At 43.3% G+C, this 57,671-nt stretch carries 56 protein-coding genes (2 of these 56 running past the window's edge); 27 read left to right on the top strand and 29 right to left on the bottom strand.

The window, feature by feature from the left end:
* The 5 genes from trhO to F955_RS04835 all read left to right on the top strand — a co-directional run.
* Positions 1 to 375: the final stretch of an oxygen-dependent tRNA uridine(34) hydroxylase TrhO gene (gene trhO, locus F955_RS04855; RefSeq protein ID WP_004891935.1), read on the top strand. The gene continues 558 nt to the left of window position 1, outside the view; the window shows 375 of its 933 coding nt (coding positions 559-933); its start codon lies off the left edge, out of view; it ends in the stop codon at positions 373 to 375.
* A gap of 205 nt (positions 376 to 580) precedes the next feature.
* Entirely contained in the window at positions 581 to 859 is a 279-nt protein-coding gene (locus F955_RS04850; RefSeq protein ID WP_004814898.1) for a hypothetical protein, read from the top strand.
* An 84-nt stretch (positions 860 to 943) separates the two neighbouring features.
* Positions 944 to 1,561: a DedA family protein gene (locus tag F955_RS04845; protein ID WP_004891933.1), complete on the top strand. Its 618-nt coding sequence runs from the start codon at positions 944 to 946 to the stop codon at positions 1,559 to 1,561.
* A 30-nt stretch (positions 1,562 to 1,591) separates the two neighbouring features.
* Positions 1,592 to 2,014 carry an ABZJ_00895 family protein gene (locus F955_RS04840; RefSeq protein ID WP_004891931.1) on the top strand — a complete coding sequence of 141 codons (423 nt, stop codon included), beginning with the start codon at positions 1,592 to 1,594 and terminating at the stop codon, positions 2,012 to 2,014.
* 185 nt (positions 2,015 to 2,199) lie between these two features.
* The gene (locus F955_RS04835; RefSeq protein WP_004891928.1) at positions 2,200 to 2,640 is read left to right on the top strand and encodes an ABZJ_00895 family protein; all 441 of its coding nucleotides are present in this window, start codon (positions 2,200 to 2,202) and stop codon (positions 2,638 to 2,640) included.
* A gap of 77 nt (positions 2,641 to 2,717) precedes the next feature.
* Here the strand turns inward: F955_RS04835 and F955_RS04830 are convergent, their stop codons facing one another.
* Both F955_RS04830 and F955_RS04825 read right to left on the bottom strand, forming a co-directional pair.
* Positions 2,718 to 3,242 carry a YecA/YgfB family protein gene (locus tag F955_RS04830; protein ID WP_004814890.1) on the bottom strand — a complete coding sequence of 175 codons (525 nt, stop codon included), beginning with the start codon at positions 3,240 to 3,242 and terminating at the stop codon, positions 2,718 to 2,720.
* Between the two features lie 72 nt (positions 3,243 to 3,314).
* The gene (locus F955_RS04825) at positions 3,315 to 3,521 is read right to left on the bottom strand and encodes a PA3496 family putative envelope integrity protein (protein ID WP_004814888.1); all 207 of its coding nucleotides are present in this window, start codon (positions 3,519 to 3,521) and stop codon (positions 3,315 to 3,317) included.
* Positions 3,522 to 3,918: 397 nt separating this feature from the next.
* On the opposite strand from F955_RS04825, the gene rpoD reads away from it, so the two are divergent.
* The 6 genes from rpoD (at position 3,919) to F955_RS04795 (ending at position 10,485) form a co-directional block, all read left to right on the top strand.
* The gene (gene rpoD, locus F955_RS04820) at positions 3,919 to 5,805 is read left to right on the top strand and encodes an RNA polymerase sigma factor RpoD (RefSeq protein WP_004891926.1); all 1,887 of its coding nucleotides are present in this window, start codon (positions 3,919 to 3,921) and stop codon (positions 5,803 to 5,805) included.
* A gap of 110 nt (positions 5,806 to 5,915) precedes the next feature.
* Positions 5,916 to 6,203 carry a YbeD family protein gene (locus tag F955_RS04815; protein WP_004814884.1) on the top strand — a complete coding sequence of 96 codons (288 nt, stop codon included), beginning with the start codon at positions 5,916 to 5,918 and terminating at the stop codon, positions 6,201 to 6,203.
* A gap of 167 nt (positions 6,204 to 6,370) precedes the next feature.
* A complete protein-coding gene (gene lipB, locus F955_RS04810) occupies positions 6,371 to 7,030 on the top strand; it encodes a lipoyl(octanoyl) transferase LipB (protein ID WP_004891922.1) in 660 nt (219 codons plus the stop codon).
* A gap of 75 nt (positions 7,031 to 7,105) precedes the next feature.
* Positions 7,106 to 7,639 carry a hypothetical protein gene (locus F955_RS04805; RefSeq protein WP_004891919.1) on the top strand — a complete coding sequence of 178 codons (534 nt, stop codon included), beginning with the start codon at positions 7,106 to 7,108 and terminating at the stop codon, positions 7,637 to 7,639.
* A 1-nt stretch (position 7,640) separates the two neighbouring features.
* The gene (locus tag F955_RS04800) at positions 7,641 to 8,825 is read left to right on the top strand and encodes an iron-containing alcohol dehydrogenase (RefSeq protein ID WP_004891916.1); all 1,185 of its coding nucleotides are present in this window, start codon (positions 7,641 to 7,643) and stop codon (positions 8,823 to 8,825) included.
* A 268-nt stretch (positions 8,826 to 9,093) separates the two neighbouring features.
* Complete coding sequence (locus F955_RS04795; protein WP_004891913.1) at positions 9,094 to 10,485, top strand: APC family permease; 1,392 nt, start codon at positions 9,094 to 9,096, stop codon at positions 10,483 to 10,485.
* 81 nt (positions 10,486 to 10,566) lie between these two features.
* Here F955_RS04795 and F955_RS04790 read toward each other — a convergent pair whose 3' ends face one another.
* From F955_RS04790 to rplU, 8 genes are all read right to left on the bottom strand, one after another.
* A complete protein-coding gene (locus tag F955_RS04790) occupies positions 10,567 to 10,956 on the bottom strand; it encodes a hypothetical protein (RefSeq protein WP_017401621.1) in 390 nt (129 codons plus the stop codon).
* A gap of 175 nt (positions 10,957 to 11,131) precedes the next feature.
* A complete protein-coding gene (locus F955_RS04785; RefSeq protein ID WP_004814872.1) occupies positions 11,132 to 11,608 on the bottom strand; it encodes a tRNA (cytidine(34)-2'-O)-methyltransferase in 477 nt (158 codons plus the stop codon).
* Between the two features lie 37 nt (positions 11,609 to 11,645).
* Positions 11,646 to 13,019: a siroheme synthase CysG gene (gene cysG / locus F955_RS04780; RefSeq protein ID WP_004891907.1), complete on the bottom strand. Its 1,374-nt coding sequence runs from the start codon at positions 13,017 to 13,019 to the stop codon at positions 11,646 to 11,648.
* A gap of 71 nt (positions 13,020 to 13,090) precedes the next feature.
* A complete protein-coding gene (gene serS / locus F955_RS04775; protein WP_004891904.1) occupies positions 13,091 to 14,362 on the bottom strand; it encodes a serine--tRNA ligase in 1,272 nt (423 codons plus the stop codon).
* 100 nt (positions 14,363 to 14,462) lie between these two features.
* Positions 14,463 to 15,218 (bottom strand): DUF3298 domain-containing protein, encoded by a 756-nt coding sequence (locus F955_RS04770; protein ID WP_004891901.1) that lies wholly within the window; start codon positions 15,216 to 15,218, stop codon positions 14,463 to 14,465.
* Between the two features lie 173 nt (positions 15,219 to 15,391).
* Positions 15,392 to 16,084 carry an outer membrane lipoprotein periplasmic chaperone LolA gene (lolA, locus tag F955_RS04765; RefSeq protein WP_004891898.1) on the bottom strand — a complete coding sequence of 231 codons (693 nt, stop codon included), beginning with the start codon at positions 16,082 to 16,084 and terminating at the stop codon, positions 15,392 to 15,394.
* 240 nt (positions 16,085 to 16,324) lie between these two features.
* Positions 16,325 to 16,579, bottom strand: a complete 255-nt coding sequence (rpmA, locus tag F955_RS04760) for a 50S ribosomal protein L27 (protein ID WP_004814861.1) — start codon at positions 16,577 to 16,579, stop codon at positions 16,325 to 16,327.
* A gap of 19 nt (positions 16,580 to 16,598) precedes the next feature.
* Positions 16,599 to 16,910 carry a 50S ribosomal protein L21 gene (gene rplU, locus F955_RS04755; protein ID WP_004814860.1) on the bottom strand — a complete coding sequence of 104 codons (312 nt, stop codon included), beginning with the start codon at positions 16,908 to 16,910 and terminating at the stop codon, positions 16,599 to 16,601.
* A gap of 456 nt (positions 16,911 to 17,366) precedes the next feature.
* Between rplU and sdsA the strand changes: the two genes are divergently transcribed.
* The 7 genes from sdsA (at position 17,367) to F955_RS04720 (ending at position 27,961) form a co-directional block, all read left to right on the top strand.
* Complete coding sequence (gene sdsA / locus F955_RS04750) at positions 17,367 to 18,344, top strand: All-trans-nonaprenyl-diphosphate synthase (RefSeq protein ID WP_004814857.1); 978 nt, start codon at positions 17,367 to 17,369, stop codon at positions 18,342 to 18,344.
* Between the two features lie 15 nt (positions 18,345 to 18,359).
* Positions 18,360 to 20,402, top strand: a complete 2,043-nt coding sequence (locus tag F955_RS04745) for a site-specific recombinase (RefSeq protein WP_004891896.1) — start codon at positions 18,360 to 18,362, stop codon at positions 20,400 to 20,402.
* Positions 20,403 to 21,147: 745 nt separating this feature from the next.
* On the top strand, positions 21,148 to 22,416 hold the full coding sequence (locus F955_RS04740) for an efflux RND transporter periplasmic adaptor subunit (RefSeq protein ID WP_004891890.1): 1,269 nt from the start codon (positions 21,148 to 21,150) through the stop codon (positions 22,414 to 22,416).
* Between the two features lie 12 nt (positions 22,417 to 22,428).
* The gene (locus tag F955_RS04735) at positions 22,429 to 25,608 is read left to right on the top strand and encodes an efflux RND transporter permease subunit (protein ID WP_004891888.1); all 3,180 of its coding nucleotides are present in this window, start codon (positions 22,429 to 22,431) and stop codon (positions 25,606 to 25,608) included.
* Positions 25,608 to 27,053 carry a multidrug efflux RND transporter AdeIJK outer membrane channel subunit AdeK gene (gene adeK, locus F955_RS04730; RefSeq protein ID WP_004891885.1) on the top strand — a complete coding sequence of 482 codons (1,446 nt, stop codon included), beginning with the start codon at positions 25,608 to 25,610 and terminating at the stop codon, positions 27,051 to 27,053. Before F955_RS04735 ends, adeK begins: the two co-directional genes overlap by 1 nt.
* A gap of 110 nt (positions 27,054 to 27,163) precedes the next feature.
* On the top strand, positions 27,164 to 27,520 hold the full coding sequence (locus tag F955_RS04725) for a YbjQ family protein (protein WP_004891882.1): 357 nt from the start codon (positions 27,164 to 27,166) through the stop codon (positions 27,518 to 27,520).
* Positions 27,521 to 27,523: 3 nt separating this feature from the next.
* Positions 27,524 to 27,961, top strand: a complete 438-nt coding sequence (locus F955_RS04720; RefSeq protein WP_004891880.1) for a YbjQ family protein — start codon at positions 27,524 to 27,526, stop codon at positions 27,959 to 27,961.
* A gap of 9 nt (positions 27,962 to 27,970) precedes the next feature.
* Here the strand turns inward: F955_RS04720 and def are convergent, their stop codons facing one another.
* Positions 27,971 to 28,447 carry a peptide deformylase gene (gene def, locus F955_RS04715; protein WP_004891877.1) on the bottom strand — a complete coding sequence of 159 codons (477 nt, stop codon included), beginning with the start codon at positions 28,445 to 28,447 and terminating at the stop codon, positions 27,971 to 27,973.
* Between the two features lie 335 nt (positions 28,448 to 28,782).
* Here def and F955_RS04710 point away from each other — a divergent pair, with 335 nt between their 5' ends.
* Complete coding sequence (locus F955_RS04710; RefSeq protein WP_004891872.1) at positions 28,783 to 30,063, top strand: MFS transporter; 1,281 nt, start codon at positions 28,783 to 28,785, stop codon at positions 30,061 to 30,063.
* A 63-nt stretch (positions 30,064 to 30,126) separates the two neighbouring features.
* Here the strand turns inward: F955_RS04710 and F955_RS04705 are convergent, their stop codons facing one another.
* The 3 genes from F955_RS04705 to F955_RS04695 form a co-directional block, all read right to left on the bottom strand.
* Positions 30,127 to 30,624 (bottom strand): DUF2505 family protein, encoded by a 498-nt coding sequence (locus F955_RS04705; protein WP_004814839.1) that lies wholly within the window; start codon positions 30,622 to 30,624, stop codon positions 30,127 to 30,129.
* Between the two features lie 166 nt (positions 30,625 to 30,790).
* Entirely contained in the window at positions 30,791 to 31,063 is a 273-nt protein-coding gene (locus F955_RS04700; protein WP_004891868.1) for a hypothetical protein, read from the bottom strand.
* A gap of 226 nt (positions 31,064 to 31,289) precedes the next feature.
* Positions 31,290 to 31,781, bottom strand: coding sequence for a hypothetical protein (locus tag F955_RS04695; RefSeq protein WP_004891866.1), 492 nt, complete (start codon positions 31,779 to 31,781; stop codon positions 31,290 to 31,292).
* A 409-nt stretch (positions 31,782 to 32,190) separates the two neighbouring features.
* On the opposite strand from F955_RS04695, the gene F955_RS04690 reads away from it, so the two are divergent.
* Positions 32,191 to 32,658, top strand: a complete 468-nt coding sequence (locus tag F955_RS04690) for a GNAT family N-acetyltransferase (protein WP_004891863.1) — start codon at positions 32,191 to 32,193, stop codon at positions 32,656 to 32,658.
* Here F955_RS04690 and F955_RS04685 read toward each other — a convergent pair whose 3' ends face one another.
* The 5 genes from F955_RS04685 to F955_RS04665 form a co-directional block, all read right to left on the bottom strand.
* The gene (locus tag F955_RS04685; protein WP_004891860.1) at positions 32,659 to 34,506 is read right to left on the bottom strand and encodes a sensor domain-containing diguanylate cyclase; all 1,848 of its coding nucleotides are present in this window, start codon (positions 34,504 to 34,506) and stop codon (positions 32,659 to 32,661) included.
* A 173-nt stretch (positions 34,507 to 34,679) separates the two neighbouring features.
* Entirely contained in the window at positions 34,680 to 35,018 is a 339-nt protein-coding gene (locus tag F955_RS04680) for an FKBP-type peptidyl-prolyl cis-trans isomerase (RefSeq protein ID WP_004891857.1), read from the bottom strand.
* 79 nt (positions 35,019 to 35,097) lie between these two features.
* Positions 35,098 to 35,721 (bottom strand): MgtC/SapB family protein, encoded by a 624-nt coding sequence (locus F955_RS04675; protein ID WP_004814826.1) that lies wholly within the window; start codon positions 35,719 to 35,721, stop codon positions 35,098 to 35,100.
* Between the two features lie 87 nt (positions 35,722 to 35,808).
* Positions 35,809 to 36,339 carry a YaeQ family protein gene (locus tag F955_RS04670; RefSeq protein WP_004891855.1) on the bottom strand — a complete coding sequence of 177 codons (531 nt, stop codon included), beginning with the start codon at positions 36,337 to 36,339 and terminating at the stop codon, positions 35,809 to 35,811.
* Between the two features lie 81 nt (positions 36,340 to 36,420).
* A complete protein-coding gene (locus F955_RS04665; protein ID WP_004891853.1) occupies positions 36,421 to 37,443 on the bottom strand; it encodes a CobW family GTP-binding protein in 1,023 nt (340 codons plus the stop codon).
* Between the two features lie 398 nt (positions 37,444 to 37,841).
* Here F955_RS04665 and F955_RS04660 point away from each other — a divergent pair, with 398 nt between their 5' ends.
* Entirely contained in the window at positions 37,842 to 38,078 is a 237-nt protein-coding gene (locus F955_RS04660) for a hypothetical protein (RefSeq protein WP_004891850.1), read from the top strand.
* A gap of 366 nt (positions 38,079 to 38,444) precedes the next feature.
* Positions 38,445 to 40,049: a bifunctional 3-(3-hydroxy-phenyl)propionate/3-hydroxycinnamic acid hydroxylase gene (locus F955_RS04655; protein ID WP_004891847.1), complete on the top strand. Its 1,605-nt coding sequence runs from the start codon at positions 38,445 to 38,447 to the stop codon at positions 40,047 to 40,049.
* 74 nt (positions 40,050 to 40,123) lie between these two features.
* On the opposite strand, the gene F955_RS04650 is transcribed toward F955_RS04655, so the two are convergent.
* From F955_RS04650 to F955_RS04625, 7 genes are all read right to left on the bottom strand, one after another.
* Positions 40,124 to 40,741 carry a glutathione S-transferase family protein gene (locus F955_RS04650; protein ID WP_004891844.1) on the bottom strand — a complete coding sequence of 206 codons (618 nt, stop codon included), beginning with the start codon at positions 40,739 to 40,741 and terminating at the stop codon, positions 40,124 to 40,126.
* Positions 40,742 to 40,870: 129 nt separating this feature from the next.
* Positions 40,871 to 41,764 carry a LysR substrate-binding domain-containing protein gene (locus tag F955_RS04645; protein WP_004891841.1) on the bottom strand — a complete coding sequence of 298 codons (894 nt, stop codon included), beginning with the start codon at positions 41,762 to 41,764 and terminating at the stop codon, positions 40,871 to 40,873.
* A gap of 13 nt (positions 41,765 to 41,777) precedes the next feature.
* A complete protein-coding gene (locus F955_RS04640) occupies positions 41,778 to 42,965 on the bottom strand; it encodes an MFS transporter (protein WP_004891838.1) in 1,188 nt (395 codons plus the stop codon).
* Between the two features lie 31 nt (positions 42,966 to 42,996).
* Positions 42,997 to 43,560: a TetR/AcrR family transcriptional regulator gene (locus F955_RS04635; RefSeq protein WP_026056782.1), complete on the bottom strand. Its 564-nt coding sequence runs from the start codon at positions 43,558 to 43,560 to the stop codon at positions 42,997 to 42,999.
* 132 nt (positions 43,561 to 43,692) lie between these two features.
* On the bottom strand, positions 43,693 to 44,214 hold the full coding sequence (locus F955_RS04630; RefSeq protein WP_004814807.1) for an acyl-CoA thioesterase: 522 nt from the start codon (positions 44,212 to 44,214) through the stop codon (positions 43,693 to 43,695).
* A gap of 296 nt (positions 44,215 to 44,510) precedes the next feature.
* Positions 44,511 to 44,687 (bottom strand): hypothetical protein, encoded by a 177-nt coding sequence (locus F955_RS16700; protein WP_004814805.1) that lies wholly within the window; start codon positions 44,685 to 44,687, stop codon positions 44,511 to 44,513.
* A gap of 344 nt (positions 44,688 to 45,031) precedes the next feature.
* Positions 45,032 to 46,030: a patatin-like phospholipase family protein gene (locus F955_RS04625; protein ID WP_004891833.1), complete on the bottom strand. Its 999-nt coding sequence runs from the start codon at positions 46,028 to 46,030 to the stop codon at positions 45,032 to 45,034.
* 122 nt (positions 46,031 to 46,152) lie between these two features.
* On the opposite strand from F955_RS04625, the gene chrA reads away from it, so the two are divergent.
* Entirely contained in the window at positions 46,153 to 47,361 is a 1,209-nt protein-coding gene (gene chrA, locus F955_RS04620) for a chromate efflux transporter (RefSeq protein ID WP_004891830.1), read from the top strand.
* Positions 47,362 to 47,412: 51 nt separating this feature from the next.
* On the opposite strand, the gene F955_RS04615 is transcribed toward chrA, so the two are convergent.
* Together F955_RS04615 and gltS are read right to left on the bottom strand one after the other, a co-directional pair.
* On the bottom strand, positions 47,413 to 48,888 hold the full coding sequence (locus F955_RS04615) for an alanine/glycine:cation symporter family protein (protein ID WP_004891827.1): 1,476 nt from the start codon (positions 48,886 to 48,888) through the stop codon (positions 47,413 to 47,415).
* Between the two features lie 55 nt (positions 48,889 to 48,943).
* Positions 48,944 to 50,182 carry a sodium/glutamate symporter gene (gene gltS / locus F955_RS04610; protein WP_004891824.1) on the bottom strand — a complete coding sequence of 413 codons (1,239 nt, stop codon included), beginning with the start codon at positions 50,180 to 50,182 and terminating at the stop codon, positions 48,944 to 48,946.
* Between the two features lie 890 nt (positions 50,183 to 51,072).
* Between gltS and F955_RS04605 the strand changes: the two genes are divergently transcribed.
* Positions 51,073 to 51,780: a nitroreductase gene (locus F955_RS04605; RefSeq protein ID WP_004891821.1), complete on the top strand. Its 708-nt coding sequence runs from the start codon at positions 51,073 to 51,075 to the stop codon at positions 51,778 to 51,780.
* Positions 51,781 to 51,828: 48 nt separating this feature from the next.
* On the opposite strand, the gene F955_RS04600 is transcribed toward F955_RS04605, so the two are convergent.
* Complete coding sequence (locus F955_RS04600) at positions 51,829 to 53,037, bottom strand: multidrug effflux MFS transporter (protein WP_004891818.1); 1,209 nt, start codon at positions 53,035 to 53,037, stop codon at positions 51,829 to 51,831.
* Between the two features lie 150 nt (positions 53,038 to 53,187).
* Here F955_RS04600 and yccS point away from each other — a divergent pair, with 150 nt between their 5' ends.
* The 3 genes from yccS to F955_RS04585 all read left to right on the top strand — a co-directional run.
* On the top strand, positions 53,188 to 55,362 hold the full coding sequence (yccS, locus tag F955_RS04595; RefSeq protein WP_004891814.1) for a YccS family putative transporter: 2,175 nt from the start codon (positions 53,188 to 53,190) through the stop codon (positions 55,360 to 55,362).
* An 85-nt stretch (positions 55,363 to 55,447) separates the two neighbouring features.
* Complete coding sequence (locus F955_RS04590; RefSeq protein WP_004814787.1) at positions 55,448 to 56,008, top strand: YcxB family protein; 561 nt, start codon at positions 55,448 to 55,450, stop codon at positions 56,006 to 56,008.
* Between the two features lie 166 nt (positions 56,009 to 56,174).
* A protein-coding gene (locus F955_RS04585; RefSeq protein ID WP_004891811.1) for a PepSY domain-containing protein crosses the window boundary here: on the top strand, positions 56,175 to 57,671 show its 5' portion. It continues 1,164 nt past the right edge of the window; 1,497 of the gene's 2,661 nt are visible here — the first part of the coding sequence; it begins with the start codon at positions 56,175 to 56,177; its stop codon lies beyond the right edge, outside the window.

The following is a 57,671-nucleotide window of genomic DNA, read 5'->3' as shown; positions in this document are numbered from 1 at the left end:
GCCATGTTCTGTACAGGCGGGATCCGTTGTGAAAAATCGACCTCTTTACTTCTTCAAGAAGGCTTTACTGAGGTTTATCACCTGAAAGGTGGTATTTTGAAATATCTGGAAGAAACCCCACCAGAAGAGAGCCTATGGGAAGGTGAATGTTTCGTATTTGATGGCCGTACTGCCGTAACTCACGGTATGGAAGAAGGCCAAAATACTAAATGTCACGCATGTGGCTGGCCACTAACTCCCGAGGAAGCAGCATTACCAAGCTATGAACACGGTGTATCTTGTGTGTACTGTATTGACAAAACAACTGAGAAGCAAAAAGAAGGCTTCCGTATGCGCCAGTCACAAATCCTCGCTGCAAAACGTAAACGTTTATAATGTGTAGAATGTAACTAGATGTATAAAAGCCCTCATTTGAGGGCTTATTGTTACACAAACTTCACAATCTAAATAAAAATCTCAACACGCTTTTACCAAGATTCCCCTTTAAAAAGAAAAAGTCTTGATAATCTATATACAGTAATCATTTTCCACCTAAGTGTTTAATTACTAAATATATTTTTTATATGAAAAGGAACACAAAATGGCAAAATCCTACGCAAAATATGAAGATAATATTGTTCAGTTTCAACGCAAGGATCAAGTAAAAGTACAGCGGACTGTTGAAGTCATGGACCAGCTGGAACATGAATCACATCTTTTTATTGTTGTGCTAGGAACTGTTATTGGTGCGATCTTAGCGCTATTTATTGGCTATCACATCAACACTGGCATCGTGCAATTTTTGCTATTAAGTATATTGCCAGTATTCAGTGCCTATCTGCTGCGTCGAGTTTATATCTATACCCTCACGCATAGCTAATTTGTGCGATCTACAATTTATCTACTTTACCCATTCTGGAATACTCCGTAGGATAAAAGCAGTATTTTCAATTAACTGCTGCTTATGAATCTGACTGACTGGATTATTTCTATTATGGAACAGCTGGGCTATTGGGGTATTGCCCTGCTCATGTTCCTCGACAATGTCTTCCCGCCTATTCCCTCTGAAATCATTATGCCATCTGCGGGCTATTCCGCGTCCCAAGGTCAATTAGTACTGGTCGGCGTGATCATTGCGGGTTGCCTCGGCTCCCTGCTGGCTGCTGCCTTACTTTACTGGATTGGTTATAAATTCAGTCATGAATCGATTTTCAGATTTGTCGACCGCTATGGTAAATATCTGTTTATTAAATCTGATGATGTAAAAAAATCTTTAGCATGGTTCGAGCAGTATGGTCATCGCATTGTTTTTGCTGGACGTATGATTCCCGCAGTGCGCTCCCTGATCAGTATTCCTGCTGGAATGAGTCGTATGCCCTTCTGGAAATTCATGTTTTATAGCAGCTTGGGAACAATCATCTGGACGACTTTCCTGGCCTGTGTTGGATTTTATTTCGGCGAAAATCAGAACTTGATGCATCAGATTTTTAGCAAGGTCAGTTACATCATTATTGCAATTGTAGCGATTATTATCGGCTGGGTTCTGTACCGTAGACATCAACGCAAAAATCGTCCATCCTGAACAGTAAGTCCTGTTTAGGAGGCCAGAACGATGTCGCATTATCTTAAATATTTTGCAGCCGTTTATCTTGCCTTGCTGGTTTTGGTCGGCATGATTGTGTATTGGTTAAACTTGGGTGCCATTATCTTCATTCCTGCATTAATTGCAGCAGCATTCTTGAGTGCCCGGCATTTTGTGCATAAGGAACTGCGTGTACCTGACGCCAAGGAAAAAAATACCTTGGTCTGGGGCTCTACCATTATTGCCATGAGCCTTGGCTTTATTTTTATCTTGGTGATGATCTGGCTGCACCCTTATACCGAGGAAATTCTGCGCCGAATGAATTATACAGGCCGAGGCCCAAATTCATTTATTGTCGTTGCCTTGATTGCCTTGCATGCCGCCCTGTTTCATGTCGCCTATCATGGCTATACCCGCTATAGCTTGGCTAAACAGCCAAAGAAACACGCTTAATTTCAATCTAGTTCAAATCATGTCACGTGATCCTTCTATGCTTCACGTGACATTCGTCGTATTCTTTTAATTTATCTTGCTGAATATTCGAGCAAATTATTAAAATAAACAAACTTGTTGGTATAGCTTTTCCCATTTTCAACCACACAAGCAACAACAATAAAAACACAATATTCGAGATAAAAATGATGATTAAAAAATATTTTGGCTATTTCACTATAGTTTATCTGGTCGCGATTCTGATTGTCGCTGGTTTAAATATGTTTATCGATTTGCCTGGCAGCAGCACTGCCATCCCGGCATTATTCGGTGCAGGGGCAGCGGCAGCGATCAAATTTGTTCAGGATCAACAGCGTCTACCAAGTGCTATAGAGAAAAAACAGTTAATTTGGGGTTGTCTGGGCATTAGCGTACTCATTGGCTTGATCTTATCCTTATCAATATTGGGTATTGCAGAACAACGGGAAATTATCCTCGGCATGCTGGAATCTTTATCTTTTGGCATCTGGATAAGCGTATTGCTGCTAGGCTTGGCGATTCAATATGTTGTCCTTGCCTTATGTTTCGGCTGGATGAGTAAAAGCGCACTTAAAGGTTTGGAAGCCAAAAAACAGGCTAAAAAATAGTTGCTTAGCTTAAAATCACAGATATAAAAAGCAGATATGAAAAAAGCACCCGAAGGTGCTTTTTTGATTTGGGAGAATTAATCTGGTGTATGATACATCAGGTACAATTCATTCAGGTTTTCTGGAATTTCTTCCGCAAGCTCGTCCATTAACTGGCCGTTACGACGGAAAGTTTCCATTTGTGGGTCTTCTTCATCAATCCCACTGAAGACCATGATTGGCAGGGTTAAATCCACCAGTTGTTCTTCAAATTCTTCTGCAAACCATGCTTCTTCGTTCAGGAACATGGCATCAACAAAGCCCACACTCCAGTCACCAAGACTTGATTCGGTATCTGCTTCCTCGATTTCAAACGGGAAAGTGATGCCTTCTTCATTGGCCAAGCTTTGACGGATAGACTCCAGCCATACTTTAACCTGTTCGATGATTGCTGCTGGAACTTTTTTCTGATTGTTATCAAAAAGCTCATCCAGCCATCTGTCAAACTGCGGACCTACTGCAATTGCACACAGGAAACCGTGAGTTGCCGCGAAATCCAGACCATACTCATTTTGGTCGCCATCCAGATAGTCACTCAACAGGTCTAAATCTAAAGCACTCATCTAATATCCAAACTTAGAAATTCCGAAAGGCCTAGCATAGCATTTATTCAGGCCATGCTAAATCCGAATTGCTTAATCTTCGTCGTCGAAGTCATCGTCATCGTCGAAGTCGTAGTCAAAATCTTTGAGTTCGCGCTCGAGGCGGCGTTGAGTCAACAGGTCATCAATCAGACGACGTTTTTCCAACGACTCTTTTGCGCTGAGCTTACTGGAAGCCTCATCGAAGCTAACATCATCATCACCGTAGTTATCATCTAGTTCAAAATCTGTAGAAGACACTAAAACTACCTCATTGTGAAAAATGTAAAGGGTCCTAGGCGCTATTTATCTTGCCTAAAAATACTTGTCAAGTTTTATTTAAATTTTAGTACCTTAAAATTGTAATTAGGGCTTTTTTTCCAAGTAAATTGTATGGCATGATATAATCCACCCTGCGTCCTTATATTTTTTGACTATATATTTTTGGTCAGATACAGATACGCCGGGGCTGGACTTGAAAATAACAAATTCATCCCCATCTTAAATTACTGAATTTCATTTTAAATATTTTGTCAGACAGCCTTAATGCTGAATACTCTGATGAAATATGTAGGCTATTCAATAAATTTAACGAGCTTAAATCGTGCAGAGCTGTACGATTTTTTACTGTCACAGATTCAACGAAGAGTAAGCAAAGATGAGCGATATGACTTCCCCTACTTCGCAAGTAGCGGCTCTGATTAGCCGAGGCAAAGAACAAGGTTATTTAACCTTCGCTGAGGTTAACGATCATCTCCCGGACTCCATCACAGAAAGTGAACAGATTGAAGATATCATTCAGATGTTGAATGACGTCGGCATTCCGGTACATGATCGCGCGCCTGAATCTGATGATGCGATGTTTGAGGATACTGCAGAAGCTGCCGATGAAGTTGCAGAAGAAGAAGCTGCAGCAGTACTTGCATCTGTAGAAAATGAGCCAGGTCGTACAACTGACCCAGTACGTATGTATATGCGTGAAATGGGTACTGTTGAACTTTTAACGCGTGAAGGCGAAATCAGCATTGCAAAACGTATTGAAGAAGGGATCCGTGACGTTCTTCACTCCATTGCTTACTGGCCAAATGCCGTAGAAGTTGTACTACAAGAATACAAAGATTATGAAGCTGGCGAACGCCGCCTGGCCGACCTGCTTTCAGGTTATTTAGACCCTGAAACTGATGATGATATTCCAGAAGTGCTGGAAGAAGTCGCTGACATCGAAGAAGATGAAGAAGCAACTACCAAGTCAACCAAAGATGTAAAACTGGATGATGAGGAAGATGAAGAAGAGTCTGACAGTGATGACGATTCTGAAGGTGACTCAGGTCCAGATCCAGAAATCGCTAAAGTTCGCTTTGCTGAACTTTCAGATGCATGGAAAAATACCAAGGCTGTCATTGAAAAGCATGGCCGCAACAGCAAAGAAGCAGAAGAGGCACTGCAAGCTTTAGCTACTGTGTTCATGATGTTCAAGTTCACACCGCGCCTGTTCGATATCATTTCTGAAATGATTCGTGGTACCCACGACCAGATCCGTAGTGCAGAACGTGAAGTAATGCGTTATGCAGTCCGTCGTGGCCGTATGGATCGTACCCAGTTCCGTACTTCTTTCCCAGGTCAGGAATCTAATCCAGCCTGGTTAGATGAGCAAATTGCGAAAGCGCCTGCCGATCAAAAAGCTTATCTGGAAAAAGTACGCCCTGACGTGCTGGCATTCCAGCAAAAGATTGCAGACATTGAAAAAGAACTTGATCTGAAAGTTCGTGACATCAAAGACATCGCCAAGCGTATGGCGGTGGGTGAAGCCAAAGCGCGCCGTGCCAAGAAAGAAATGGTTGAAGCGAACTTACGTCTGGTCATTTCGATTGCGAAGAAATACACCAACCGTGGCTTGCAGTTCCTGGATCTGATTCAGGAAGGTAACATCGGTCTGATGAAAGCCGTGGACAAGTTTGAATACCGTCGTGGTTACAAGTTCTCGACTTATGCAACTTGGTGGATTCGTCAGGCGATTACCCGTTCAATCGCGGATCAGGCACGTACTATCCGTATTCCAGTTCACATGATCGAAACCATTAACAAGATCAACCGTGTATCTCGTCAATTGCTTCAGGAAATGGGCCGTGAACCGACTCCGGAAGAACTGGGCGAACGTCTGGAAATGGACGAAGTGAAGGTTCGCAAAGTACTTAAAATCGCTAAAGAACCTATTTCGATGGAAACACCGATCGGTGATGATGAAGATTCACATTTGGGTGACTTCATTGAAGACAGCAACATCACCTCTCCTGTGGATGCTGCAACGTCGGAAGGCCTGAAAGAAGCGACACGTGAAGTACTGGAAAACCTGACTGAACGTGAAGCGAAAGTCCTGAAAATGCGTTTTGGTATCGACATGCCAACTGACCATACTTTGGAAGAAGTAGGTAAACAGTTCGACGTAACCCGTGAACGTATCCGTCAGATTGAAGCGAAAGCCTTACGTAAGCTGCGTCATCCTTCCCGTTCTGAACACCTGCGTTCATTCCTGGAAAATGATTAAGATTTGATACAATTGATAGAGACTTGAAACTCAGTTGATAGTCTCCATCTATGTATCCAGACAGACCCAAACGCCTGCGCTCATGCAGGCGTTTCGAATAGGGGGACTACATGTTAGACCGTACACCATCTCGTGAACTACAAGAACATCTTTGGGTTTTCCCGATGGACTACCCGATCAAACTGATTGGCCTTGCTGGTATTGAGTTGCATCAGGCCGTAAATGAGATCTTTGTAAAGCATTTTCCTGAATTTGATGGCAGTAAAATGACCGTTACGCCTTCACGTACAGGTAAATATCATTCGATCACTGCACAGCTCCGTTTCCTTGAACTTGAACAGGTACATGCTGTTTATGCAGATCTGGCTGCTTGTCCTTTGATCAAAACTGCGCTTTAAACCTGATTTTGCTTCATGCCAGGTACATAAAAAAACACGCTTATGGGCGTGTTTTTTTTATGCTTATGAATTTACTGTAGACAATGACGAGCAATCACTCCCCTATCTGCCGCTGAAATCATTATAATTATTAGCAGTATTTTTTAATCTTTCCAAGGACGCACACTGTGACTGATGCGGTTCAAAAACCCTGCCTGATTATTCGTCAATATAATGACCTGACTCCCTATGAAGACCGCTTTCTGGAAATGAAAGCCCTGACTGAAAACCGTGATGAAAACACCCCGGATGAGTTGTGGATTTTGCAGCACCATGATGTCCTGACTCAAGGGCAAGCGGGTAAGCCGGAACATATTCTGATGCCATCCAATATTCCGGTAATTCAGACCGATCGTGGTGGTCAAGTCACCTGGCATGGTCCGGGCCAGCTGGTAGCGTATTTTATGTTTGATCTGAACCGTCTTGGCTGGAACGTCCGTACGCTGGTCTCCTATGTCGAAAACCTGATGATTGAGCTACTCAAGAAGTATGATATTGAAGCCTATGCCAAACCGGATGCACCCGGTGTCTATGTGAATGAGCGAAAGATTGGTTCTCTCGGCTTTAAAATCCGTAAAGGTCGTAGCTATCATGGTCTTTCCTTGAATATTGACTGTGACCTGACAGGTTTCCATACCATCAATCCATGTGGCTATGCAGGACTGGAAATGGTCCGCATTAACGACTTGGTCAACAACCCGCCAAAATTTGCTGACTTGTGTGTCGAAATTATTGAAACTTTAACCAGCAGCGGTTACTTTAAGGACGTTAGCGTCGAGCAAAGATAAAGCCTTTGCATTTCAACAATAAATAAATTAGAGTAATTACTCTAAACAAATAATATTCCAGGTAGGGATCATCACGTGATTGCAACTAAATCCGTTAAACCTGCTTTGCAACAGGCCTATGTCAAACTCATGATGGATGTGATTGGCAGAGGCTTAGTCATGGCAAGCCAGGTCGATGAAGAAATCAAAAAGGAAGTTGCCCAGTTTCCGGCGAATTTCAGTCTTTCCATGAAAGTCTTCCCCCACGGCCCGGCATTTATTGCCCGGGTTACTGAAGAGAAGCAACTTGAACTCGTGAAATCTATGGACACTGTGCCTGACCTTACGATCACCTTTAAGCATTTGCATCATGCCTTTTTGGTCTTTTCATTCCAGGAAAGTACCTCACAGGCCTTTGCCCATGACCGCATGATTGCCGATGGTGATATCTCTTATGCTATTCGTCTGGTGCGTTGTCTGAATAAAATGGAAGCCTTGATTTTGCCGAAAATGGTGGCACAACTGGCTGTCAAAGAATATCCAAGTAATCTCAGCCTGAAAGAAAAATTAACTGAAGCAAGCAGCATCTATTTAAAAATTGCTCAATCTTATTTGAAACGGAGTGCCTAACATGACCAAGCCTTATTATGAATTTTTCTGTCCAGTCAAGGTGATTGCCGGTCATGCTGCGCTCGAACATATTCCGTTTGAACTCTCGACATTAGGTGCCAAACGTCCACTCATCATTACCGATAAAGGCGTACGTGCCAATAATCTGCTTGCACCGATTGAAGCTGCTTTTGAATCGACGGATGCAGAAATTGCAGCGATTTTTGATGATGTCCCACCCGATTCGAGCTTAGGTACAGTACGTCGTGCTGCACAACTATATCGTGACAATAACTGCGATGCGATTATTGCCATCGGGGGCGGTTCAGTTATCGATACCTCAAAAGCGACCAACATTCTGGTCTCTGAAGGTGGCGATGACTTGCTTAAATATTCTGGCGCACATAACCTACCAAAGCCCTTAAAACCATTTTTCGTGATTCCAACCACGTCTGGAACAGGCTCTGAAGTAACCATGGTTGCAGTGGTATCGGATACTGAAAAGAACCTGAAAATGCCGTTCGCATCTTATTATCTGATGCCGCATGCTGCGATTCTTGATCCACGTATGACCCAGACTTTGCCACCACATTTAACCGCAATGACTGCAATGGACGCGATGACACATGCGGTTGAAGCCTATACCTGTATGGCATCCAATCCGATTTCAGATGCTTATGCTACAGCAGCAGTGAAGAAAGTCAGTGAGAATCTGTTTAAGGTGCTGGATAATCCGTCTGATGCTCAAGGTCGTCTGGAATTGGCACAAGCTTCTACCATGGCTGGGATCGCTTTTTCGAACTCAATGGTTGGTCTGGTGCACTCACTCGGTCATGCGCTCGGTGCGGTAGCTCACTTGCCGCATGGACTATGTATGAATCTGTTCCTGCCTTATGTACTGGAATACAACAAGGAAGTGAGTGGTGGCAAGATTGCAGAGCTGCTTCTCCCACTGGCTGGCCCTGATATTTATGCACAGACCCCGGGGCATCTGCGTGCCGATAAAGCGATTGCAACCATTCTAGCGATGCGTGACCGTATTTATGCTCTGACTAAATTACCACGTACATTAAGTGAAACAGGTAAGGTTTCTGAAGCCCAGCTCGATGAAGTGGCAGAGAAAGCCCTGAATGATGGTTCCATCATTTATAACCCGAAAGAAGCCACCCTGGAAGATTTGAAAACCATCTTAAAAAAGGCTTGGTAATTACTGAAAAATAAGCCAATATAGCCGAAATTCTAGCCTGATGTTTTTTTAAGCATCAGGCTTTTATCTTGCATAAGAAAAAATTCGATTTCTTTTTTTGAATGGCACATTTTATGCAGGACAAAAGTCAAAAAAATAGCTAGCAAAAGCCGTTCTTTTCAAGTAGATTGGCGGACTTTTATAGAAAACTGTAGGGGGGATCGTTCGTCTCAAACGATCCTTATTCAATATGACTGATCCTTGATCAACGATTAAGAGGATAACGCCGTTGACTAATATCTCTGGGACTCAATCGGCAGCTAAACTGCAAAAAACGCTAGGACTCTGGCACATCATTATTATTGGTTTAGCTTATATTCAACCCATGACCTTGTTTGATACATTTGGTCTGGTATCTGAAGAAAGTAACTTCCACGTTCCTACCTCTTACATTTTTGCACTGATTGCAATTTTGTTAACCTCCTTGAGCTATGGTCATATGATTCGTCGCTACCCTTCTTCGGGTTCGGCCTATACCTATGCGCAAAAATCCATCCACCCGAACGTAGGTTTCATGGTGGGTTGGTCATCCTTGCTGGATTACCTGTTATCGCCAATGGTCAATATCATTCTGGCGGTGATTTATCTGGAAGCACTTTTTCCAGACATGAACCATTGGGTTTGGGTCATTGGTTTAACCGCGTTTATGACTGCGATTAACCTTCGCGGTGCGAGATTTGTTGCCAACTTCAACAGTATGATTGTATTCGTACAATTGGGCGTCATTGCATACTTCACCTGGATGGTTTACCAACTTCTGGAAGGTGGCGTAAATGCAGACGGCACATTAGTCGATGCAAAGTATCAACTGTGGAGTTTAGAGCCATTCTGGAATGAGTTTACTTCTGTTGCTGCCCTGATTACCGGTGCAACCTTACTATGCTTCTCTTTTACAGGTTTTGACTCTTTAAGTTCACTGGCTGAAGAAACCAAAGATACTGAAAAAACTTTGCCTAAAGCGATTTTCTTGACTGCATTAATAGCGGGTATCATTTTCATCATCAGTACTTACTTCATGCAGATCTTTTTCCCGAATGATCCAAAAACCTACTTTGATGATATTGCTGCAACACAGCCTGATATTTTACAAGCAGTAGGTGGCGTGGCATTTAAGACAGTGGTACTTTACTTTGCGATTGTGACAGTTATGGCTTCCGGTATTTCAGCGCATGCGGGTGTGTCTCGTCTGATGTACGTAATGGGTCGTGATGGCGTAATTAACAAAAAAATCTTTGGTCACATTAGTCCGAAAAACTACACACCGTCGTACAACATCCTGATCGCTGGTGCAGTTGCTTTAACTGCTGGTTTCATGGATCTTGACTTTGTCGTGTCACTGATCAGCTTTGGTGCGTTAACTGCATTCAGTTTCGTCAACTTGTCGGTGATTTCACGTTATGCACTGCGTGATGGCCGCACGAAGAGTGCCAAAGAGATCATGAATTTTGTCGTCGTTCCCTTACTTGGCTTCATTTCAGTGTTTGCATTATGGCTAGAAGTCGACGAAGCTTCGCTTAAATACGGTCTGATCTGGGCATTTGGCGGTATCTTGTACCTGGGTTATAAAACCAAAGGCTTCAAGCACCCTGCTCCTCAGCACAATGAATTTGATGATAAATAATATCCTTCTTATTCAAATAAAAAAGGCGCTTGATGCGCCTTTTTTAGTTCTGACGTGTTTATTTTTTAGTTCAGTTCAAAATCATTTTAGACGACAGTTAAAGCCCATGCGGGTATCAACAATATTGTCTTTATAACCAAGCCGTTCGATAAATAGATTACGATTTTTTAAAACCTCCTGACTTTCAGGACTCAAACGCGCCTTGTTCTGTACAGCCAGATGATAGGTTTCATTCACCACACCCTGGAAGATATTACAGACTTCCTGACGTTTTGGTTGATTCAGAATCCTTCCGCGCCAACTCCATTCAAAATCATCTTTGCTGAGGGTTTTACCCCAAGCTTCAATACGCTCATTCAGTTGCTGCTGCATCTCTGCCATACCCTGCCTGATTTCCTCCTGAGTGAGCGGTTTTACTTCTTCTGCTGGCTGTTGTGGTTCTGGCTGTGCCTGGCTTGCTCCACTAAACATTAATAAAACCGCACAACTCGCTGTGATCCACCCCTTATTCAAGTTTTTTTCCTTTTTTTGTGTTCTCAAATTATTTATACCGAAGATAAGCCCAATGACCAACCACTGCACAAGCCTTGTTACACAAATCAAAAAAAGCCACCAATTGGCAGCTTTTCTTAAAAAAAGAAACTAATTAAAGCGTTTTAAACCCCTGCTGACGCCAGGCTTCGTACACAATCACTGCTGTCGCATTGGACAGGTTCAGACTACGTGAATTCTCAGCCATTGGCAGACGGATCCAGTGTTCTTTCGGGAACATCATACGCACATTTTCTGGCAGACCACGTGTTTCCGGCCCCATCAATAAAGCCACAGGACGATTTAAGTCTGAAGTATGTGGGGTTTCAGAACCTTTAGTCGTCAATGGATAGACCGCATCTGCACCAATGCCTTGAGAAGCTAAGTCTGCCAAACATTCTTCAATATTTTCCCAGATTTGCATATTGGCATATTCATGGTAATCCAGACCGGCACGTTTTAGCTTTTTGTCATCCAGTTCAAAGCCCAGCGGCTTGACTAAATGCAACTGTGCTCCCGTATTTGCGCATAGGCGAATAATATTACCTGTATTGGCAGGAATTTCAGGCTCATATAAAACAACATGGATCACAGCTTTTCTCTACTCTTGGGAGGAGTTAAGTGGTCGTTTACGACCACTTAAGTTTTTCACGTAAACGCACCACTTCACCGATAATGGTCAAAGTTGGTGCTTGAATATGGTGCTCAGAAACTTTAGATGCAATATTCTGGAGCGTTCCAATTACTACTTTTTGCTCAGGTGTAGTGCCTTTAGACACTAAGGCCACCGGCATATCCGGGCGCTGGCCATGCGCGATCAGTTGCGTACAGATCTTATCCAGCCCAACCAAACCCATATACAGCACTAAAGTCTGGTTTTCATAGACCAGTTCACTCCAAGGCAGCTCGGGTGAACCTTCTTTTAAATGACCTGTCAGGAAACGTACACTTTGCGCATAATCACGATGAGTCAGTGGAATACCAGCATAGGCTGAACAGCCAGAAGCCGCGGTAATACCTGGCACCACCTGGAAAGCCACACCCGCAGCGAACAGTTCTTCAATCTCTTCACCACCACGACCAAAGATAAACGGATCACCACCTTTCAGACGACAGACACGCTTACCTTCACTGGCATATTTTACCAGTAAGGCATTGATCCCTTCTTGTGGCACTGCATGATTAGATCGTGCCTTACCGACGTAGATCTTCTCTGCATCACGGCGGCACAAGTCCATGATTGGTGCAGAGACCAGACGATCATAAATCACCACATCGGCTTGTTGCATTAAACGCAATGCTTTTAGGGTCAAGAGTTCTGGATCACCAGGACCTGCGCCAACGAGGTAAACCTCACCTTTTGGCTTTTGCCATTCCAGTAGCGCCTGTTCAATCAGATGATCAGCTTCAGCCAGATTGTCATTAAAGACCTGTTCTTTCAAAGGACTAGCATAAAGCTCTTCCCAGAAAATACGGCGTTCATCAGGATGAGTAATCTTGGCTTTTACCGCGCTACGCCACTTCCCAGAGAATTCAGCCAGTTTACCCATACCATGTGGAATGGTGGTCTCTAGCTGGGTACGAATCTGACGGGATAACACCGGTGACGTACCATTTGATGCTACCGAAATCACTAGCGGTGAACGGTCAATAATCGCCGGAACCATAAAGCGGCAATGCGGTGGATCATCTACACTGTTCACCAGAACATTTTCAGCTTCACAGGCATTAAAGACCTGACGGTTGACTTCAGCATCATCAGTCGCTGCAATCACCAGACGATAAGAGCGTAATGGAATTTCAGGATTGAAAGGTGCCTGAACATATTGGCCAGCAGTTGCTTGAATAATCTCAAGCAGAGCTGCTTCAATTTCAGGTGCAATTACCGAGATAACTGCGCCTGCTTTCTGTAGCAATACCGCTTTCCGGTACGCAATATGTCCACCACCAACAATCAGACAGGGTTGCTGCTGCAACTTTAACGAGATTGGGAAAATATCCACGAAAAGCCTCAAATATTTAGATCTGACTGTCTAAGCAATTTTCATGCACATTTTGGTGCATACACCGATATTTAGTCGATGTAAGTTGCACCACCCATGTACGGACGCAATACTTCAGGGATCTCAATTGAACCATCTGCACGTTGGTAGTTTTCCATCACAGCAAGTAAGGTACGACCCACTGCCAGACCTGAACCATTTAAAGTATGCACAAATTCAGTTTTCTTCTGGTCGGCCCGGTAACGCGCTTTCATACGACGTGCCTGGAAATCACCCATGTTTGAACAGGAAGAGATTTCACGATAGGTATTTTGGCTTGGTACCCAAACTTCCAGATCATAAGTCTTGGTTGAACCAAAGCCCATGTCACCGCCACATAGAATGATCTTACGGTATGGAAGGCCTAAAGCTTGCAGGATACCTTCCGCATGACCAGTTAAATCTTCCAGCGCCTGCATAGAATCTTCAGGTTTTACGATCTGAACCATTTCAACTTTATCAAACTGGTGCTGACGGATCAGGCCACGAGTATCACGACCATAAGAGCCCGCTTCACTACGGAAACATGGCGTATGTGCAGCATATTTCAATGGCAGGCGGTCGGCATCAATAATTTCGTCACGCACGAAGTTGGTTACTGGCACTTCAGCTGTTGGAATCAGATAAAATTCTTTTTCGCCTTGCAGCTTAAACAGGTCTTCTTCGAATTTGGGTAACTGACCCGTGCCACGTAGCGAATCAGCATTTACTAAATACGGTACATAGGCTTCGGTATAACCATTTTGGGTGGTGTGCGTATCCAGCATGAATTGAGTCAACGCACGTTGTAGACGCGCTAAAGGACCTTTAAGAACGCTGAAACGTGAACCAGTCAATTTAGTTGCTGTTTCAAACTCCAGACCGCCCATCATTTCACCCAGGTCAGTATGATCTTTGATTTCAAAATCAAATTCGCGTGGTGTACCCCATTTCAGGATCTCCACGTTGTCAGACTCATCTTTACCTTCAGGAACAGATTCATCTGGCAAGTTTGGAATAGACAGGGATTTTTCTTCCAGTTCAGCTTGCAATTCAGCTAGTGCTGCTTCTGCTGCTTTAATTTCATCGCCAATTGCAGACATGCGTGCCATGATTTCAGACGCATCGCCACCGGCTTTTTTGATTTGGCCAACTTGTTTCGCACCCGCATTACGCTCAGCTTGTAGCGATTCAGTTTTAGACTGAATTTCTTTACGGCGAGCTTCAAGTGATGCCCACTCTTCGACATTCAGTTGAACACCACGTTTTGCCAAGGCTAAATTTACAGCCTCAATATTATTTCTGAGTAATTTCGGGTCGATCATAGCCAATCTTTAGATAAGAAAAAAACTGGCTATAGTGTAAGCTCTTAACGGCAAAAAATACAGTGACCTGGTGAATGGCTGCGCCTTATTAGCACAATATTTAAGGGGTTGTTCTTGGCAAAATGGATAAATACTCAGGTCGGATGATCCCGTTTAATGCCGTATAAGGTACTTTTAATTCTACCATTGCACTTGTGGATTTGCTCAACTCACCTGCTGGATAAATCAGTACCAAACCTTGACTGTCAAAATAATAATTGTCACTTAATTCCAATTGCTTTGATGTTATTTGGGCACGATCCAACCAGTCTTTGTTTTCTTGATACAAGCTTTGTTTTAACTTTCCTTCAGTATTGCCCAGCATGATTTGATAAAGAGCCAGACGTTTCTTTTGCTTAAGGTCCAGATTGACGTATTCAGTATGAGATTGTGGCTGTGCTGCACGTTTAGGCTGATGAGCAGTTTTGAATATGAAAGTCGCTAAATGACCATGCTGATTCAGGTAACTGACCTGAATGGAACGCTGCTCAAAAAATTTCTGCTGGTCCTTTGTTTTGATTTTATCACCGCTTACTGTGCGAAAGGCAACTGGTTCTGTACGCTGGATACGCTCTAGAAAATACCGGTCAATCCAAGCCATATTGGTATCTACAGTTTGCAGATCAAAGCGCACACAACTCTCTACTTCGCACACGACCTGATTAACACCTTTAACCGGAATGGTTTTGGATTGTATTTGCCCTGCTTCTTCTGTTTGCGCAGATGCATTGACTGAGGGCGTTTGAGGCTGACAGGCAAACAACCCAATATTTAAACATAAAATACAGCTAATCCAGCCGGTTTTAAATGAAGTCATTTTCATCCTAAGCACCTGAAATTTCATAATTTCATTGACTTGACTTTTGTTTATTCTAAAACGCCTGAATCTCCAGATATAGGCAAACCTTGTAATGTCTCCAAATCCATTTCTATTATTGGCAAATAAAAAGCAACCCGAAGGTTGCTTTTTTATTTTGCTGATATTGATGCTTATTGATCAATAATGTCCGTTCCTTTAGGCGGTGTGAAATTAAAGGTAGATGCCGGAATGCTGGCATTCACTTTCACATTTCTAAAGTTGATATAGGTAGTTTGACCCAATGAATCTTCCAGAATCATCAGACTCGGTGCCTTGTTAGCGCCAAAGCTAATCGTCAGGCTTTCAAACACACCATCACTTGCCTTTGGATACAGCTTGTAATAGGTCTTGGCCTTGTTTGGCTGTGTCACACGATAAGACTGCATGATCTGGTTGGTATTTCCAGAGAGCAATAATGCTGGTGTATTGGAGACTTGTTCATCCAGGCTCTGACGAACGGCTTGCTGCAAGTCTGGGTCATAGATCCAGACAGTTTTTCCTGTTGTAGCAATTGTCTGTTTCGAAGGTGCCGTGGTTTCCCAATAAAATTTACCCGGACGCTGCACTTTCATCACACCACGAAAGGTCTGGTTCATGTGCTGGGCGCTCAAACCCTTTTTCTGAGTTGCTTTCGGATTGGTAATCTTGGTGGCTTGCTCAAAGTTTGCCGTTAAGCTACGGATATTACTGAGCTGCTTCACCAGATTGGCAGTGGCTTGCTGCTCCGTCGCTGCAGTTGCGGCAAATACAGTCGTGCTCATGACAGGAGCCAGTGTTGCCGCACCGATTGTTATGGCACATACAGTTTTACGAAGCATATTCATAATCTCACCTTTTTGTATTTGCATATCGCTATTTATCTAATGGCTCATCTTAAACGAATTTCAAAAACTAAGATGATAGAAAATAAGAAGTTTTGTATTGTTATTAATGCAAAATCCCTGCTTTTGTTCATCATGATGAAGATCACCGTTTATTCTTCAGCCATATGTTTCAGACTAACTCGTCAATCTTCAAGCATAAAAAAACCCACAGAATCTGTGGGTTTTTTCTATTGTCGCAGATTATGCTTCAACAGATACGTAGCGACGACCGAACTGGCCTTTCACTTCGAATTTTACTACGCCATCAGCAGTAGCAAATAAAGTATGGTCACGGCCCATACCTACGTTAACACCAGCGTGGAATTCAGTACCACGTTGACGAACGATGATGTTACCTGCAGTTACAGTTTGACCACCGTAAACTTTAACACCTAACATCTTAGGATTCGAATCACGACCGTTCTTAGTCGAACCACCGGCTTTTTTAGTTGCCATGTCTCATTACTCCTAGTAATTAGCCTGAAATGCTAGTAATTTTCAACTCGGTAAACCATTGACGGTGACCTTGTTGTTTACGGTAGTGCTTACGACGACGCATTTTGATGATGCGGATTTTGTCGTGACGACCATGGCTAACTACTTCTGCAGTTACTTTAGCGCCAGCTACCACTGGAGCACCGATTTGAATGCTTTCACCGTTTACAAGCATCAACACGTCATCAAAAGTAACAGTTGCGCCAGTTTCAGCTTTCAATAATTCAACTTTAAGGGTTTCGCCCTCAACTACACGGTGCTGTTTACCACCGCTTTGGATTACTGCGTACATAATGTACTCCAAATATGCCCGTGTCGTCGTGCCGATAAAGGGATATACCGGTCTTAAAACGTACGCCACTGGGGGTTATACAAGGGCAAAGATTTTAAGGGATATTCGTATAAACAACAAGCCATTTTATAGAAATATTGATGAACGCATTTATCCATCTCTTTGAGATTATACTAATTTTAGTAAAATCAGACACTCATGCAATTTTTCGCTACAAAAATCAACAGAGCCGGACGGTTATTTTTGAGTAGTATACTGAGCCACAAATTTCAGAGTACATGATCCGTAGAGGTAAATCGATAGAGTACAGTCAGCCACCAGAATCGGGCTGGATGGATTATATTCATCATAAAAAACTGATTTTTAGTGGAGTTTGTACGTTTCTTATGTTTCATGGATGTTATAAATTGTTAAACTACCGACTTGAGATTTACCAAACTAGAGGTTTCCTTTCACATGACCATCGACTTTAAGCAAGATATTCTCGCTCCTGTGGCACACGACTTTGCTGCGATGGACACATTCATTAATGAGGGGATTACTTCAAAAGTTGCCTTAGTCATGGCAGTGAGCAAACATGTGGTTGAAGCCGGTGGCAAGCGTATGCGCCCGATTATGTGTTTACTGGCAGCCAAAGCCTGTGGCGCAGATGATCTGGATCAGCATCGTAAACTCGCGGCGATCATTGAAATGCTACATACTGCAACGCTGGTACATGATGACGTCGTGGATGAGTCTGGCCTGCGCCGTGGCCGTCCAACTGCCAATGCGACCTGGAATAACCAGACTGCCGTATTGGTCGGTGACTTCCTGATCTCACGTGCCTTTGACCTACTGGTTGATCTGAACAATATGGTCTTACTCAAGGACTTCTCAACTGGTACCTGTGAAATTGCCGAGGGTGAAGTATTGCAGTTGCAATCGCAACATCAGCCTGAAACAACTGAAGAAACGTATTTAAATATTATTCATGGTAAAACTTCTCGCCTGTTTGAACTGGCCACTGAAGGTGCTGCCATCCTGACTGGTAAAGAAGAGTTCCGAGCACCGCTACGAACTTTTGCCGGTCACTTTGGAAATGCTTTCCAGATCATTGACGATATTCTGGATTACACTTCAGATGCAGAAACACTGGGCAAGAATATCGGGGATGACCTGATGGAAGGTAAACCGACCTTGCCATTGATTGCGGCACTGAAGAATACCTCTGGGGATGACTTCGAGATTGTGCGTAAGAGCATTGCAACGGGCGGTACTGACCACCTTGAACAGGTGATTCATATTGTCAATGCATCCGGTGCTCTGGATTACTGCCGTCAGCGTGCGACTGAAGAAACCGAAGCTGCGATCGCTGCACTGGATCTACTGCCGGATTCTGAATACCGTCAGGCGCTGATTAACCTGGCCAAACTTGCGCTTCATCGCATTCAATAGATACCCACCTCGCCTATGCATATTAAGTTTCTCGATATTTTCCAAAGCATGCAGCAACAGCTTGAGCAGCCTCAAGCGAAGCTGGATGAAAACCTGTTAATTGAACTCGTGAATCGTATACGACCAATAGACAGCAAGAATACCGAAGAAATCGAAGAAAAATTTCAGGCGTTTTTACAGTCTTTACTGATCACCCCCAATGCGGTTTCTACCCTGCAGACCTTTGTGCTGCGCGTGATTAACCGCTACAAACAGACCAGCCTGTTTTCTGATACAGGTATTTTATCCCTGGACGGTTTCTGGAATCAGCTCAATCAGCGTATTGGTGCACATATTCTACCCATGATTCCGGATGATAAAAGCCTGCAGGAACTGATGCGTCGGGTATTTCATGAACGCAGTGACCGCTACTGGCTCGACTATCTGGCCGATGAAGACTGGCTGCGACTGTTTAGCGTGATGAATCAGGGTCATTCTAATCAGCCTGAAAAAACCCGGATTAAAGATGAACTGATCAAGGCACTGACTATCCTGTCATATCGCGTCAGTGGTATTGCCCTGCATCCTGAATTTATCAATGCCCAGCCTGAACTGATGGAATATGAATCGCCTTTTCTGATTCAGAACCGTGAGATCAATGAATTTATTCAGGAATATAAAAAGCGCTTTAATAATGTAGAACTGGTGGATTCAATCCTGCCACCAGACGCTTCTCAGGCAATGGTGATGCTTGAGCAATGTCATGATGTCGTCGCGAAAATTCGCCGCTCCACCAAACGCATTGGCGTAAGTGTCAGTTTGACCTACATGCTGGCCCTGCTGGAACAATGTCTGGAACGGATTGAAATTCTGCTGAATATGATCATGGATGATGACCAGTTGCGTTATCAGTCTATGGGGTATTTTCTGGTAGATATTACTGAAGCACTTTATAGTGAACGTAGTGTCCGCTCCCTGCTGGCGACCAACAGCGAATTACTGGCTTTACAGGTGACTGAGAATGCTTCCAAAACTGGAGAGCATTATGTAAGTACCGACAAGCAGGGCTTCCTGGCCATGTATAAGGCCGCAGCGGGTGCCGGGGTCATTATTGCCACTATGGCTACCCTGAAGATACTCATGGCACGTGTCACCATGGCACCGCTCATGCAAGCTTTTAGCTACAGTATGAATTACTCATTGGGCTTTATGCTCATCCATGTGCTGCATTTTACTGTAGCGACCAAACAGCCCGCGATGACCGCAGCTGCACTGGCTTCTACCGTACAGCAACGTAAAGGCTCTAAAACCGCTCAGATTGCTGAACTGGCTGCATTGATCGTGAATATTATCCGGACCCAGTTTGTAGCAATTCTGGGAAATGTTTCAATTGCCATACCCGTTGCTGCCTTGCTGACCTTTATGTGGGATGCTGCCCTTCATGAACCTTTAATGAATCATGCCAAAGCGGCCAAGACCTTACATGACCTGAACCCGTTTACTTCACTTGCGATTCCACATGCTGCGATTGCCGGGGTTTGCCTGTTCCTGTCTGGCCTGCTCGCAGGTTATTTTGACAATATGGCGGTATATCGTAAGGTCGGACCACGTCTGAAAGCCCATGCCCGTCTGGCTAACCTGATGGGGCAAGAGCGCTTAAACAAATTTTCTGAATATATGGAACGTAATTTGGGAGCCTTGGGGGGTAACTTTATTTTCGGGATTATGCTCGGCAGTATGGGCACCATTGGTTTTATTCTCGGTATGCCGCTGGATATTCGTCATATTGCCTTTGCTTCAGCCAACTTTATTCAAGGACTGATAAATATTAATGGGCCTGATATTGGCCTGGTGGTGGTGTCATTTCTAGGTGTTCTACTGATTGGTCTGACCAACCTGTTTGTCAGTTTTAGTCTGACCATTATTGTGGCATTACGTGCACGTCGGGTGCGTTTCGAACAATGGAAACCACTGGCGAAACTGGTCATGACCCATTTCCTGACTCGACCGAGCGATTTCTTCTGGCCACCAAAGCAAGATGTTGATATTGACAAAAATCATACAACCAGCAAAGGTTGAAACTGAGACAATTCTTATTGATTTATCAACAGAATTACCTAATAAAAATATGGATTTTGTATAAATTACGCACACTTGAAAAAAAGTGTACTGACAAGTACACTTCAGGACAGACGGTTAACCGGTATCATGTCGGTTAGAAAGAACAAGGATATTTGGCATGCCCTACTTGTTGCTTTTTGTCGGTTTTTTTATTTGATTTTCAGTGTGTTCGTTCATCTTGATTCAGCTTATAGCAAGTTTGATTTGCTGATTGCTGAATAAATAAAGTACTACACAGAGATCTGTCTGTATTAAATAACCGCAGCCATAAGGTGCCTGTATGGCATGCCATTTGTATTACTTTTAACCATCTGCTGGTGTATTGCCCCAGTTTGGTATAAAAAGTATGCAAACTTAATTTTATATGTATCGGAATTCTTGGAGGATTTATTCTCAAATGGCGACTTAAAATTCTCATTGCCTCAGTATGGCATTTTGGATGTTTCATAAATTGAACAATACAGATTGCCCATTCCAGTTATGTCGCTTGGTGATTTACATCAGCCAGCAATATCTTCCTCATAAACTGATGGTGTGATGGGCATAAGAATTTTAAAAAACCTTTGGTGAATATGGTTTCCTCTAAAAGTAATCGCCGACCGAAGTATAAGTTTTATTTGGATCTTGTCATTGTGTTTAATTTTTTTAAATACAATAAGTTACAAATAAAAAATTTAGATAAAAATCTAATCGAGGTGGAACAATGATGTCTGCAAAGCTTTGGGCACCTGCCCTGACTGCTTGCGCATTAGCAACAAGTATCGCGCTTGTTGGCTGTAGCAAAGATCCTAAAGAGGGCCAGCAAGCTGGTGCTCAACAGCAAATGCCACCGACTGAAGTTGGTGTGCTGGTTGCACAGCCACAAAGCGTTGAGCAGTCTGTTGAACTCTCAGGTCGCACAACAGCATTTGAGATTTCAGAAGTACGTCCACAGGCGACTGGTGTCGTGCTAAAACGCTTATTCAGCGAAGGCAGCTATGTCCGTGAAGGTCAGGCGCTGTATGAAATTGACTCTAGTACTAACCGTGCCACAGTGGACAATGCTCGTGCAGCAATTGCACGTGCTGAGGCAAATCTGGGCGTGTTACGTGTTAAAGAAGGTCGTTACCGTCAACTGGTTGGTACTAATGCGATTTCCAAGCAGGAATATGATGATATTGTAGCGCAGGTTAAACTGGCTGAAGCTGATTTGAATGCGAACCGTGCAACATTACGTAATGCTCAAATTAACTTAGGCTATTCAACTGTACGTGCGCCAATTTCTGGTCAAACTAACCGTTCTTCAATCACTGCAGGTGCGCTGGTAACTGCAAACCAGCCAGAGCCTTTGGTAACCATTCAGCGTCTGGATCCGATCTATGTAGACATTAACCAGTCAAGTGCGGAATTGCTGCGTCTGCGTCAGCAGTTGAGTAAAGGTGACCTGAACAGCTCTAATAACACACGTGTGAAGTTAAAACTGGAAGATGGCAGCATCTATCCGGTTGAAGGCCGTTTAGCATTCTCTGATGCCAGCGTGAATCCTGAAACTGGTACAGTGACACTGCGTGCAGTATTCCCGAACAAGAATCACCTGTTGCTACCAGGTATGTTTGCTACTGCGCAAATCGTTCAGGGTGAAGTACCAAATGCTTACCTGATTCCTCAGGCGGCATTAACACGTACGCCTACCGGTCAAGCTATGGCAATGTTAGTGGGTGCTGATAATAAGGTAATCCCACGCCCAGTCACGACTGCGGGTACACAAGGCCAAAACTGGATCGTGACTGAAGGTTTGAAGCCGGGTGATAAAGTGATTGTAGATGGTATTGCGAAAGTAAAACCGGAACAACAGGTCGTGGCTAAACCTTACCAGCCTCAAGCTGCTACACCACAGGGTGCTGCACAACCTGCTGCCCAACAACCTGGTGCAGCGCAAAAAGCGGATGATGCAAAAGAACAATCTGAACAAAAACCTGCTGCCAAAGCATAAGGAGTAAGGTTTATGGCTCAATTTTTTATTCATCGTCCTATCTTTGCGTGGGTGATTTCATTGGTGATCATGCTGGCGGGGGTTATTACCCTCACCAACATGCCAATTGCCCAATATCCGACCATTGCACCGCCAACGGTCACCATTGCTGCAACCTATCCGGGTGCATCTGCTGAAACTGTGGAAAACACGGTAACACAAATCATTGAACAACAAATGAATGGTCTGGATGGTCTACGTTATATCTCTTCAAACAGTGCGGGTAATGGTCAAGCGTCTATTAACTTGAACTTTGAACAAGGCATCGATCCTGATATTGCTCAAGTTCAAGTACAGAACAAACTGCAATCGGCAACGGCGCTTTTACCTGAAGATGTACAACGTCAAGGTGTAAAAGTCACCAAGTCTGGTGCGAGCTTTATGCAGGTTCTTGCATTTTACTCTCCAGATGGAAGCCTATCGGCGTCAGACATTAATGACTATGTAAACTCAAACATCTCTGAACCACTTAGCCGTGTTGCAGGTGTTGGTGAACTTCAAGTCTTTGGTGGTTCATACGCAATGCGTATTTGGATGGATCCTGCCAAAATGGCAAGTTTGCAAGTCACACCAAGTGATATTGCTCAAGCCATTCGCACCCAAAACGCACAGGTTGCGGTAGGTCAATTGGGCGGTGCACCTGCAATTGAAGGTCAAGCTTTGAATGCGACGGTAACTGCGCAAAGTATGTTGCAGACGCCTGAGCAGTTTAGAAATATTTTTCTAAAAAATACAGCTTCAGGTGCTCAGGTTCGCTTGGGTGATGTTGCGCGTGTTGAACTTGGTGCAGACAACTATCAGTTTATTTCTAAATACAACGGTAAGCCTGCAGGCGGTGTCGCAATTAAATTGTCTACAGGTGCTAACGCCCTAGATACTGCTGCTGCTGTGGAAGAACGTCTCAAACAGTTACGTCCAAACTACCCTGCGGGTTTAAAGGATGAATTGGCCTTTGATACCACACCATTCATTGAACTTTCGATTAAGAGTGTTGTTAAAACTTTAATTGAAGCGATCATTTTGGTCTTTATTGTGATGTTCCTGTTCTTGCAGAACTGGCGTGCCACAATTATTCCAACCATGGCCGTGCCTGTGGTGGTACTGGGTACTTTTGCCGTAATCAATATGTTTGGCTTCACGATTAACACTCTGACCATGTTTGCCATGGTATTGGCGATTGGTTTATTGGTCGATGACGCAATTGTCGTGGTGGAAAACGTAGAACGTGTCATGGTCGAAGAACATCTTGACCCTGTAGCGGCGACTGAAAAGTCGATGAAACAGATTTCAGGCGCACTGATCGGGATTACCTCGGTATTGTCTGCAGTATTCGTACCTATGGCATTCTTTGGTGGGACGACAGGTGTTATTTATCGTCAATTCTCCATTACCCTTGTGACTGCAATGGTGCTATCACTATTAGTAGCATTGACCTTTACCCCTGCCCTGTGTGCCACGATTCTTAAACAGCACGATCCAAACAAGCCAGAAAGCAACGGTATTTTTGCACGTTTCTTCCGCTGGTTTAACCGCAGTTTCGATAAGCTCTCAGTTAAATATCAAGGCGGTGTTAACCGCATGACGCATCATAAAATCTTCTCGGGGGTTTTATATGCAGTGGTACTGGGCATTATTGTGTTATTGTTCCAAAAACTACCATCATCATTCTTACCTGATGAAGATCAGGGTGTGGTGATGACATTGGTACAACTCCCACCAAATGCAACCTTGGAACGTACTGAAGCTACCATGACCAGCATGTCTAATTTTTTCAGAGAAAATGAAAAAGAGCATGTGCAATCGGTATTTAGTGTTTCGGGCTTCTCTTTCTCAGGGATTGGTCAAAACGCAGGTATGGCGTTCATTAAGTTAAAAGATTGGAGTGAGCGTACCAGCCCTGAATCACAAATTGGTGCAATTATCCAACGTGGTATGGCACTGAACATGATTGTGAAAGATGCGACTTACATCATGCCATTACAGCTTCCTGCGATGCCAGAATTAGGTGTCAGCTCAGGCTTTAACTTGCAACTGAAAGATGCTGCGGGCAATGGCCACGAAAAACTCACCATGGCACGTAATATAGTGTTGGGTGAAGCAGCGAAAGACCCACGCTTAATGGGGGTGCGTCCAAATGGTCAGGAAGATACACCACAGTACCGTATTATTATTGACCAAGCGCAAGCAGGTGCGGCAGGTGTCAGCATTGCTGAAATCAACAGCACCATGAGCATGGCTTGGGGTGGTTCGTATATCAATGATTTCATTGACCGTGGTCGTGTGAAAAAAGTCTATGTTCAAGCTGAATCAGACTCTCGCATGATGCCTGAAGACCTGAACAAGTGGTATGTCCGCAACAATAGTGGTGATATGGTGCCATTCTCTGCCTTTGCAACAGGTGAATGGACTTATGGTTCACCGCGTTTGGAACGCTATAACGGTGTATCTGCCAAGAACATTCAGGGTTCACCTGCGCCAGGTGTCAGCTCTGGTGAAGCCATGCAAGCGATGGAAGAAATTGTCGCAAAACTACCGTCTATGGGCTTAAATGGCTTTGATTATGAATGGACAGGTTTATCGCTTGAAGAACGTGAATCGGGCGATCAGGCACCATTCCTCTATGCACTGTCATTACTGATTGTATTCTTATGTTTGGCGGCCTTGTATGAAAGCTGGTCTATTCCATTCTCAGTCCTCTTGGTGGTACCGTTGGGTATTGTCGGAGCGTTATTGCTTACCTTCGGGGGCATGATTTTGTTCAAAAACCCGAACCTATCCAACAACATTTACTTCCAAGTGGCAATTATTGCCGTGATTGGTTTATCTGCTAGAAACGCGATTTTGATTGTGGAATTTGCCAAAGAGCTACAAGAAAAAGGTGAAGACCTGTTTGAAGCGACTTTGCATGCTGCAAAAATGCGTTTACGTCCAATCATTATGACCACGTTGTCCTTTGGTTTTGGTGTATTGCCGCTTGCACTTTCATCAGGTGCGGGTGCAGGTAGCCAACACTCGGTCGGTTATGGTGTTTTAGGTGGTGTGATTAGCTCAACCTTGTTAGGGATCTTCTTTATTCCTGTATTCTATGTTTGGATTAGAAGTATCTTTAAATACAAACCAAAACAACAAAATCATCAGGAGCATGTATCGTGATGCAAAACTTATGGTCGCATACAGGCCGTGGTATTGCGGTTTCTGCCCTCGCGCTTGCTTTGACAGCTTGTCAAAGTATGCGTGGGCCAGAACCCGTCGCTCAGACAAGTATTCCAAGCAGCTATACTGCTGCATCGGGTACTTCAGTGGCTGAACAAGGTTATAAAGATTTCTTTGCCGATCAACGCTTGTTACAAGTCTTAGATATGGCATTGAACAATAACCGTGATTTACGCACAGCGACGCTGAATATCCAACGTGCCCAACAAGCCTATCAAATTACCGAAAACAACCAGTTACCTACCATTGGTGCAAGTGGCAGTGTATTACGTCAAGATCAAGGCGGTGGCGCACAAACACGCTATAACGTCGGTTTAGGTGTGACTGCTTATGAGTTGGACTTTTGGGGACGTGTACGTAGCTTAAAAGACAATGCATTGGACAGCTATTTAGCCACCCAAAGCTCACGCGATGCCACACAAATTGCCTTGATTGGTCAGGTGGCGCAAGCATGGCTCAACTACTCATTTGCCAATGCCAATTTAAAACTGGCAGATCAGACGTTAAAAACGCAGCTTGAATCTTACAATCTGAACAAAAAGCGTTTTGATGTTGGTATTGATAGCGAGCTGCCTGTGCGTCAGGCGCAAATTTCTGTCGAAACGGCACGTAATGATGTTGCCAACTATAAAACCCAAGTCGCGCAAGCACAAAACTTGCTGAACTTGCTGGTGGGCGAACAAGTTCCAAGTGCGTTATTACCAACGCAGCGTGTGACGCGTATTACCAACACTACCGCAATGGGTGCAGGTTTACCTAGTGACTTGCTGAATAACCGTCCTGATATCCGTACTGCAGAGTATCGACTGTCGGCTGCGGGTGCCAATATTGGCGCAGCAAAAGCACGTTTATTTCCAAGCATTAGCCTTACGGGCAATGCAGGCTATGCGTCAACTGACTTGAGTGATTTGTTTAAATCAGGCAGTTTTGTTTGGGCAGTGGGCCCGAGCATCGACTTGCCAATTTTTGATTGGGGCACACGTCAAGCCAACATCAAAATTTCAGAAACGGATCAGGAAATTGCGTTGGCTGATTATGAAAAATCAATTCAGTCTGCGTTCCGCGAAGTAAATGATGCTTTGGCAGTTCGTCAAAATATTGGTGATCGTTTAGCGGCACAAAAACGCTTGGTTGATGCGACCAATACCACTTACAAATTGTCTAATGCACGCTTCCGCGCAGGCATTGACAACTATTTAACCGTGTTGGATGCACAGCGTACCTCTTATGCAGCAGAACAAGGTTTATTGTTGTTGGAACAAGCCAATTTGAACAATCAGGTAGAATTGTATAAATCTTTGGGTGGCGGTTTAAAAACCAATACCTCAGATACGATTCAATACCCGCCATCTACAGCTGAACGTAAACAGGCAAATCAGCAGTAAGTCTCGGTTTTCGATCTTATTGAAAAAGCTCACTTCGGTGGGCTTTTTTATTGCTTTTTATCATGGAGTTTCTTATCTTCAAAGGAACAGAATCAGGTTCTCTATCCCTTATGCTACTCAGTAATCTGGAATCCGTCCCGGGACATGTTATTAGCAGTCAAATCGATGTGGTCTATGGCAGTACGGTACGTAGTAAACACGTTGGCCGTGATTTGCTCGCAGGTTTGAAAAATATTGTTGGCGGTGAGCTGACTGCCTATACCGAACTTCTGGAAGAATCGCGCCAAGAAGCGATGAACCGGATGATTGAAAAAGCTCGTCAGATGGGTGCCAATGCAATTGTCGGCATTCGTTTCTCAACGTCTAACATCGCCCAAGGTGCATCTGAACTATTTGTATATGGTACAGCGGTGGTAGTGGAGCCGAATGTTCCAAAGCTTCCAGATCCCTTCCCGTCAGCAGGTTAAGCTATGGATAACCTGATTTTTCAGTTTGTCGTTTTTGCCCTGCTGTTTTCGGTAGGTTTTGGCTTTGGTCGTTATTATGAACGAAAACATCTAAAAGAGCTGGCGGAACAGGAAGTACGGCTTGCTCATATTGTGCTAGATACTCACCGTTTTACAATTTCAGAATTCGAAGGTCAGCTGATTAGCTCCAATGTAGTGATTTCCCATGATTATTTTAAATATGTGATTGCCAATATTCAGAACATTTTGGGTGGACGTCTGGTCAGCTATGAAAGTATTGTGGAACGTGCACGCCGGGAAGCTGTTGTTCGCCTGAAGTGTGAAGCTGAGAAAATCGGTGCTACTCAGATTATGGGATTACGCTTGAGTACTACAGAACTGGGCATGCAAGGTGGAATGGTGGAAGTCTTTGCTTATGGCACTGCCATTAAAAAGCCTTAAGTCTTAGATTCAAAGTCTCTCAGTGAATAATATTCCATTCAGATGATCGATTTCATGCTGCACAATCCGTGCAGCAAAGCCACTAAATTCAGCATCAACCTGCACACCTTCCATGGTGTAATAACGCACCCGAATATCTTGTGCCCGGGCAACTTTGCCTCTTTGATCCGGCACACTCAAACAGCCTTCTTCACCCAGAACTTGTGCTTCAGAAACATGTACAATTTCCGGATTGAGCATTGTCACTGCTTCCATATACGGTGCCTCGGGATAACGCAGGTTTGGACGTGAAGCAACAATAATGATCCGCTTGGAAATATACACTTGTGGGGCAGCAATACCTACCCCCTGACGGTCAAGCATGGTATCCATCATGGATTTATTGAGCTGATACAGCCACTCACTGCCGAATTCCGAATCTGCCACAGCAGTTGCAACGAGTCCTAAAATTGCCTCACCTTGCCTGGCCACGGTTAACACAGTCATGTTAAATCTCTCTTCATTTAAGGCAATGCCTCTACTCTTTATAAGCCAATTTTAGCGCCTTCCAAAGCAGATTTTTTTGTAATCTGTATCACTGAAAACTTTTTAAACGAATAGCCTGATCAGGAAAGAACATCAATACGAACTAAAAAATCAGTCATCTCTATTTTTTAGTTCAGTTCTTTGCTCAATTTCAACTTTTATTATTCCAAAGCATTTTATAAATATCTTTTTTTATAACTTTTAGTTTATTTTTAGCAAAGAAAGATTGATTATTCAATAAAAAATGTTTCTTTTAAAATCAAACAAATACTCAGTAATAGATTAAGGATTTCAGCATGGATGCACCTCCGCGCCTGTCACAAGCAGATAAACGCACTCTTGGACTTTCATCACTGGGCGGCGCGCTCGAGTTTTATGATTTTGTCATCTATGTATTTTATGCCAAGCTCATTTCAGAGCTGTTCTTCCCCAGCACACTCAGTCCTTTCTGGGCCATGTTGAATACCTACGGCATTTTTGCTGCGGGTTATTTCTTCCGTCCATTGGGTGGTGTAGTGATGGCACATTTTGGTGATCTAATTGGACGTAAACGACTGTTTAGCCTGTCAATTCTGTTAATGGCACTACCTACCCTGATGATCGGGGTCATGCCGACCTTTGAAAGCATTGGTTATGCAGCGCCAATTCTGTTGCTGTTAATGCGTGTGCTACAAGGAATTGCCATTGGTGGTGAAATTCCTGCTGCCTGGACTTTTGTCTCTGAACATGTCCCTGAGCGTCGTATCGGGATTGCCAATGGTGTGCTTACCGCAGGCCTGTCACTCGGGATTCTGCTGGGAGCCTTGATGTCACTCTTTATTTCCTTACAGTTCTCTGAAGCAGAAATTAAAGACTGGGCATGGCGTATTCCCTTTATCCTCGGCGGTATTTTTGGTTTTGTAGCGTTGTACCTGCGGAGTTACCTGAAAGAAACACCGGTATTTAAAGCCATGCAAGCCAAAAAAGAACTGGCAAAAGAATTGCCGGTGAAACAGGTTCTGGCAAAGCATAAAACCGGTGTCGTGATTGGAATGCTTTTTACCTGGTTCTTGACGGGCTGTGTAGTGGTACTGATTCTGGCGATGCCAAACCTGCTGGTCGGTGCTTTTGGTTTTGAACGTGCCAATGCCTTTAAAATGCAAAGTGCGGCGATTGTGATGCAAATGGTGGGCTGTGTACTGGCAGGTGTATTGGCCGATCGTTTTGGTGCTGGGCGTGTCATTCTGTTTGGTTCTCTTCTAGTTGCGACTATGGCGGGCATTTTCTATAACAGCCTAGGCCATGTTGCACCGTCAACCGTGTTCATGCTGTATATGTTGTTAGGTTTAAGCTCCGGTACAGTCGGGATGGTGTCTTACAGCATGGTAAAAATGTTCCCGGCACAGATCCGCTTTACCGGGATTTCTTTCTCTTACAATCTGGCCTATGCTATTGCCGGCGGAATTACCTTGCCACTCGTACAATGGCTTAGCCTGTATAGCAATATTGGTGCAATGTACTATGTCTGGACTGTATGTCTGGTGACCTTGTTCACCGCTCTGATTTATAGAAGTAAATTTGAAAAATCGGCAGTCTGATCAATAAAATATTGTGATAAAAAAGAGCCTCAATATGGGCTCTTTTTTTGACCTGCTTGCCATTTAGGCAGTCAGACTTTTACGGATTTCATCTTCAATGATGCTGATTTCAATCTGGCTAAATTTGCGGATTTCGCCTTCCGCATGTTTTTCCAGCATGCCGCCGACCAAGGGCACCTTTACTTTTACGGTCCAGTCCAGTTGAAACTCAATCTGGCGTTCATCACCTTTTACTGCACGTTGGCAAGTCGCTTCGATTGGCAGGTTCGCACCAAGCTCCACTGTAGAAGTCAAATGTTCCAGATTACTGATGTCGGTACGTTGCAGACGAAAAGCATCACGTAACAGTTTTTTTGCGATATCTGGAATATTCACGTCCAAGTTATATGCACGTTTCAAGGTATAGATTTCACCCTGTTTCTCAGAAACCAGAATCTCCATGTTCTGCGCCGGAATACGACGACAGACCGCTTCGTGCATACTGATATCACTGACCAGACGCTTGAATTCATCAATAGAAACACCATTGATGTTTGCCTTTACAGTAAATTGATGTGCCATGTGGTTTTCCTTTTTATTTTTTAAATTGTGGATGTGGCTTGTATTGAGGAAGCTTATTATAAAGCCAAATTCAGGATCAGATAACTTTGCTGTATATCGACAGTATTAAACTGAATTTCTGATCCAGAGTCATTATGCAATGTTTAGGTAAATTAAGGCACATAAGTCAATCATCCACCTTTAACCACACTTGAGTTTTCATGCCACTACTGATGATCAGCTTGGCTCCGGGATAGCAAATGACAGCTTCAAACTCATCTGCACCATCATCCAGCCCAGAGGTATACCAGGTCGTACCTTTCGGAAAATCATTCAGCCAGGTAGCCTTATAAAAATCTGATACCGAATCAAACTGGAGATACTGCTGCGGCTGTGCCTGAATCTTCCGTGCCAATTCGATAAAACGATCTAGTTGGGCCTGCCGGAAGTCAATCAGCATTGTCGTGCTCCTGACAAAAGCAGATTTTAGCATGCTGACTGCTTGCGAATAACAGATAGAAATATTTGCACCATAGCATACGGCCGAGGACGTGAATCTTATTGAATATATGCACTGGCATCATCAAGAGAAAAAACAAGAATGAGGGCTATTAATGGTTAAGAAAATTATAGACCAAACAGATTGCATCAACCTGAACAGTTATCCGTATTCATTCAAAACTTTATTAGGCACAATGTGCATGGTCTGACTCAAAACGATGTTCATATCGATGTTCTTCCCCATGCCGGTCCACATGCGTATAGAAAACTCCATAACGTCCCACATAATACTCGATAGATTGACCATAAAAATTCCAGTAAATAGACCACTCTCCCAAGTCCATTTTTCGGATCACACTATTGGTCTGGAGCGGCATTCGATTCAACCATTTCTGCTGTAACCCTTCAGCCTGAGTACGCTCAGTAATAATCGCGGACTGCTTGAATAACATTTTAGCGATATCATCGAACAGTTCTAGCTCATAAGCATCTACCGTCATAGCGAGTTCATGTGGCTTTTGTGCAGTACAAATAGACGTTTGATCTTGGGAAGACGGCGGCTCTGCTTCAGGCTTTAAGCGCTGACCATGATAGCGGGCTTTATAGATTTTGAAGGCGATTATCCAGGCAACATACATCACCAAAACACTACAGATAACAAGCATTACTTTGACCATAGGCTAAGTCTCTTATTCATTTTTCTTATCTTCAATCTGTAACCACAGATCTACTCAATTACAGTTCATTTACAAACCATAACATATTGATTGAAAAATACCCAACTTTAGTCATTTCAAAATATTTCGAAAAATTTATATTTCTCACTATAGGATAATTTCTTTAAATACTTCTAAAATATTTTTTATACTGACTAAAGAATTTAGCTCTAATGTAAATGCGAATAAAAATCAATACACGCTGTCTAACAATTTAAACAAGCCACACAAATGCGCCACAGAAATGCTGTATAAAGAGTTTTTTTGCCGGAAAATTCCCTAAAAATATAACAATCCTAGACTTTCATTCATACTTTAGATGCTGCTAAATGAAACACTCGTTATTATTTAGTTTAGTTAAATTTGCCTTATGATTCGTGAAGGAAAGGTTCAGGATATTCCTCAAATTGTACATGTTGTTCATGACAGTATTCGCTCCTGTGTCATGGATCATCAACGTGAGGAAACCCGTATACAAACCTGGCTTGAAGCATTTACCCATTCCACCCTGATTGTGGAAATGCTATATAACGATTGCTGGGTGTATACCGTACATGACAGAGTGGTCGGTTTTCTGATGGTGAGTGATCAGGGAGAAATCCGCATGCATTATGTAAGTAGCGGTATGCAACGTATGGGATATGGAACACAGTTATTTTATTACATGCTGGATTTTATGACGCCTAAAAAAATTGACCGTCTCGAAATTGAAACCACACGAACTGCATTGCCCTACTATACTAAACTTGGTTTTCAGAATACTTCTCCCCACATGCAGGATGAACCTGCGTTGCACCTGTTCAAAGCTTTATCTTCCAGCACCTATCCTCAGTTCTGATCAGGCTGCAACAGCCTTGCTTTTGATTTGGTCTCTACCTGCAAGTTTGGCTTCATACAGATGCTGGTCTGCTGTTTTCATTAGTGTATGAATATCTGCATAAGGATGATGAGCATCCATATAGGCAACCCCCATACTTACAGTAACATAATCTTTATCATCCCTACGGTTGTCATGCGCTAACTGTTCTGCCCGCACTGCAAGCAGTACGATTTCAAAAGTTTCCCGGGCTTCCGCAATCGGCATATCATGTAACAGAATTGCGAATTCTTCCCCTCCGTAACGCGCTAAATATCCCTGTTTAGGCAAAACCTGCTGAATCACCTGAACCAGCCGTTGCAATACTTCATCACCTTTTAAGTGACCATAGTAATCATTATATTTTTTAAAGTAGTCCACATCGATCATGGCAAAGGACAAGGTCTGTTCAGGATGTTGAATGGTCTGATTAAACAGGCGCTGGATTTCTTCATTTAAGGCACGCCGGTTATAGGCGCCAGTCAAGGCATCGACATTAATCTGATATTGCAGTTTAGTATTCAGTTCATGTAACTGTGCTGTTCTTTCTCGAACTTTCTGATCCAGTGAACTGTTCAAGACCATTAATTTATTATTCAGTCGCTCGGTATAGTAGGTTTGATGGGCATAATTACGAGATTGTTGAAACATAATGATTAAGGCATACAGACTGGTCGAAATAAATGACAGATGTACGCTCTCAATTACATTCAGCAATACCAGATAATCATTAAGAAAAGTCACACACAGAAAGATGATGGCAAACAGGTTAGTGGACGAATATTCATCTCCTTGAGAAAGTGTCACATAAAACCCGTAAATAAAATTACCCAGTATCACCAGACCATAGATAACACTATACAAAGCCAGACGCTCAAAAACTTCTGGTGTGCTGAACAATGTTACTGCGATATTAAAAATCAGTAATCCCGCACCTACGTAATAAATTGAACGTCGGATATAACGCGGCTTAAACAGGTACATGTAGCTCAGGAAGAATAAGATTGCCAGAAAAGTAAACAGATATTCTAGACGAGCGCCCCATAACCAACTGATTTTACTCACAATGGCATATGGATGCGGGGCAGAAAACAGATTATGCAGTGCCAAAAAAATAATAAATAAGCCAAAAATAAATACACTGCGGCTATTTCGCTCCACAGATCCGCGAAACAGAGAAAATAAAATGGTAAATAGTCCTACACCCAGCACTGTGCCACAGACCACGGCGATACTCATCATTTGCAGCATAAACTGTCGATTAATGGTCGCAGAGGGGCCAATTTTCAGAGGCTTTTCTAGTCCGCCATGTAAATTAGTATAGTTGGAAACCTGAATACTTAAGGTAAAATATTCATTCTGTGGCACAAAAGATGCGATCTTAGGTGCCTTTTCAGTCACCTGCCCTGCCGGGGTTTTACTGATTTTACCAAGACGCAGCAAGATATCCCCATTTAAATAAATGCTATAAGCACCATACTGACTCGGAATCTGAATCGCTAAACGTTGTCCGATAAATTTTTTGGGAATTTTAAAATGACTAATAAAAGTGCCATAAGTGGCATTGGTTCCGGTGAGACTCTTGAATGAAGCTGGAAGTTCAACTACTTGTGATTCGAGTTCAGGATCTGGTTGCTCAATGAACTGACGTGGATAGAACTGCCATTTGCCTTGCAACAAGGTGGTACTATCTTCATCAAATTTTAGTTCGGTGACCTCATTCTGATGAGCTAGGAAATAAGATTCTGGAGCAGCATCATATTGAGCCCACACGATCCGTGTAGTCCCCATCAAAAATATCAGCATCAACCACGATGCCAATATCAGCATAATCCCCCTAAACCTGAGCAAAAAGACCATCCTGTAACTACTGTTATTAATTCTAATGTACGTGGAATGTTGGATATTGCCAATGATTTTTCATATAAAAAAGCAGGATAACCGACGAGCTATCCTGCTACTGAATTCCTGACATATTGTACTGTTCAGAAAGTCACATAATATCAGTCACGTGTTTTAACGTCATACAGTTCGATTTCAAAAATCAGGTTGGAATTCGCCGGGATAATGTTCCCCATTTTACGTTCACCATAAGCCAGGTGAGCAGGTACGATCAGCTTACGTTTACCCCCTACTTTCATGCCCATAATGCCTTGATCCCAGCCTTTAATCACACGGCCAGTGCCGATGACCGTCTCAAAATAGTTGCCACGATCCAGCGATGAATCAAACTTGGTTCCATCTTCCAGCCAGCCAGTGTAATGCGTGGTAATCAGTGCACCTTTTACCGCTTCTTTACCTTCACCCACCACCAGGTCAATAATTTCTAGTTCTTTGGTCATCGCCCATATCCTTCATTTTGCAAATAGCACTAGTATAAACGCGATTGAGCCAAATTCCTCAGACTTTAACTGCAATGGATCAAAAGCTGAGTTCCTGAATCTTCTTATCCTGTAATAAATACTGGGTTAATTTCTGGTGATTTTTAGCCGAACCCATCAGGATCCAGCGGCCTGTGATCCGTCGGTCGATTTTTTGCTGGCTGGAATGAATGACTTTTAATTTGTATTGTTTAAACAGTTTTTCATAATGATCCGGCTCATGCTGCTCAAAAGGACAGACAATTTCGTAGTTTCTTTCTTGATTCAGATGCTCAATCCCACGTTGTACATAGACCAGTAGAACCAGTACGATCAGCACGATCACCGTTGCCCAGACACTTAACAGTTCATAGCCAGCACCAACTGCCATGCCCAGTGCAGCTGTCATCCAGATCGTGGTTGCAGTGGTAATACCAGAAATCCGGTTGTCATCTTTTAAAATTACTCCGGCTCCCAGAAAACCCAGGCCAGTTAAGACATTGGCTGCCAGACGGTCGGGGTTGGCCACACCGATTTTTAAGGAAATAATAGTAAATAGACAGGAACTCAGACTGACCATGATCATGGTGCGCAGTCCGGCAGATTTACTATGATATTCCCGTTCTGCCCCAATAACTGCACCAATCACGACTGCTAACAGCAAATCATAAAGTTCATGATACATGCTTCGTCCCTGGACCTTATTATTCTCTCCAGATATACGAAATATTGGGGCGAGGATACAAGTCGAAACTTGCATCCTTGTGAGTTGTTATTGTAACTGTTCCCACTCAATTACAGCCTGTGCCTGATCGCCAATCAAAGTCCATTCACTATCCATAATGTTTAGCTGCAACTGCATAGTGCGTTCACACAGTTGTTGTACGGCTTCGGTACTCGCCGGAGACAGCTTCCACACTTCCACATTGGATAGGGTCTTCAGTTTAGAACTGCGCTTGTACCATTCATCAACAGAAGTACCATAAGCCACGACGGCAACTTTCTTGCAACGGGCACTTGCCTTTTTGACCTTATCTTCATCGGGCAAGCCGACTTCGATCCACTGTATCAGTTGACCGGTCAGGTCTTTCTCCCAGAGAGCAGGTTCATCAGTTTCAAACAGGTCTTTAGTAAATTCAAGCGTTTCACCAGCAAAACGTGCATAAGCCAAAACACGCACCATTAGACGTTCAATGGTTTCCGAAGGATGCAATGCCATCGTTAACTGATAGTCTTGATAACGATGGTTATCCATATCGGCAATATTCAGGTCAGCCTTGTAAATCGTTGCTTTAAGCGCCATAACACAATCCTCAAATTTGGCGCCTAGCATATAAGATTTATATCGATTTTGCTGAACAGATTTATCGCCATGCCAGAAAATTTAGCTAGCAGAATGTCCTGCTTCCGCATCAATCCGACATTGCATCAGCGCAGTTTCAAAATTCAGCCAGTCACGTTCAGTCTGGTAAATAATCTCGACCCGGTTATCAATACCCTCTTCTGCTGACTGATAGTTAAACTGCTCCGGATTAAAGTTAAAGCTTTTCCAGCCCTGATTGGTATTAAAAATCCCTTTGATACGTAGCCAGTCCTGCTGTTCACAGAGCAAATCAATCAGATCATAAAAATCAAACTGCCAGCGTTTTGGCAACTTCCAGCCAGCCACTGCATAACCTTGTGCGGATTCCACATAATGATAAGGTAGCTGCTGGATTTTCACTGCAACCTCATCTGCACCAAGGGAACGCTGCTGTTTTAACAAGGGCTGAATCTGACGAACAGAACCGATATAGTCCTGCTTGAGCTGTTCAATATCAATCTGGCCATTTGCACTAAATAACCAGACCTGGTTATAAGCCTGGTACTCTTGCTGTAGCTGTTTCAAACTTTCCTGATCTTCTGCAGTCATTAAATCGGTATGCGACACAATGACAATATGGGCAGCCTTGAGCTGATCGGCATACAGGTTCTGGGTCGTCCAGACCTGATCATGCAAACGCGAACCATCGACGACAGTCATTAATGCCTGCATCTTCAGATGAGTCTGCCAGTGCGGTTCTGTGAGCTGTTCCAATAACTGCGCTGGATGCCCCAACCCGGTCGGCTCAATAAACAGTCGATCTGGCTTGGATTCGGATAATAATCGCGACAATGCCACCTGCATTGGCAACTGACTGCTACAGCATAAACAGCCACCCAATAGTTCTTTGACTGCGTAGCCTTCATGTTGTGGTAATAAGGCTTGATCCACGCCAATCTGACCAAACTCATTCATCAATACTGCCCAGACTTCATTTTCCGGCTTTTGACTGAGCAAATGCTTCAGTAGTGTGGTTTTTCCTGCCCCTAAAAAACCGGAAATAATATGCACGGGCACTGCAGATGAAGGAGAAAGGAGTTTCAAGGCGAGCTCACATAGCAATGAAAATGAGGAAATTGATACATTATAACAATGCCATTTGACTTGCAGGGAGTTAATTTACTGACGTAACTAGTAAGTTCCTCAAAACTTCAATTCTGTCAGTTTTTACCAATTTTCAGCGTAGGCAACCACTGACATAAGATTAAAATTTAGTCAATTATGAAATGTTTTAAAACATTTTAATTGATTTTTTGGGGTTAAATTTAACAAAAATAAAACATAACCCTGAGTTTTGTATACCGGACGTACACATTGTTCTATAGCTTCTGTTAAATCAATTGCGGTACGAATTTTCCGCCCCTAGCATAAGTCCCTGTTGTGTTGATGTGATGGTCAACACAATAAATGACTTGTGAATAAAACCTATAAGGATGCCAAACATGAACTATGCTCAAATTCTACTTGCAACTACACTCAGCGCAGCAGCGGCAACTAGCTTCGCAGCAACTAAAACCACAGATAGCAAAACAACATCTGAAGAAGAAAAAGTTGTCGTGAGCACTCAGGAGCTTCCTGAAACTCAAGCTGCAACTGCTCCGGCGACTGCAGAACAACCAGCTTCAGAAGCAGCTGCAGAACCTGCAACTAAAACACCAAAAGCATCATCTGCTCAATAAGGCAATTTTGCTTTTACCGATAATGAGTAGCCGTTCATTCGGGTACTCATAGCTCCTGTTGGGTAACTCTCCAGTGGATTTATACTCCATACTCTACAGGAACTTTAAATGGCTGATTGCAGACCTCTGCATTCAGCCATTTTTCTAAGCTCTTTTTACTTTCTATCATAATAAATGATAATTATTAAATCACTCCAGACTATGAGACATATTAATAAATTTTGTTATTTATCAATAATATGAATATTAAAATTGTTTTTTCACCATGCATTATAACTATGTAGCACCGACTATGGCATAGCTTGTTTAGACTTTGGATTTGGCCCTTAATCCACTTCATTGTGGACGGATTTAAGGAACCTTGCGATGAGCAATGCAAATTACACAACTGAAGTAGCCATTTTGGGTGCAGGTCCGGTAGGTCTGACGATTGCTAACTACCTGAGTAAACAGGGCGTACAGGTCACTGTAGTTGAACAGCTGGACAGCCTGATTGATTACCCTCGTGCAATTGGCATTGATGATGAATCATTGCGTACGATTCAATCATTAGGTCTGGTGGATCAGGTTCTTCCACATACCACACCCAACCATGCGATGCGTTTCCTGACTCCGAAAGGTCGCTGTTTTGCGGATATTCAACCATTGACGCGTGAGTTTGGCTTCTCTCGCCGTAACGCATTTATTCAGCCACAGGTAGACAATGTTCTACTGCAAGGTCTAAAAAAGTATAAGAAAACTGAAGTACTGTTCTCTCGTCACTTGACTCATTTCAGCCAAGATGCTGACGGCGTAACACTAAATGTTCAGAGCAAAGATGGTGGTTCGGAAGTTGTACGCGCGCAATACCTGATCACATGTGATGGCGGTAACTCTTATGTGCGTCGTACTTTAAATATTCCATTTGAGGGTGAAACTGCACCAAACCAGTGGATTGTGATCGATATTGACAATGACCCATTGGCAACCCCGCATATTTACCTGTGCTGTGACCCGGTGCGTTCTTATGTATCTGCTGCCCTGCCTCACGGTATCCGTCGTTTCGAATTCATGGTCATGCCAGGTGAAACGCAGGAAGAATTGAGCAAGCCAGAAAATATTGCCAAACTCTTGTCTAAAGTCCTGCCAAATACTGATGGTATTGAAGTGATCCGTCAGCGTGTTTATACCCATAATGCGCGTATTGCGGACAAATTCCGTGCCGACCGTATTCTGCTTGCCGGTGATGCTGCGCACATTATGCCTGTATGGCAAGGTCAAGGCTATAACAGCGGTATGCGTGATGCCTTTAACCTGGCCTGGAAAGTAGCACTAGTGGTACAAGGCAAAGCAGGCCCAGACTTACTGGACTCTTACCAGGTAGAACGTAAGGACCATGCCAAAGCGATGATCGATCTTTCAGTCATGGCAGGCCATGTGCTAGCGCCACCGAAAAAATGGCAAGGTTTTGTGCGTGACGGTATTGCCTATGCATTGAACTATATTAAGCCAATCAAACAGTACCTGCTGGAAATGCGCTTTAAACCAATGCCTAAATATCATGATGGTGCGTTACTGGCGAATGCTCAGAAAGACTCTCCAATCGGGAAAATGTTCATTCAGCCACAGGTCAAACTGGAATCTGGTGAAACAGTATTACTGGATGAAGTCATTGGTAATGACTTTGCTATCATTGCCTGGGGTGTAGATCCGAAATGGGGCTTAAGCAAGGAATCAATGCAGCAATGGAAAAAACTTGGCGTGAAGTTCATTCAGGTCATTCCTGCGGTTCAGCTGTCTAATCAACAGCGCAAGCAATATGAAGATGTTATTACCATTGGTGATATCGGCACTGATATCCGTACATGGTTTGGCAAGACCAAAGATTCTATCGTCATCCTGCGTCCAGACCGCTTCGTTGCTGCCCTTGCCATTCCTCAATCTATGGAAAGCACAAGCAAGGCGCTGTTCAACAAGCTCCATGTTAAATAATAATTGACCTGACTTAAAAAACCACGCTACGGCGTGGTTTTTTTATTTATGGATGACAATAAATAAGGTTTCAGCTAAGTACGGTATCGCTCAAACCATGGAATATCTTTGAGTGAATCACGGTACGCCATCTGCTGTAAAAAAGGCTTGAACTCCTCAAAAGGCGGTAATATTTCGGAGGAAATAGCAAAGATTAAACAATAAGCCACATATAAATCTGCAGCCGAACATTTTTCACCAAGTAAATATGGATTTGCTCTCTGTATTTCCTGCTTAAGGAAACTAAATACAGAATCTTCGTGACCAAAGCTCAGGCTTCTACGATTCTTTTCGATCTCTGTCTGAAGTACCTTGAGGTTTTTGATATCAATATATTCAGTAAAAGGGCCATGGCAGAAGAACATCCATTTCAGATAAGCTCCGCGCTTAGGGTCATCTAGTGCAGGCGCCAGACCTTTCTCCCGATATTTATCTGCCAGATAGACATAAATTGCTGCCATTTCTGAAATGACAATACCATCATCCACCAGACATGGAACCTTACCCATGGGATTAATCTGCTCATAAGCTGGCTGGTGCATCTCAGTATAAGCAATTTCAATCTGCTCAAGCTGATTTTCAATCTCCAGCTCTTTCAGCAAGGACAGCAAAGTCAGGCCGCGAGACTGCGGATTATTATATAAGGTCATCATAATCGTGAACCTATGCTTTATTTTATTCCCTGACTATAGCGTTATTTTAGAGTGAGATTAGTGAGGATATGCTACCAATCATTTCATCCTCATCTGTGTCGGTTTCCCTAGCCGATCCCTCTCCCTAAATTAAAATAAATCCAGGCAGAATTTTTCTTTTAACACTTTCAGGATCAGGTTAATCACTTCATGTTTCTGATCCTTGCGATAAGTCGCATACAAACCAATCATCGGGAGCGGCTCGATGGTCTTTTTCACCATAATATTTTCACCTAATAACGGAATGACATAAGCCGGTACTAAACTCCAGCCTACTCCCATACCGACCAGATTCACATTCAGCAAAATATTGGTGGAATGCTGTACCACATTGACCTTAATACCGGACTTCTTCAGAAATTCATGGATGATATTAAACAGCTGAGGTGAAGCCTGTTCATCACTGATCACGAAGTTACGTCCTGCAAAATTCTTGATACTTAAGGCAGGTATATCTCTTACATCGGAGTCGCGCGGTACGATCAAGGTTAATGGCTCATCAAAAATCTTGATCGATTCAAATTCTGCTGAAGGATCTGGATAGCGGGTAAAAGCGATATCAATTGTCCCCTGACGAAGCCATGAAAACTGTTCAGCATCGGTCAGGCTATGGAACTGGGCTTTTAAATCCGGAAAATGCGCACGGATATTCGGCATGATGTAAGGGAAAATTTTCATTTCTGCCACAGGTACAAAGCCAATATCCAAATGCTCTTTTTCCACTTCTGCGACTTGGCGAGCCAATTGGATCGCCCGTTCAGCATGTTCCAGACTCTGCAAAGCTTCTTTGAGAAATACCTCTCCTGCTTCGGTCAGCTCAACTTTACGGTTAGAACGTTCTAATAGCTTGACCCCAACTTCCTGTTCCAGATCTTTGATCTGCTGGCTAAGAGAAGGCTGCACTGTATTTAGCTTTTCCGCAGCACGAGTAAAGTTGAGTTCGCGTGCAACCATACAAAAATAACGTAAATGTCTAAGTTCCATGTTCTTATTCCTGTTATATCGCTATTTTTGTTCGTTTTTTGGATATGGTGTATCGATAGACCAGCAGAGTCAATATCACGATCATCGCACATAACATATATGTGGTTTCATACCCCCAATGCGCTATAAAAATACCCATCATTACAGACCCGACTGCTAAACCAAGATCAAACAAGGTAAAGAAGGTTGAGATGGCATGTCCCATACGCTGTTTCTCCACCGCCTGAATCGCCAGAGTTTGCAGGCATGGGAAAAGTGAACCATAGCCAATCCCAATAAAAACAGCAGAGAGCCACAACATCCATTGATTATTGACTAAAGTGACCAGCACCAGACCTAAGGCAAAAAAGATCAATGATGGATAGATCACGGCATCTGGACCTTTACTGTCATAGAACTTACCGACCCAAGGACGCACGAGCAACATGGACAACGCGAAGACAATAAAGAACAGGCTGACATAGGCCAACAGCTGCTTGGTTTCTGCAAAGACCGTAATAAAGCTGGTAATACTGGAATAAGCAAATGCAGTAAGTAGTGCTACAAAGCTCACAGCCAGGACTTTCGTTTCGATAATATCCTGCAAGCTTAATCGCGATTTTTCTGCAGTTTTTACTTTCGCTTGAGGCAGCTCTCGAATATTCAAGATTAAACTGAAGATCAATCCCAAACTGATCAGGACGGCGAGAATGCCAAACAGCATCTGAAAGCTGGTGAACTGAATCGTAGTCAAGGCAATCAGCGGACCAAATACTACGCCCAGATTGGTCGACATGACGAAATAGCCCATACCTTCCCCTTTACGCTGATCCGGAATAAAGTCATTGGCTACCGGTACGGTCACCGTAGTCAAAATACTGAACCAGATACCATGCAGAAAACGCACGATCAGTAATGAACTCATGCTATCAATCAGCAGATAACTAAAGGCAAACAGCGCAAATAGGAGTCCTGCCCCACGCATCGCCAGTTTCTTACCCAATTTCTCAATAATCAAACCTGAAAAAGGACGAATGGCAATAGAAGACACCAAAAATAAGGTCAGCGCCAAGCCCGCTTCTTTCACCGTTCCACCCAGATCCGTGGTGATGTAGATTGGCAAAATCGCGATCAGGGCAAAATAATAGGTAAATAGAAATAAATTATTCAGTACGCACAAAATAAATGAGCGATTCCATAAGGGAGCTGTCGTGCTAAACATAAAAACCAACTATATACAGAAAATTCTAAAATCAGGCCTGAGGTCTTGCAGGCTGTAGGTTCAGTGCAACCAGCGCGCGAATATAATTCTCATCCGGCATTTTGTTAAAAAAGATAATCTGGTAGTGAATCGGACCGTACAAACAGTCCAGCATCAATTCAAAATTATAGTCCGCACGGATTTCTCCACGCTCAATCGCTTGCTGGATCAAGCCGCGCATTTGTTCTCGACGCGGTAGCAGATACTGGGTAAAAAATTCCCCTGCAAGTTCACGATGATTAGCCATCACCACCAGTAATGCCCGTCCTACCGGATGATCTAGTGCCTGAGATAACCGTATTAATTGCTGTACCAGGTTATCTTCCAAAGACCTGGAAAAATCCAGATCAAAAATAGACGCGGTATGTGCTCTGAAGGTATCCAGAACCAGTTCAGACTTATGTTTCCACCAGCGGTAAATGGTGGACTTACCCACCCCCGCCCGTGCAGCGACATCTTCAATGGTGAGCTGATGATATTCATATTCAGTCAATGCTTCCGCCACCGCCTGCAAAATACATTTCTGACGACGTGAGCCTTTTTCTTCTAGTATCATATAATCCATTAAAAAACGAAACGATACGTATCGTTTCATAATAGATGATTTATAGGGTTATGACCAGTCCGTATGAAAAGCACAGGCCAAAAAAAGACCTCTAATTTGAGGTCTTTTTTCACTTTATAGAAATTAGCTGTGGGCTGTTTTCTTATAAATACTGCAAGAAGGATGATGATTTTCTTGCAGTCTAGCAATCTTACGCTGTTCAGCTGCTTCAAAACGGCAACGTTTCCAGTCATTATCAAGATTCAGTGGCGGAATATGTTGCGGTTTACCATTTTCATCGACTGCCACCATAGTAAAGTAGCAGCTGTTGGTATGACGCACAGTACGTTTCTGGATATTCTGCGCCTCTACACGGATCCCGATTTCCATCGAAGTACGGCCCACATGGTTCACACTCGCCAGGAAAGTCACCAGTTCACCCACGTGAATAGGTTCTTTAAAATTCACTTTATCCACGGACAGCGTAACCACATAACTGCCTGAATAGCGGCTCGCACAGGCATAAGCAACCTGATCCAGCAATTTCAGAATGGTACCACCGTGGACATTTCCTGAAAAATTCGCCATGTCTGGCGTCATAAGAACAGTCATTGTTAATTCTGACTGATCGTCTGAAGCTGGTGCAATTTGATCTAATGGGGCCATCGCTTTCTTTGAACTCTTTGAATGACAATGATATAAGCACATTATTATATCGTTTTTACTACTAATTAAATGTTCTATTCGGCAAAAAATCCATCATTATTATTTATATGAAAAATGATTTCATACAGAAATAAATATAATAGAAGCCGCTTGAATGATATTCCATCGAACCTGTATTTCAGAAAATCATTATTTCTTTATTATTTTCATGATGAATAATCTGTATATAGATGGAATTAAGAATTTATCCAGACTGTTTTCATAACTTCTCATAGATAAATTCTTCTACTCATCCTTTAGTCAGCACTGAGTCTTAACATTTCCTGAGCGACATTTTGATAACTCAATACTTGCTGACCGTCGAGCTGTGTTTCTACGGTATAAGTGCCATCCTGATGTGTAGCAGTCACTTTAAAGATGTATTGCTCGAACTGAGCCAGTTTGACCTGCTGCCCGACTTCAAGATTATTCATATGTCATCCTAGATTTGATCTTATCTGTTTTCATTAATTGCATTCTGACATGACTGATTGAATTTTCAAACAATTGATAAACTTAAGTATATAAATAACCATATAAGATTCTAAAAATATATACTTTAATAATATATTAATACTAGTAATTTATTTAAATTTCAGTGGCTTATATTTTTAAAGCTGATTATTTTTTATTAATATATACTTAATAACACTTAGCTCATATTTTCTATAGATTGATATTTTCTTATAAGTAATTCTTATTATTTTTTTGAATATACGAATTAAAAAACCCTCATTTATTACAAATAAGGGTTTTAATTGAATAGCTGCTTTAGAGATTATTTTTCACGGGCCAGTAATTGTGGAATCTGATGTCCTTTTGCATAATCATGTTTCTGATATACCTGTTCAATTTCAAGCAATTTCCCCCGTGCCGCTTCAATACCCGCTTCCATAGTCATAGTTCTGCCACGCACATCAAAAATATGTCCTTTCTCACGCAAGTCTGGCTGGATCACTACATCCGCATGTTTTAATTCTTCAAAGGCAAGCCGCTTCTGCATAATGTTGATATTCTGATTGAACAAGCCCCAGACATTGGTCGTTTCGGTATGAATTGGCTGCGCCAGAATATCGATGGCGATGACAATATCTGCACCCAGTTCACGAGCAACATCTACGGGTACCGGACTAACCAGACCGCCATCCACATATTCCTTTTCTTCAATCATGGTGGGAATGAACATACTTGGAATCGCGACCGATGCACGTACCGCCTGACCGGTATTGCCATAATTAAATACGACTTTTTTGCCTTCTTTCAGGTCTGTCGCCACCACAAACATGGGAATCTTCAGGTCCTGTAAAGGAACATTGTCTACCTGCAAATTGACATAGTCTTCGACTTTTTTGCCATCAAAGAAGCCTTTTAGATCGATTCTGAAATCACGAACATCATTGGCTTTCATGCTCAGCGCAATATTGCGCAGCTCAATCGCAGGTTTGCCACTGGCATAAATAGAACCAACAATACTGCCAGCACTGGTTCCCACAATCATGTCCGGCTGAATGCCTGCCTGCTCCAGTACCTCAATCGCGCCAATATGCGCATAACCACGAGCACCACCACTGCCTAAAACCAGCGCAACCACAGGACGCTGCTCGGTCATTTTAATCTTCAGAAAATCGATTTGATTCGGACGTGCTTGTGCTGTGCTGTACTGCATTTGCTTGGATTGAATACCTGCCTTCATTGCCACCATTCGCTGATCAGGCATGCTCTGACAGCCGTTCAAAAACAGTCCCAGCATGATGAAGCTCAACCCATAGTTCCGCATACAGCACTTATCCTCATTTTAATAGCTGCATAGTGTATAAACACCATGTTAAATTAACTGTTGAATTTCGTAAATTTGTCATACAGTTTGAATAACTTATAGCTATTTAAACCTGTATTACCATGCAGTCACCTACCCTTTATCAGATTTTTCTGACTTTCTTCAAGCTTGGATGTACCGCATTTGGCGGACCTGCTGCACATCTGGTATTTTTCCACCATAAGATGGTCGGTCAATTGAACTGGTTGAATGATGCCCAATATCAACAACTGGTGGCATTGGCCCAATTACTGCCAGGACCCAGTAGCAGTCAGGTCGGCATCGGCATCGGCTATATGCAACGAGGTTATAGCGGTGCCTTAATGGCCTGGCTAGGTTTTACTTTGCCATCTGCACTGTTAATGACTTTGGTTGCCGTGCTCGGACAGCGCTACTTTCATATTTTAAACTCACATAGCTTTCATGTGATCCAGCTTATTGTGTTTGCAGTGGTCAGCTGGGCATTCTGGCAAATGTTGCGTAGCTTCTGTAAATCCTGGTGGCAATATAGTCTAATGATCGCTGCCACAATCTTTCTGGCTGTCGTCCCACTCAGCTTTAACCAGATCCTGGTGATTCTACTGGCTGGCTTGATCAGTATTGCGATGAGCAAGTTTCAAAGTCAAGCACTGTTACAATCGACACCAGTGAAAAATGCCACTCTAGACACCCCCTATATTCAGAAAAATCATGCAGTTTACTGGTTTATCGCCTTTTTGCTACCCTTCATAAGTATCCCCCTTCTGGTTCAGTACCTGCACTGGTCTGAACTCGGTTTCTTTGCCGATTTCTATCGAACAGGTTCTCTGGTCTTTGGTGGTGGACATGTCATTTTACCCCTGCTTCATCAGGACTTTGTCAGCACCCAGCTGGTCAGTGCACAGGCTTTTGACCTAGGCTATGCTTTTGCCCAGTTGATGCCTGGTCCGCTGTTCAGTTTTGCTACTTATCTTGGTGCTTTATTGGACTGGACGGATCAGCTCTGGCTTAATGCACTACTGGCGACTATTGCTATCTTCCTGCCCTCATTCTTGCTGATTTTTGCAAGCTTACCTTACTGGTCCTGGCTGATGCAGCAAGCTGTGATCCGTCATGCAGTGGCAGGGATTAATGCAGCAGTGGTCGGACTGTTACTTTATCTGGTCCTGCAACTTGGACAAAGTTATCTGAAAGACTGGGAAGATGTGGTATTTGTAATCGTGATGATTTACCTGCTGCGGTCAAAACTTCCACTCTGGTTCAGCCTGATTGCAGGCTTCGCAGTCTATTATAGCTATCTCAGTTTTTTATAAACTGGATTAATAAAAAAGCCCCGAATGATTCGGGGCTTTTTCAATAGGGTTTTACCAGATATCGGATTTGACTTTGTCTTTAAACTTAGGATGTTGATCCAGTTTAAACACTGGCTCTTTCACCCCACGCTTTAACTGACCGGTATAATCTTTCAAAAGCATCAGGATAAATGGCATCAATAACAGAATCGCAATCAGGTTAATACTTGCCATCACGCCCATGAACAGATCTGCCATGTTCCAGATCAGTGGTACGCTGGCAATCGAACCGAAATACACCATGAACAGCACCAGAATACGGAAGATCATCATCACACCTGGATTGTTATTGATGAACTGCACATTCCCTTCTGCATAGGCATAGTTCCCGATAATGGAAGAGTATGCAAACAGGAATAGAATCAATGCCAGGAAGTCATCCCCCCAGGCACCGATCTGGCTTTCTAGTGCCATCTGGGTCAGGGTTACGCCTTCAAATCCGGCATTTTCATACAGTCCAGACACCAGAATAATGATCGCGGTACATGAACACACCACAAAGGTATCTACAAATACACCGAGCATCTGTACCAGGCCCTGATTCACCGGATGTTTTACATCCGACGCAGCAGCAGCATTCGGTGCAGAACCCATCCCTGCTTCATTGGAAAACAGGCCACGCTTGATACCCATCATCATCGCCATAGAAACCATGGCACCGAAGAAACCACCTGCAGCAGCTTCAAACTCAAACGCTTTAGTGAAGATCAGCTGGAAGATAGATGGCAGTATATCGTAATTGATCACAGCAATATAAAGCGCCACAATCAGATAGAGAAGGGCCATAAATGGCACAAAGCTTTCAGCAACTTTTGCAATCCGCTTGATGCCACCGAAAATGATCACCGCAGTGATCAAGACCAGAAATAGACCTAACCATGAAACTTCAAGGTCAAAACCACCCAATGGCAAGTTCAGATTCGCTTGATCCCAGCCCCAAGCATGTGAAGTTGCACCAATAATCGCATTGGCCTGCACCGCATTAAAGACAAAGCCGTACGTCAAAATCAGTGCGATAGCAAAGAGGATACCCAACCATTTCTGTTTCAGACCTTGCGTAATGTAATACGCTGGTCCACCACGGAACTGCTTGTTCTGGGTATCACGAATCTTGAACAGCTGTGCCAATGAAGATTCAACAAATGCCGAACTCATCCCCAGAAAAGCGGTAAACCACATCCAGAACACGGCACCTGGGCCACCAATGGCAATGGCAATCGCAACACCAGCAACATTACCCACACCTACACGGCTAGCCAAACCCGTTACAAAGGCCTGGAATGGCGTAATCCCATGCTCATCCTTGGTTTCATTCCGGCTGCGTTTCATGACTTTCATACTGTGCCAGAACAGACGAATCTGTACGGCCCCAGTCATGATGGTATACAGAATACCCACTGCCACCAGGAAGACGACCAGAAAATCCCAAAGTGGACCATTTAGGGCATTGACCCAACCCAGCAGGGTTTCATTGAGCTGTTCATTCATATTCAATCCTTTCTATCCGTCTTAGATTTATTGTTATGACTCTGCATATGTATCCTTACACAAAGAATTTCAGAATTACCTGAATCACAGTGGCATTGATCAAGTCTACGAAGAATGCACCACAGAGCGGTACAATCAGGAAGGCTTTATGTGATGCACCGTACATATTGGTAATGGCCTGCATGTTTGCAACTGCCGTCGGTGTTGCCCCCATACCGAAACCACAGTGACCTGCTGCCAGGACAGCCGCATCATAGTTTTTGCCCATGACACGGAAGGTTATAAATGCTGCGTACAGTGCCATGGTAATAGTCTGTGCACCGAGGATCACCATCAGTGGGCCCGCAAGGTCGGCTAATTGCCATAATTTCAGAGATAACAATGCCATTGCCAGATAAAGTGACAATGAAGCATTACCAAATACATCAATCGCGCGGTCAAAGACCTTAACCTTAAACACACCTTCAAGTACGTTACGCAGGATTACACCACCTGCCAGCGCCCAAACGAAGGTTGGCAGTTCAAATGCAGTACCTTTACTGAAACCGGTCATAAATTCTGCAAATGCCAGACAGCCTGCAAACAGACCTAGTGTAGTAATCGCATTATCTGCGGTAATCAGGCGTACGCGGTGTGGATATTCAAATGGAATGTATTCAGTTGAATTCACATCTAGCGGAGTATTATCACGTTTTTCAACCTGAGCCGCAGTACGTGGAGTGGCTAATTCATAGCGGTTAATCAGCATTTTCGCCAAAGGACCACCGATGATACCGCCAATGATCAGACCGAAAGTCGCACTGGCCATACCAATCACCAGGGCACCCTGGATACCATGTTGCGTTTCCATAATCTCGCCCCATGCACCTGCCGTACCGTGACCGCCAGTGAGTGTAATTGAACCTGCAATCAGACCAATCAGTGGATCAATACCCAACAGGCTAGCCAACGTCATACCGACAGTGTTCTGTACTATGATGAACACTGAAACTGCGATCAGGAAGATCACCAGACCAATACCACCTTCACGCAGCTTGGCAAAGTTTGCACTCAAACCAATCGATGCGAAGAAGATCAGCATAAAACTGGTCTGCAATTCTGCGCTTGTGGTAATACTGTAACCCCACAAGCTGTGGATGATCAGGGAGATAATCGCTGCAACCAGACCGCCTGCAACAGGCTCTGGAATGTTATAGCGCTTTAGAAAATCGATTTTATTGACCAGGAAACGACCGAGCAATAAGACAATCACTGCAGCAATCAAGGTATAAAATGCGTTAAAAGTAAAATCCATAATTATTTGCCCAAGATGATTCTGAATTTTTGTTGTTCTAAAAGTAATCTTTTGACTTAAGTTTAGTGGATGATGTCCACCTCCCTACCCTATATCAGTCAACACGGACAGTAATCTCTTTTAGAAAAACAAAACAATTCAGCACCTGATTCAAATTCGTTAATGCAATCTGGCAGATTGCATATAACCCTAAGACCATCTTAAAAATACAATGTGCGAAATCTTGAGGCTGTTAAACAGTCGGTTCTGCATCGAAAGATGAGATAAAAGCTTCATCATCCTGCAGGATCTCGAAGCACAATATTTTTAAATTCATTCCAAACCCACAGATACGCTACAGAAATACCGCGATAACCACAGTTTTTTATATTTACGATCCGTTCAGAATGTTTAGAATGAACCTTCAGATGAAAAGTCGGACATTATGCGGTGTCTTAATGCACTGTATTATTGTTTTTTATTAACAATAGCTCGACTTTTCATAAAAATAATTCATAAATAGATATTTTTTTGATCTATCTTTCCTTATTTTAAAGTTTTAACAATTCATTATAAATACCGCATATTTAATGGAGATTCATTGAAGCTTCGATCTATTTTATTAGGATTATTGTAGTCTATATTGCTTATACAACATTTTTATGAAAGTTTTATTTATCTTAATCACAAGATATTTAAGAAAAAATTAATTTATAGATAGCTAATATTGGATTTAGCCAAGAATAAGAGGTGCAGCTGCATGTTTTAGAGATATGAAGTATTGATTAATTCCTAAAAACCAATATTTTTAGTTTAACCTTTGCTTATGGATGAACTTACTTCATCGCATCAGCTACTATCATTTGTTTAGTTTATAGTCAGAACTTATCATCAAGGAAATAACAATTCATATGGATCAAACAATCGTCAATGCTGTGGATCAAACCATCACTTCCCGTCATTCAGTTCGTGCTTTTCTGAATACGCCTGTAGATCAAAATACCTTGAAAGATATTTTAACGGTTGCCAGTCGCGCACCTTCCGGTACCAATACCCAGCCCTGGAAAGTCTATGTACTTACAGGTAAAAAACGCGATGAACTGGTCGAGAAAGTATGTCAGGCACAAATGGAAATTTATCAGAATCCAAAACTGGCTGAGCAATATAAAGAAACTTTCTCTTATTATCCGGAACAATGGCTTTCACCTTTTATTGACCGTCGCCGTGAAAATGGCTGGGGACTGTATGGCTTGCTGAATATTCAGAAAGGCGAAAAAGAGAAAATGGCACGCCAGCAGTTGCGTAATTTCCAGCTGTTTGATGCCCCAGTAGGTTTATTTTTTACTGTACACAAATCATTAGGCATTGGCTCGAAAATGGATATTTCCATGATGATCCAGAACGTGATGCTGGCAGCTAAAGCACGTGGATTAGATACTTGCCCGCAGGCAGCCTGGAACCATTTTCATCCTATTGTGCTAGACGTGGTGGGCGCCCCCGAAGATGAAGAACTGGTCTGCGGCATAGCACTCGGCTATGCAGATCCGGAGGATATTGTAAATACTTTCATTACACCACGTGTGCCGGTTGAGGACTTTGCTGTCTTTTTAAATGACTAATCGCCTGAACTTGTAAGCTTATCCCGGGCAGTTATGCCGTCCCTGCGTTTAATCCCCTTTAGGTGACGGCAGCTGCAGACGATAAATGGTCGCTGCCGCAATCCCAACAAAGATCGCCATTACCAGCGCCATATTAAATAAAGGATTCCACCACATAAAGTTCAGTAGAATCCCGCCAAGCAGACCACAGGCAAACTGCATGCTGCCCATAATGGCACTGGCAGTTCCGGCACGTGTACCTTGCTCAGACATCGCAATTGCCATGGCATTTGGTCCGGTAAAACCAATGGATGCCACGACCATAAACATGGCCATAATGACCAGAATTAGAGATTCAGTCTCAATTATCCCCAACACCAACAAAGCAATTACGCCACCAAGTTGTAAGGTCGTTCCAATTCTTAAACGACTTAAAATCCCAAACCGATGTGCCAGCTTTTTATTCAAGGTAGAAAACAGCATAATCCCGACTGCATTGCCACCAAAGACATAGGCAAACTGCTGCTCGTTTAAATGAAAATGATCCATCAGAATCGCTGAAGATGAGGTGATATAACAGAACAGGACTGCACTGGAAAAACAACCAGCAAACATCGGCTTTCTGAAACTTTCATCCTGAAAAATTGCCTGATACAGGCTCATGACCTGGGTAAAATTTAGTTGTAAACGGCGTTCTGGCTCCAGGGTTTCTTTAAAGAAAAAATGTACGCATGCCAGAATCACCAGACCAAACAGCATCAGCAATACAAAAATCATATTCCATTCAAATACCAGTAATACCCAGGCACCCATACTCGGCGCTAGAATTGGAGCAATCGTACTGACAATCATCATGCTGGCGAAAGCCTGAGCTGCTGAATGCATATCCAGGCGATCACGGATCGCAGCACGGGCAATTACCACACCGACACATCCGCCTAAGGCTTGCAGCACCCGTGCGGCAATTAGACTCCATTCATTTTGGGCAAATACACAGAGCAGACTTGCCACTACATATAAGGCTAAACCAAAGTACAATGGCGGTTTACGTCCGATACGGTCACTAACCGGACCATAGACCAGCTGCCCGATCGCCAGCCCCAGAAAATAGGCAGGCAAACTGTTTGCCACCTGCTGGGTAGTGACACCAAAATCATCAGCCATTTGTGGCAATGCCGACAGATACATATCAATAGAAAGCGGGCCAAGTGCCGTGAGGGATGCCAGTAATATGATCCAGGACATGGCATAGTTTTTATTGGTCGTTGTTGTCGACATAATGATATTTAGAATTTAAATGAGCGCTGTGCAGACAAGTTTACACAGGGCATAGTATGATTTGTGAAGCAAATTTACTTATTTTTATTGCTAAATTTTCACACACTTATTAAGTCTTTATCTAAAGACAGTGGTATAGAAGGACGAATCTTGAAATCCTGGCTCACTCGTTTCAAGCAAACCACCGGCAATACGACCTTTATGTATAATCTGCGGATGATCATTGCCTTTGCAGGAACTGCCTTTGTGCCTTATCTGATGGGTCAGCAGTTAATGACCATTCCACTGACCTTGGGCGTGGTGGCAGCAGGTTTAAGCGATATTGACGACCGCTTCTCGGTCCGGATTCTGAATCTCCTCTATACCTATATTGGCTTCTTTATTACAGCCTCTGCCGTTTATCTATTATTTCCTTATCCGATCCTGTTCGCCTTGGCACTCATCGTGTCCTGTATTGGCTTAATTCTGCTCGGCTCACTGGGACGGCGTTATGCTACGATTTCATATGGCTGTCTGGTGATCTCGGTCTACTCCATGCTCGGGGTAGAATTATTTGATAACTGGTACACCCAGGCAGGCCTGCTGGTTATTGGAGCCATGTGGTATGGCCTGTTATCTACAATCAGTTTCCTGCTGTTCCCTGCGCGTCTGGCACAAGATAATCTGGCCAAATGCTATTCGTCGCTCGGTAACTTTCTTTATGCTAAATCGAATCTATTTGATGTTGATATGACATCGAGTAGTTATCAGCAAAGCATGATTGAACTTTCACTTGAAAATGGCAAATTAATTGCGATTTTTAATGATATGAAAGCTGCTTTACTGACCCGACTCAAGGGAGATCGAGGACAGAAAGACACCCGTCGCAGCCTGCAATATTATTTTATTGCCCAAGACATTCATGAGCGGGCGGACTCAGCGCATATTGATTATCAGAAACTGGCAAAGATTTTTGAGCATAGCGATATTCTGTTCCGCTTTCAGCGCATTTTGTCGATTCAGGGCAAAGCCTGTAAGGACCTGAGCGAAAGTATCCTTCAGCGCAAAACATACCAGCATAATTCGCGTTTTAAACATGCCTTTAAGAACCTGCGCTATTCGCTGGATAAGTTACGTCAGGAACAGCAGTATGATGAAGTCTGGATCAATGCACTATTTTCTCTGTATCAGAACTTAAAATCGATTGATGCCCAGTTACGTAACCTGGAAACCGAACGCAATATTAAGTTCGAGCGTGCCAAACATATTGAAAACCAGCTCAAAGATGACGACTTAAAAGGCTGGGAAGATATCCGGATCAGGATCAAACAGCATCTGACCCCGGAATCCGTGCTGTTCCGTCATGCGGTGCGTTTGTCAATTGTACTGCTGATTTCTTATATCTTTGTACAGCTGACCAATATCGAATATGGATACTGGATTCTGCTGACTGCCCTGTTCGTGAGTCAGCCCAACTTTAATGCCACCAAGCGCCGTTTACGCCTGCGGATAGTCGGCACATTGATTGGGATTAGCCTGGGCTTTGCCGTTCTGTATTTTGTCCCTTCAATCGAAGGTCAATTATTGCTTCTGATCCTGAGTGGCGTGCTGTTCTTTGAATTACGCAGCAAGCAGTATGCGCAAGCTACAGCCTTCATCACCATTCTGGCTTTGATTAACTTTAACCTGGATGGCGTGGGCTTTTCCGCAGCATTGCCACGGATGATTGATACCCTCATTGGCTGTGCGATTGCCTGGTTCGGGGTGAGCTTTATCTTCCCTGACTGGAAATTCCGCCGTCTGCCGCGTTCAATCAAACGTTCTTTAAATGCTGAGGTCGATTATCTTAGCGAAGTGATTGAACAGTATAAAACTGGGCGTAACAATGGTCTGCGTTACCGGATCGTGCGTCGCGCTGCACATAATACCGATGCTGAAGTTGCCTCCCTGATTTCGACCTTGGCGACTGAGCCCGATTTTGATCCTTTGCAAAAGAGCCAGGCTTTCGAATTTCTTTGTCTGAATCATACCCTGATCAGCTATATTGCTGCGCTAGGTGCACATCGTGAGAAAATCGAAGATCAGGAAATTTTAAGCCTGCTAGATCAAGCGCTTGAAGACATTCGTGGAGCATTACTGGCCGATGAAGTGCCCGATCTTAGTGCACAGAATATGATCCACAATATTCGTCAACGCCTGTCACACCAGCAGGATGAAGACCAGAAATCCCTGATCATTTTGCAGCAACTGTCCTTAATGTTCAGTATCTTGAATCAACTCAGTCAGTTAAAGCAAGGTTTAAGCCATGAACGTGATGAACAGGCAACCGAATTAGCCTCATTATAATTTGACTGATTTTGGAACAATATACTCACTGAATTGGTACAAATAATGCTAAACTTTTTGCAGTTTTAAATTTGTAAATTTCACTATGACCGCGAAAAATTTATACGCCTATACCCTACAGCCTGTGAACTATGAAGTGACAGAACAGGAACAACGTCATGCTCAGCTAATGATCTGGCGCAGTACCAATAAAATTGGCATGAAAGCCTGGCTGATCATGGGTGCAGTTGTGGCACTTTCTATTCTGGGCATTATCATGCTCAAGAACTATTCTACGATTTTTTGCTGGGTGGCACTGGTGTGTGTCGTGCTGTACTACCTGATCCGTACTTTTGGTCTGGAATGGTATGTAAAGCGCAAGATGAACGAATTTCCAGTTCAGGAAATTAAAGGTATTCGTCTGGGTGTACAACCTCACGGGATCGTGATGCGTCAGAAAATGGGTCTACAAGAAGGTGTAGGTGCGATTGGCTGGAAAGACATCTATGAATGGTACAATACACCTGAATTCATGCTGGTTAATTTCAAAGTTAAAGGTCAGCAAGGTGCTTATATCCTGCCAAAACGCCTGGATAGCAAAAATTTCTCGTTCGAAACCATTCGCAAGCATTTACGTGAAGAAGTAGGCGAACCGAAAGAAATCTGATACGAATTTTCATTAAAAAACCTCCTACCTAGGTACGGAGGTTTTTTTGTATTCATAACTGTAAACGATAATGAGAATAAATATTATCCGCAAAATCCATCATTCTATTGCGATATTCCTTTATAATCAGACCATTTTCTAATATTCGTATTTTCATCCAACGACCATGTTTAAAAAAACCTTTTTCCAGATCCACTGGTTTCTTGGAATTACTGCCGGTCTGGTCCTGTCAATTATGGGCGTTACCGGGGCGATATATTCCTATGAACAACAGATCCTGAAATGGATCAATACGGACAGTTATACCGTACAGGCACAATCAGGGCCGAAACTCAGCCCGGCTGAGCTGTATCAGCATTTTAAGCAGCAAAATCCTGAAATGCAGATCAACAGCGTGAGCCTGGATGCCAGTCCAACAGGATCCAGTACGGTTAATATTGCCAAAGAAGGTGCTCGTCGTGGCTACAACATGATGGTCAACCCATATACGGCTGAAGTACTGCCTGAAATCAAAGGCCGCGAGTTCTTCCAGTTCATACAGCAGTTACACCGTTATTTAACCATGGGTCCTGTCGGCAAGCAGATCACAGGTGCGTGTGCCCTGATGCTGATTTTCTTTGTCTTGTCGGGTCTTTACCTACGCTGGCCAAAACGCCATTCAATGAAGCAGTGGCTAGCTGTGAAGCCGCAACTGAAAGGTCGTAACTTTATCTGGGATCTGCACGCGGTTGTTGGAACCTGGGTCGTGATTTTTTACCTGATCCTGGCGTGTACCGGACTGTACTGGTCTTATGACTGGTGGCGCAACGGTATGTTCAAGGTACTGGGTGTAGAACGTCCACAACCTGAAATGCAGCAAGGTCAAGGCGGCCGTGGTGGTGCAGAACAAGGTCGTAGTGCTGGCGAATCACGTGGTGAAGGTCAACGTGGTTCTCGTGGTGAAGGTGCAGGCGAAAGTGGTCCACGAAGCGAAGGTCAGCGCGAAAATCGCGGTGAAGGTCGCGAGAAAGGTGTTGACGATACCCTTCTACTTACTGCATTGAACAAGAGCTGGGCAGGTTTCCAGAATGAATTTAATGACAAATATTCAACAGTTACTTTTAATATTCCTAAAAAAGCCGATGGTGAATTAAAACTCAGCTTTACCGATGTTGAAGTTCAGCATGAGCGTGCCCGTAATAATGCTACTTATAACTATCAGGATGCAGCTTTTACATCGGTAGAAATGTATGAAGACAAAAAGCTGAATGAAAAGATCATGAGCAGTATGCTACCGGTGCACCGTGGCAGCTTCTTTGGTCCGATTTATCAGTTCTTTGCCATGGTCACGTCACTGCTCATGCCACTTTTCTTTGTGACTGGCTGGATGCTGTATCTGAAGCGTCGTAAACAGAAGAAATTAACCCTTGCCGCACGTCAAGGCGCTACAGCCATCGATATTGATCCAAATGCCAAGTCTTGGCTGATTACTTATGCCACACAAACCGGTGTTTCTGAACAGCTGGCATGGCGTACCGCAACTGCCTTGCAACAAGCACATCAACCAGCAACAGTAAAAGCCGTACAACAGCTGACGCTGGCTGATCTGCAACAGGCTGAACAGGTGCTCTTTATTGCAAGTACTTATGGTACCGGTGAAGCACCAGACCTGGCTTCGTCATTT

Origin of the sequence: Acinetobacter schindleri CIP 107287, from assembly GCF_000368625.1 — a bacterium.
Lineage (GTDB): Bacteria > Pseudomonadota > Gammaproteobacteria > Pseudomonadales > Moraxellaceae > Acinetobacter > Acinetobacter schindleri.
This window is presented reverse-complemented; position numbering and strand designations above follow the sequence as displayed.

Bases quoted from the DNA above. Each gene is read 5' to 3' on its own strand.
- F955_RS04850 (WP_004814898.1), top strand. From the start codon at position 581: ATGGCAAAATCCTACGCAAAATATGAAGATAATATTGTTCAGTTTCAA.
- F955_RS04670 (WP_004891855.1), bottom strand. From the start codon at position 36,339: ATGGCGCTTAAAGCAACGATTTACAAGGCTGACCTGAATATTGCCGAT.
- F955_RS04710 (WP_004891872.1), top strand. From the start codon at position 28,783: ATGGATGCACCTCCGCGCCTGTCACAAGCAGATAAACGCACTCTTGGA.
- F955_RS04675 (WP_004814826.1), bottom strand. From the start codon at position 35,721: ATGTATCATGAACTTTATGATTTGCTGTTAGCAGTCGTGATTGGTGCA.
- adeK (WP_004891885.1), top strand. From the start codon at position 25,608: ATGCAAAACTTATGGTCGCATACAGGCCGTGGTATTGCGGTTTCTGCC.
- F955_RS04725 (WP_004891882.1), top strand. From the start codon at position 27,164: ATGCTACTCAGTAATCTGGAATCCGTCCCGGGACATGTTATTAGCAGT.
- rplU (WP_004814860.1), bottom strand. From the start codon at position 16,910: ATGTACGCAGTAATCCAAAGCGGTGGTAAACAGCACCGTGTAGTTGAG.
- F955_RS04645 (WP_004891841.1), bottom strand. From the start codon at position 41,764: ATGGAACTTAGACATTTACGTTATTTTTGTATGGTTGCACGCGAACTC.
- F955_RS04630 (WP_004814807.1), bottom strand. From the start codon at position 44,214: ATGGCCCCATTAGATCAAATTGCACCAGCTTCAGACGATCAGTCAGAA.
- gltS (WP_004891824.1), bottom strand. From the start codon at position 50,182: ATGGATTTTACTTTTAACGCATTTTATACCTTGATTGCTGCAGTGATT.
- serS (WP_004891904.1), bottom strand. From the start codon at position 14,362: ATGATCGACCCGAAATTACTCAGAAATAATATTGAGGCTGTAAATTTA.
- F955_RS04720 (WP_004891880.1), top strand. From the start codon at position 27,524: ATGGATAACCTGATTTTTCAGTTTGTCGTTTTTGCCCTGCTGTTTTCG.
- F955_RS16700 (WP_004814805.1), bottom strand. From the start codon at position 44,687: ATGAATAATCTTGAAGTCGGGCAGCAGGTCAAACTGGCTCAGTTCGAG.
- F955_RS04830 (WP_004814890.1), bottom strand. From the start codon at position 3,242: ATGAGTGCTTTAGATTTAGACCTGTTGAGTGACTATCTGGATGGCGAC.
- F955_RS04590 (WP_004814787.1), top strand. From the start codon at position 55,448: ATGACCGCGAAAAATTTATACGCCTATACCCTACAGCCTGTGAACTAT.
- F955_RS04815 (WP_004814884.1), top strand. From the start codon at position 5,916: ATGTTAGACCGTACACCATCTCGTGAACTACAAGAACATCTTTGGGTT.
- F955_RS04790 (WP_017401621.1), bottom strand. From the start codon at position 10,956: ATGTTTAGTGGAGCAAGCCAGGCACAGCCAGAACCACAACAGCCAGCA.
- F955_RS04845 (WP_004891933.1), top strand. From the start codon at position 944: ATGAATCTGACTGACTGGATTATTTCTATTATGGAACAGCTGGGCTAT.
- F955_RS04800 (WP_004891916.1), top strand. From the start codon at position 7,641: ATGACCAAGCCTTATTATGAATTTTTCTGTCCAGTCAAGGTGATTGCC.
- F955_RS04705 (WP_004814839.1), bottom strand. From the start codon at position 30,624: ATGGCACATCAATTTACTGTAAAGGCAAACATCAATGGTGTTTCTATT.
- F955_RS04615 (WP_004891827.1), bottom strand. From the start codon at position 48,888: ATGAATGAACAGCTCAATGAAACCCTGCTGGGTTGGGTCAATGCCCTA.
- F955_RS04835 (WP_004891928.1), top strand. From the start codon at position 2,200: ATGATGATTAAAAAATATTTTGGCTATTTCACTATAGTTTATCTGGTC.
- F955_RS04695 (WP_004891866.1), bottom strand. From the start codon at position 31,781: ATGGTCAAAGTAATGCTTGTTATCTGTAGTGTTTTGGTGATGTATGTT.
- F955_RS04685 (WP_004891860.1), bottom strand. From the start codon at position 34,506: ATGCTGATATTGGCATCGTGGTTGATGCTGATATTTTTGATGGGGACT.
- F955_RS04680 (WP_004891857.1), bottom strand. From the start codon at position 35,018: ATGACCAAAGAACTAGAAATTATTGACCTGGTGGTGGGTGAAGGTAAA.
- F955_RS04660 (WP_004891850.1), top strand. From the start codon at position 37,842: ATGAACTATGCTCAAATTCTACTTGCAACTACACTCAGCGCAGCAGCG.
- F955_RS04740 (WP_004891890.1), top strand. From the start codon at position 21,148: ATGATGTCTGCAAAGCTTTGGGCACCTGCCCTGACTGCTTGCGCATTA.
- F955_RS04635 (WP_026056782.1), bottom strand. From the start codon at position 43,560: ATGATACTAGAAGAAAAAGGCTCACGTCGTCAGAAATGTATTTTGCAG.
- def (WP_004891877.1), bottom strand. From the start codon at position 28,447: ATGACTGTGTTAACCGTGGCCAGGCAAGGTGAGGCAATTTTAGGACTC.
- F955_RS04605 (WP_004891821.1), top strand. From the start codon at position 51,073: ATGGATCAAACAATCGTCAATGCTGTGGATCAAACCATCACTTCCCGT.
- F955_RS04655 (WP_004891847.1), top strand. From the start codon at position 38,445: ATGAGCAATGCAAATTACACAACTGAAGTAGCCATTTTGGGTGCAGGT.
- F955_RS04840 (WP_004891931.1), top strand. From the start codon at position 1,592: ATGTCGCATTATCTTAAATATTTTGCAGCCGTTTATCTTGCCTTGCTG.
- F955_RS04625 (WP_004891833.1), bottom strand. From the start codon at position 46,030: ATGCGGAACTATGGGTTGAGCTTCATCATGCTGGGACTGTTTTTGAAC.
- rpoD (WP_004891926.1), top strand. From the start codon at position 3,919: ATGAGCGATATGACTTCCCCTACTTCGCAAGTAGCGGCTCTGATTAGC.
- F955_RS04690 (WP_004891863.1), top strand. From the start codon at position 32,191: ATGATTCGTGAAGGAAAGGTTCAGGATATTCCTCAAATTGTACATGTT.
- rpmA (WP_004814861.1), bottom strand. From the start codon at position 16,579: ATGGCAACTAAAAAAGCCGGTGGTTCGACTAAGAACGGTCGTGATTCG.
- chrA (WP_004891830.1), top strand. From the start codon at position 46,153: ATGCAGTCACCTACCCTTTATCAGATTTTTCTGACTTTCTTCAAGCTT.
- F955_RS04770 (WP_004891901.1), bottom strand. From the start codon at position 15,218: ATGACTTCATTTAAAACCGGCTGGATTAGCTGTATTTTATGTTTAAAT.
- F955_RS04650 (WP_004891844.1), bottom strand. From the start codon at position 40,741: ATGATGACCTTATATAATAATCCGCAGTCTCGCGGCCTGACTTTGCTG.
- F955_RS04600 (WP_004891818.1), bottom strand. From the start codon at position 53,037: ATGTCGACAACAACGACCAATAAAAACTATGCCATGTCCTGGATCATA.
- F955_RS04700 (WP_004891868.1), bottom strand. From the start codon at position 31,063: ATGCTGATTGACTTCCGGCAGGCCCAACTAGATCGTTTTATCGAATTG.
- lolA (WP_004891898.1), bottom strand. From the start codon at position 16,084: ATGAATATGCTTCGTAAAACTGTATGTGCCATAACAATCGGTGCGGCA.
- sdsA (WP_004814857.1), top strand. From the start codon at position 17,367: ATGACCATCGACTTTAAGCAAGATATTCTCGCTCCTGTGGCACACGAC.
- F955_RS04735 (WP_004891888.1), top strand. From the start codon at position 22,429: ATGGCTCAATTTTTTATTCATCGTCCTATCTTTGCGTGGGTGATTTCA.
- F955_RS04640 (WP_004891838.1), bottom strand. From the start codon at position 42,965: ATGTTTAGCACGACAGCTCCCTTATGGAATCGCTCATTTATTTTGTGC.
- F955_RS04745 (WP_004891896.1), top strand. From the start codon at position 18,360: ATGCATATTAAGTTTCTCGATATTTTCCAAAGCATGCAGCAACAGCTT.